General features: G+C 56.9%; 39 protein-coding genes (1 of these 39 running past the window's edge). 22 read left to right on the top strand and 17 right to left on the bottom strand.

Annotation, left to right across the window (positions count from 1 at the left end; all coding sequences use genetic code 11):
* On the top strand, positions 1–3,988 hold a 3,988-nt coding region (locus tag KO499_RS05875), incomplete at its 5' end, for a beta strand repeat-containing protein (RefSeq protein ID WP_215982765.1).
* Between the two features lie 43 nt (positions 3,989–4,031).
* Here KO499_RS05875 and KO499_RS05870 read toward each other — a convergent pair.
* Both KO499_RS05870 and dauA read right to left on the bottom strand, forming a co-directional pair.
* Positions 4,032–5,984, bottom strand: a complete 1,953-nt coding sequence (locus tag KO499_RS05870) for a CASTOR/POLLUX-related putative ion channel (protein ID WP_215982764.1) — start codon at positions 5,982–5,984, stop codon at positions 4,032–4,034.
* Between the two features lie 71 nt (positions 5,985–6,055).
* Positions 6,056–7,807: a C4-dicarboxylic acid transporter DauA gene (gene dauA, locus KO499_RS05865; RefSeq protein ID WP_215982763.1), complete on the bottom strand. Its 1,752-nt coding sequence runs from the start codon at positions 7,805–7,807 to the stop codon at positions 6,056–6,058.
* 111 nt (positions 7,808–7,918) lie between these two features.
* On the opposite strand from dauA, the gene KO499_RS05860 reads away from it, so the two are divergent.
* The 3 genes from KO499_RS05860 to KO499_RS05850 all read left to right on the top strand — a co-directional run bounded on the left by KO499_RS05860 (position 7,919) and on the right by KO499_RS05850 (position 9,994).
* Entirely contained in the window at positions 7,919–8,092 is a 174-nt protein-coding gene (locus KO499_RS05860) for a CopG family transcriptional regulator (protein ID WP_215982762.1), read from the top strand.
* A gap of 94 nt (positions 8,093–8,186) precedes the next feature.
* On the top strand, positions 8,187–9,131 hold the full coding sequence (locus KO499_RS05855; RefSeq protein ID WP_215982761.1) for a ChaN family lipoprotein: 945 nt from the start codon (positions 8,187–8,189) through the stop codon (positions 9,129–9,131).
* Between the two features lie 152 nt (positions 9,132–9,283).
* Positions 9,284–9,994, top strand: a complete 711-nt coding sequence (locus KO499_RS05850) for an SIMPL domain-containing protein (protein ID WP_215982760.1) — start codon at positions 9,284–9,286, stop codon at positions 9,992–9,994.
* Positions 9,995–10,003: 9 nt separating this feature from the next.
* Here the strand turns inward: KO499_RS05850 and KO499_RS05845 are convergent, their stop codons facing one another.
* The gene (locus KO499_RS05845; protein ID WP_215982759.1) at positions 10,004–11,071 is read right to left on the bottom strand and encodes a beta-N-acetylglucosaminidase domain-containing protein; all 1,068 of its coding nucleotides are present in this window, start codon (positions 11,069–11,071) and stop codon (positions 10,004–10,006) included.
* Between the two features lie 125 nt (positions 11,072–11,196).
* Here KO499_RS05845 and KO499_RS05840 point away from each other — a divergent pair, with 125 nt between their 5' ends.
* The 6 genes from KO499_RS05840 to KO499_RS05815 all read left to right on the top strand — a co-directional run bounded on the left by KO499_RS05840 (position 11,197) and on the right by KO499_RS05815 (position 17,484).
* Positions 11,197–11,655: an ATPase gene (locus KO499_RS05840; protein ID WP_215982758.1), complete on the top strand. Its 459-nt coding sequence runs from the start codon at positions 11,197–11,199 to the stop codon at positions 11,653–11,655.
* A 148-nt stretch (positions 11,656–11,803) separates the two neighbouring features.
* Entirely contained in the window at positions 11,804–12,880 is a 1,077-nt protein-coding gene (locus KO499_RS05835) for a TRAP transporter substrate-binding protein (protein ID WP_215982757.1), read from the top strand.
* Positions 12,881–12,982: 102 nt separating this feature from the next.
* A complete protein-coding gene (locus KO499_RS05830) occupies positions 12,983–13,528 on the top strand; it encodes a TRAP transporter small permease subunit (RefSeq protein WP_215982756.1) in 546 nt (181 codons plus the stop codon).
* Positions 13,525–14,820, top strand: coding sequence for a TRAP transporter large permease (locus KO499_RS05825; RefSeq protein WP_215982755.1), 1,296 nt, complete (start codon positions 13,525–13,527; stop codon positions 14,818–14,820). Before KO499_RS05830 ends, KO499_RS05825 begins: the two co-directional genes overlap by 4 nt.
* Positions 14,821–15,046: 226 nt before the next feature.
* Complete coding sequence (locus tag KO499_RS05820) at positions 15,047–16,360, top strand: SAM-dependent methyltransferase (RefSeq protein ID WP_215982754.1); 1,314 nt, start codon at positions 15,047–15,049, stop codon at positions 16,358–16,360.
* The gene (locus KO499_RS05815; RefSeq protein WP_215982753.1) at positions 16,360–17,484 is read left to right on the top strand and encodes an NAD(P)/FAD-dependent oxidoreductase; all 1,125 of its coding nucleotides are present in this window, start codon (positions 16,360–16,362) and stop codon (positions 17,482–17,484) included. Before KO499_RS05820 ends, KO499_RS05815 begins: the two co-directional genes overlap by 1 nt.
* Positions 17,485–17,546: 62 nt before the next feature.
* On the opposite strand, the gene KO499_RS05810 is transcribed toward KO499_RS05815, so the two are convergent.
* Both KO499_RS05810 and KO499_RS05805 read right to left on the bottom strand, forming a co-directional pair.
* Complete coding sequence (locus KO499_RS05810; RefSeq protein WP_215982752.1) at positions 17,547–19,217, bottom strand: choice-of-anchor I family protein; 1,671 nt, start codon at positions 19,215–19,217, stop codon at positions 17,547–17,549.
* Between the two features lie 148 nt (positions 19,218–19,365).
* Entirely contained in the window at positions 19,366–19,839 is a 474-nt protein-coding gene (locus tag KO499_RS05805; RefSeq protein WP_215982751.1) for a Dps family protein, read from the bottom strand.
* A gap of 226 nt (positions 19,840–20,065) precedes the next feature.
* Here KO499_RS05805 and KO499_RS05800 point away from each other — a divergent pair, with 226 nt between their 5' ends.
* Positions 20,066–20,341, top strand: a complete 276-nt coding sequence (locus KO499_RS05800) for a DUF2061 domain-containing protein (protein WP_215982750.1) — start codon at positions 20,066–20,068, stop codon at positions 20,339–20,341.
* Between the two features lie 18 nt (positions 20,342–20,359).
* Here KO499_RS05800 and KO499_RS05795 read toward each other — a convergent pair whose 3' ends face one another.
* Positions 20,360–21,802: a dihydrolipoyl dehydrogenase gene (locus tag KO499_RS05795; RefSeq protein ID WP_215982749.1), complete on the bottom strand. Its 1,443-nt coding sequence runs from the start codon at positions 21,800–21,802 to the stop codon at positions 20,360–20,362.
* A gap of 174 nt (positions 21,803–21,976) precedes the next feature.
* On the opposite strand from KO499_RS05795, the gene KO499_RS05790 reads away from it, so the two are divergent.
* Positions 21,977–22,648: a LysE family translocator gene (locus tag KO499_RS05790; RefSeq protein WP_215982748.1), complete on the top strand. Its 672-nt coding sequence runs from the start codon at positions 21,977–21,979 to the stop codon at positions 22,646–22,648.
* On the opposite strand, the gene KO499_RS05785 is transcribed toward KO499_RS05790, so the two are convergent.
* Positions 22,593–23,645, bottom strand: coding sequence for a 3-deoxy-7-phosphoheptulonate synthase (locus KO499_RS05785; protein WP_215982747.1), 1,053 nt, complete (start codon positions 23,643–23,645; stop codon positions 22,593–22,595). The genes KO499_RS05790 and KO499_RS05785 overlap by 56 nt on opposite strands.
* Between KO499_RS05785 and KO499_RS05780 the strand changes: the two genes are divergently transcribed.
* Together KO499_RS05780 and KO499_RS05775 are read left to right on the top strand one after the other, a co-directional pair.
* Positions 23,644–24,009 (top strand): hypothetical protein, encoded by a 366-nt coding sequence (locus KO499_RS05780; protein WP_215982746.1) that lies wholly within the window; start codon positions 23,644–23,646, stop codon positions 24,007–24,009. The genes KO499_RS05785 and KO499_RS05780 overlap by 2 nt on opposite strands.
* A complete protein-coding gene (locus tag KO499_RS05775; protein WP_215982745.1) occupies positions 24,006–24,794 on the top strand; it encodes a secretin N-terminal domain-containing protein in 789 nt (262 codons plus the stop codon). Before KO499_RS05780 ends, KO499_RS05775 begins: the two co-directional genes overlap by 4 nt.
* Position 24,795: 1 nt before the next feature.
* Here the strand turns inward: KO499_RS05775 and KO499_RS05770 are convergent, their stop codons facing one another.
* Positions 24,796–25,302, bottom strand: a complete 507-nt coding sequence (locus KO499_RS05770) for a DnaJ domain-containing protein (protein WP_215982744.1) — start codon at positions 25,300–25,302, stop codon at positions 24,796–24,798.
* Between the two features lie 227 nt (positions 25,303–25,529).
* Here KO499_RS05770 and KO499_RS05765 point away from each other — a divergent pair, with 227 nt between their 5' ends.
* The 6 genes from KO499_RS05765 (at position 25,530) to KO499_RS05740 (ending at position 33,890) form a co-directional block, all read left to right on the top strand.
* Positions 25,530–26,630 (top strand): efflux RND transporter periplasmic adaptor subunit, encoded by a 1,101-nt coding sequence (locus tag KO499_RS05765; RefSeq protein ID WP_215982743.1) that lies wholly within the window; start codon positions 25,530–25,532, stop codon positions 26,628–26,630.
* Complete coding sequence (locus tag KO499_RS05760; protein ID WP_215982742.1) at positions 26,630–29,719, top strand: efflux RND transporter permease subunit; 3,090 nt, start codon at positions 26,630–26,632, stop codon at positions 29,717–29,719. Before KO499_RS05765 ends, KO499_RS05760 begins: the two co-directional genes overlap by 1 nt.
* A gap of 117 nt (positions 29,720–29,836) precedes the next feature.
* Positions 29,837–30,151, top strand: coding sequence for a DUF3301 domain-containing protein (locus KO499_RS05755; RefSeq protein WP_215982741.1), 315 nt, complete (start codon positions 29,837–29,839; stop codon positions 30,149–30,151).
* 131 nt (positions 30,152–30,282) lie between these two features.
* Positions 30,283–31,599: a substrate-binding domain-containing protein gene (locus KO499_RS05750; RefSeq protein ID WP_228339764.1), complete on the top strand. Its 1,317-nt coding sequence runs from the start codon at positions 30,283–30,285 to the stop codon at positions 31,597–31,599.
* A gap of 114 nt (positions 31,600–31,713) precedes the next feature.
* On the top strand, positions 31,714–33,009 hold the full coding sequence (locus KO499_RS05745) for a pyridoxal phosphate-dependent aminotransferase (protein WP_215982740.1): 1,296 nt from the start codon (positions 31,714–31,716) through the stop codon (positions 33,007–33,009).
* 56 nt (positions 33,010–33,065) lie between these two features.
* Positions 33,066–33,890, top strand: coding sequence for an inositol monophosphatase family protein (locus KO499_RS05740; protein WP_215982739.1), 825 nt, complete (start codon positions 33,066–33,068; stop codon positions 33,888–33,890).
* Between the two features lie 16 nt (positions 33,891–33,906).
* Here KO499_RS05740 and slmA read toward each other — a convergent pair whose 3' ends face one another.
* The 9 genes from slmA to KO499_RS05695 all read right to left on the bottom strand — a co-directional run bounded on the left by slmA (position 33,907) and on the right by KO499_RS05695 (position 42,458).
* On the bottom strand, positions 33,907–34,494 hold the full coding sequence (gene slmA, locus KO499_RS05735) for a nucleoid occlusion factor SlmA (RefSeq protein WP_215982738.1): 588 nt from the start codon (positions 34,492–34,494) through the stop codon (positions 33,907–33,909).
* A gap of 90 nt (positions 34,495–34,584) precedes the next feature.
* A complete protein-coding gene (locus tag KO499_RS05730; protein ID WP_215982737.1) occupies positions 34,585–35,394 on the bottom strand; it encodes a thiazole synthase in 810 nt (269 codons plus the stop codon).
* A gap of 74 nt (positions 35,395–35,468) precedes the next feature.
* Complete coding sequence (gene thiS / locus KO499_RS05725) at positions 35,469–35,669, bottom strand: sulfur carrier protein ThiS (protein WP_215982736.1); 201 nt, start codon at positions 35,667–35,669, stop codon at positions 35,469–35,471.
* Positions 35,670–35,694: 25 nt separating this feature from the next.
* A complete protein-coding gene (locus tag KO499_RS05720; RefSeq protein WP_215983397.1) occupies positions 35,695–36,021 on the bottom strand; it encodes a DUF423 domain-containing protein in 327 nt (108 codons plus the stop codon).
* A 76-nt stretch (positions 36,022–36,097) separates the two neighbouring features.
* A complete protein-coding gene (locus tag KO499_RS05715) occupies positions 36,098–36,898 on the bottom strand; it encodes a symmetrical bis(5'-nucleosyl)-tetraphosphatase (RefSeq protein WP_215982735.1) in 801 nt (266 codons plus the stop codon).
* Positions 36,891–37,721: a 16S rRNA (adenine(1518)-N(6)/adenine(1519)-N(6))-dimethyltransferase RsmA gene (rsmA, locus tag KO499_RS05710; protein ID WP_215982734.1), complete on the bottom strand. Its 831-nt coding sequence runs from the start codon at positions 37,719–37,721 to the stop codon at positions 36,891–36,893. The genes KO499_RS05715 and rsmA overlap by 8 nt, the downstream gene beginning before the upstream one ends.
* The gene (gene pdxA, locus KO499_RS05705; RefSeq protein ID WP_215982733.1) at positions 37,718–38,728 is read right to left on the bottom strand and encodes a 4-hydroxythreonine-4-phosphate dehydrogenase PdxA; all 1,011 of its coding nucleotides are present in this window, start codon (positions 38,726–38,728) and stop codon (positions 37,718–37,720) included. The genes rsmA and pdxA overlap by 4 nt, the downstream gene beginning before the upstream one ends.
* Positions 38,728–40,068, bottom strand: a complete 1,341-nt coding sequence (locus KO499_RS05700) for a peptidylprolyl isomerase (RefSeq protein ID WP_215982732.1) — start codon at positions 40,066–40,068, stop codon at positions 38,728–38,730. Before KO499_RS05700 ends, pdxA begins: the two co-directional genes overlap by 1 nt.
* Before the next feature lie 65 nt (positions 40,069–40,133).
* Complete coding sequence (locus tag KO499_RS05695) at positions 40,134–42,458, bottom strand: LPS-assembly protein LptD (RefSeq protein ID WP_228339827.1); 2,325 nt, start codon at positions 42,456–42,458, stop codon at positions 40,134–40,136.
* 243 nt (positions 42,459–42,701) lie between these two features.
* Here KO499_RS05695 and KO499_RS05690 point away from each other — a divergent pair, with 243 nt between their 5' ends.
* Positions 42,702–43,760, top strand: coding sequence for an aminoglycoside phosphotransferase family protein (locus KO499_RS05690; protein WP_215982730.1), 1,059 nt, complete (start codon positions 42,702–42,704; stop codon positions 43,758–43,760).
* A protein-coding gene (gene murU / locus KO499_RS05685) for an N-acetylmuramate alpha-1-phosphate uridylyltransferase MurU (RefSeq protein ID WP_215982729.1) crosses the window boundary here: on the top strand, positions 43,757–44,377 show its 5' portion. The gene runs 78 nt beyond the window's last position; only the first 621 of its 699 coding nucleotides appear in the window; its start codon is at positions 43,757–43,759; its stop codon lies off the right edge, out of view. The genes KO499_RS05690 and murU overlap by 4 nt, the downstream gene beginning before the upstream one ends.

The following is a 44,377-nucleotide window of genomic DNA, read 5'->3' as shown; positions in this document are numbered from 1 at the left end:
CACCGGCACCCTCGACGTTTTCGTCGATAGCGTGGATAACACGAACGACACCGTCGATCTGTCCGGGACCACCGAGGATGTTGCTCCGGGCAACTCCGTCACCATCACCATCACCGACGCTGACGGCACTGTGGTGAACACCTCGGCGATCGTCGCCAACAACGGTTCTTACTCGGTCTCCGGGGTGGATGTCTCTACCCTGATCGGCGGCACGTTCACCGTGAGCGCCTCGGCCACCGATCGTAACGGCAATGCCGTCTCCGATTCTGAAACCGGCACACTCAACGGAACGGTCAGCGATCTGACACTGACTATCGTCGATGCGGACAATACCGACGGGATCATCGATCTCTCCGGCACCACGACCGATGTCGTTCCCGGCGCAACCGTCACCATCACCATCACCGATGCCGATGGCACCGTGGTGAATACCTCGGCGATCGTGGCCAACGACGGTTCCTACTCCGTTACCGGCGTGGATGTCTCCAGCCTGGTGGACGGCAGCGTCACGGTGAACGCCTCGGCAATCGACCAGAATGGTGATCCGGTGTCCGATTCCGGCTCCAGCATTCTGGACGCCACCACCGGCACCCTCGACGTTTCCGTGGATAGCGTGGATAACACGAACGACACCGTCGAGCTGTCCGGGACCACCGAGGATGTTGCCCCGGGCAACTCCGTTACCATCACCATCACCGATGCTGACGGCACTGTGGTGAACACCTCCGCGATCGTCGCCAACAACGGTTCTTACTCGGTCTCCGGGGTGGATGTCTCTACCCTGATCGGCGGCACGTTCACCGTGAACGCCTCGGCGACTGATCGCAATGGCGACCCCGTATCGGACACGACAGCAGGCACATTAGAGATTGAGAACGCGCCAGATGCTCTGGCTGACACCTACAAAGCCCTGGAGATCGACGGTTTATTCGGTGAGTACTATGCCTATCAACAGGGCTCCGACGCCGATGGGGACAACCTGTCCAGTCTCGCTCAGGTAGAAAGCTTTGTGAACGCAAACAACCCTGACGCGACGTTTGTCGGCACCAACGTAGACTACGGCTCCGTTAGCGGCAATTTGGGCAATGACGGTCGCCTGCAAACGTTCCTGGGCTCTGACGCGTCATCACTTTCGAACGATCCAGAAAACAGTTCCGATGGCATCATCCGGCTGACTGGGGAATTGGAACTTGCGCCTGGCACCTACCAGTTCCAGGTGCGCGCCGACGATGGCTATCGTATTGAGGTAAATGGCGAGACCGTGGCCATCTCTGACCGCAATCAAGGTGCAACAACCAGGACGGGGACGGAATTCACGCTGACTGGCGATGGCCCTCACACGGTCGAGGTTATCTACTGGGACCAGGGCGGCAAAGCCGAACTGGGTATAGATCTCCGCCCTGCCGATGGCACCTATGAGGTATTCGGCAGCAGCCATGCATCCTATACAGGTGAGAACCCGGCCCTGATCGTCGATGTAAACGAGTCCCTGAGTATCGCCCCCAGCGTCCTGCTGGCCAACGACTCCGATGCCGACGGCGACCCGTTGACCATCCAGAGCGTTCAGAATCCCGCCAACGGCACCGTATCGATTGATGCCAGCGGCAACGTGGTATTCACCCCGGATGCAGGGTTCACCGGAGAAGGGAGTTTCACTTATACCGTCAGTGACGGCAATGGCGGTACCGATTCAGCGACCGTTACGGTCGCCGTTAACCCGGTGGCAGGCACGACGAACATCAACGTTCAGGCCAGCGACACTGCAGTAACCGAAGACGATGCCAGCAACAACACAGCCAGCGGCACCGTGAGTGTAAGCAATGCCGATGGCAGCGAAGGTGCCGTGAACAGCAGTACCGCAAACCACGGTTCAGTAAACGTGGACGCAAACGGTAACTGGACCTATTCCCTGGATAACACCAGCACAGCGGTACAGGCCCTGAAGGCCGGTGAGACCCTCACCGACACCATAACCTTCACCAGTAATGACGGCACCAACACCAGCCAGGACATTACGATCACCGGCACTAACGACACCCCCACGGCCAGCAATGTCGATCTGGGTTCAATGACTGAAGACACTGGCAGCTTCCTGATCACCGAGGCTATGCTGGCTGACGGCATCACGGAAGTGGATTCGAGTGAAGCGGTATCCGCACAGAACCTCAGCTTAACCACAGGCAATGGCAGCCTGGTCGACAACTCAGATGGCACCTGGACCTTTACCCCCGATGCAGACTGGGATGGTCAGGTCCACCTGGCGTATGACTACACATCAGGTGCAGAGACCGGCAGCAACACCGCTTCTATGACGGTTATCGCCGATGCAGATACCCCCGAGCTGACATTAACCAGCGAAACAGTGTCGCCCATCGACGGCAGCCCTGAAGCCAGCCTTCCGGTATCGACCGGCCTGCTGTTGAATATCTACGAGGATCTCAACAACGGGGACCGCGATGCATCCACACAGGAACCGGCAATAGGCACCAACACGCCAACGGAAAGTAACCGTGTTATCGACGGATTTGGCACCACGAAAGAACAGAGTTCAGGAAGCTTCAGCAATGACGGTTCAACGATCGAAGTAAGCACTGGGAACACAGTCTCAGTAACTGGCCTGATCTATCTGGAAGCTGGGCACAGCTACCAGTTCCAGGGGTATCGGGACGACTCCCTGCGTATCGAGCTGGGTGGGAAGACGCTGATCAGCACCACTGGTAACTCATGGGGAAATTATGGCGCGGACGCGTCAGCGGCAACGGGCAGCCCACTGGAAGGCGACTCCTTTGAGCCAACCGAGAGCGGTTTTTACACCCTGGAAGTCTACGCCAATAATGTCAGCGGTCCGGGCCAGTTATCCTTGAACCTCTCTGTAGATGGTCAGCAACCCCAAGAGCTAAACGCTGAGAACTTTAATATTTATTCGAGCGTGTCGGATCTGGTCGCCGTGGGCGGACAGTTCGGCGACTTCAATCCGGGCACAGACAACCCGGACGGTGGTTACTTCCCTCTGACAATCAACAGTGGCGTCAAAGACACATACATCGAGATTGCGAATATCGCTGCAGCGGTAACCGACACAGACGGCTCTGAAAGCATCACCGCACTGCGTATCGGCAACATTCCCGCCGGGGCAGTACTCACCGATGGCGAGAACAGCTTCACTGCAAACCTGGGCCTCATCCCCGTGGTCGATGTGCTGTCCTGGGATCTCAACAATATCCAGATATTGCCGCCCACCGGCTTTACCGGTTCCATTGACCTCACCGTAACCGCCACATCGGAAGAGGCAAGCAATGCTGATCAGGCCAGTGCCAGCCAGACTCTCACGGTCCATGTGCAGGAGCTCAGTGAGTTGCTCGGCACCATTGATCCGGACCTGATCGGCACGGACACCAGCATTCACGGCACGAGCGGTAACGATACAATCACCGCAACAAATGGCGACGACATCATCCTGGCCGGCGCCGGTGACGACACTGTAAATGCTCTGGATGGCGTCAATTCCATTGATGGCGGCGCCGGGAATGACACCATCACTGACGGTGCAGGCACTAGCGTGATTAACGGCGGCCTGGGTAATGACACTCTCATTGGTGGCGCGGGTAGTGATGTGCTTACTGGTGGTTTTGGTGCCGATGTCTTCCGCTGGGAGTTGGGTGACGAGAATGATGCAGACCTGCCACGGGATGTAGTGACTGACTTCACGATCGACAGCACCAATGGTTTTACCGGAACCGGCGACGGTGACCAGCTGGCTTTGGACGATCTGCTGCAGGGAGCAACTGAGGCAACTGTAACCGACTTCCTGATGGCTCAGGAGGAAAACGGTGACACGGTGCTGTATATGAACAAGGATGGCGCACTGGCAGACACCGTCGACAATGCCCAGCAATCAATCGTGCTCAGCGGCGTATCCATGGATGGTCAGACCTCAGAGCAGTTCATCGATTCCCTGGTGAACAGCGGACACATCAAGGTCGAGTAACCGGTATCGCTACGGATCGTTCTACAGCCTCAGCCAGACCGCTCTATTGGGTGGTCTGGCTGAGCACTACCAGGCGATCTTCAGGCTGCAGATCAAGATAAACTCGACGGGGCGGATTAAGCTGGAGCTGTTTGCCGCTCTCGTCGGCTTTTGCACGATGGATGCCCAGAGGGATCTCGCCGCTCTCACCCAGTATTTTCTGAAGTGCCTGAAAATCAACACTGGCCGGCAACGGGTAATCCGCAGGATCACGAAACAGAATTTCGGCACCACCCACCGTGAATAATTCGTCGAGAACAATTCTGAGCTCGCGGCGAAGCGCCACCTGAGCCAAAACATGGCTGACAATCATTGGACTTATCATGACCTCGCTCTGGTAGGCCATCAACAAATGCCGATTATCCGGATCACTCAATTCCATCAGAATCTGGGGGGCCCGTTCGTCCTCATTCAACAGTCCCTCAAGCTGTAGGTACCCCATCATGGTTCGGGCGTCAGCCTCTTCACCCGAGGACAGCCGATCGCTACTCAGCAACAGAACGGCATCGTAGCTGAACAGCCCCACCCGCCTGAGCTCGCCTTCAACCATATAATCGGCTTCTATGTGACGACAGATAACACTTTGCTGCTCGCCCAGGTAGCGCTCGATCTCTCTCTGGCGCTCGGCGGCAGGCACGACGGACACGACGTCGACCTCAAAACGCTGCCGGCGGTAACTGACCAGCTCATCAAGGAAACCAGGCACACGGCGATTCCAGCCCAGTAGCAAGACGCGAAGGACGCTGGACGACGATTCGATGGCTTTCGGAATACACACGCCACGCTCGATCAATGTCGAAGGCGGCGTTCTGGGATCGGCATCTGTTTCTGTATAATCCCGGGCAAGCATAACCACCCGATCCTTTTCGGCCACAACGGCCCCCGTGGGCGCTGGCATCTGGACCGTCCAGCCACAATCCGTTTGCTGCAGCAGTCCCATCACAATGGCTCTCGGGCGCTGGCTCGCCACCTCAGCAAGCGTTTGGCCCGCCATGCTGTCGCCACTACGGATGTAGATTTCATTCCCGTTGCCCGATGAAAACAGCTCGTTATAGACACCGGACAGCCCCGGGTGCAGGATATTCTGAACCATCAACCGGCTGATGGTTGTATCTCCGGCCACCACCTCCAGAGGTCCGGGATAAGCCCGTTCAACGATCGGGAATTTGCGAATATCCTGAATTTCAGCCACCACAAACGGCAACGGTGCATCCAGACTTCTTGCCCGCGCGGCTATGGTCAGCAGGGCTTTGACGGTGCCCACATCAGAAGTCACCAGCCTGCCGGCTTCATGAGCAGCACTCGGCACAATAACCGCCGAGGCATCCAGACACGCGACCCGTTCCAGAGCTTCCGGCTGGATAGCCACGCCTGAGCGCAGGATAATCTGGCGGGCCTTGCGACCAATCCCCGGTTCTGCCTGCAGCTCATGGACCTGCTCCGCCGACGCCGTTTCCGACAACACCACCAACCGCAGTTTGCTGGCGTCGTGTTTCTCCAGAAAACGCCTCATGCGGCCGGAAGAACTCAATAGCTCACCCAACAAAGGCAGGGTCTGGCTGGTCCACCCCAAAACCACCACATGGTTTTTAAGTGTCACCGGCGTGAGCCCTCGCTCAAGATCGGCCATTTTGGCAATCAGCCATCGGGTCAGAATCGCCACCAGGGTACCCATGAACACCACATAGCCACTGATGGTGAGCAAGGTTGAGACAAAGCGCTGCCAGGTTCCGACATCGTCGCCAAGATAGCCGGGATCGGTCAGTCTCAGAAATGCCCACCAGACAGCCGAACCGGGTTCCTCGAATTCTCCGCCCTGGGGAACCACCAAAAGACCGCCAACCAGAGAGATCAGTCCAATAAACACGCCGACCACCACCAGCTGGAACCCCGCCCCTTTTACGAGCTGGCGTTCAACAATAAATTTCAGACGGTCGATCAGCCGGAAAGGCAGCATGGCATTCCTCTGGTTAAGAGAGTTCGCAATGCCTAAGGGTAAACCATCCGGAGACTTTTAGAATCAGCGTTTTATCCCGGGAGCCGATCAGAGTCGGAAGCCTGGCCCCCGATCAGTCCCAAGGCTTCTTCAAGGGAGGAGGTATAGCGACTAACGCCAGGCACAGGCATTACACCGGCGCGAGCGAGGGTTCTCAGGGGCTGGAACTGCAGATCGGCAATAACAATCTGCGTCCCGTCCTGCTCACAGGTAACAATCAATTTGTTCAGCGCCGACAGGCCACCAGCATCAAGGATGGTGACGCCATCCATATACAGTATTAAACCTCCGGCATTCCGGGACAGTTCCGCCAGTTCCCCAAAGATCCGGTCGGCGGCGGCAAAAAACAGTGGACCGTTGATCTTGAACACCTGCCAGCCGCCGGGCAGGCCGGAGTTCGCAATCCGTTTGCTCTGGGTGATATCGGTCACCTTGGTCATCTGGGCCATTTCGCGCATGAACAGGACCGCCGCCAGCAGCACGCCGGTTGTGATTGCGATGACCATGTCCAGCAAAACCGTAAGTGAAAAGCAGGCCAGAAAAACCAGGATATCGCTGCGGGGTGCCGTTTTCAGCAGATGGACGGACTTGGGGGCCTCGCTCATATTCCAGGCCACCATCAGCAGGAGCGCGGCCATGGCCGGCATCGGCAAAAAGGCCAGCAGGCCCGCTAACGAGACCAGTGCCAGCAGCACTACCAGAGAGTGAACGATTGCAGATACCGGGGACTGGGCGCCAGCCCGGTAGTTGGCCGCCGAACGTGCGATGGCGGCGGTAGCGGTGATGCCGCCGAAGAACGGAGTGATAATGTTGCCCAGTCCCTGGCCCATCAGCTCACTGTTAGCACTGTGGCGTTTGCCGGTCATGCCATCGAGAACCACCGCACACAACAGAGATTCGATAGCACCGAGCATGGCGATGGCAAAGGCGGCTGGAAGCAAATCCTGAACCAGCGACCAGGACAACCCGATCGGTTCGCCCGATGGGCCTGCCTGATGCCACGGCCAGGCAATTTCCGGCAAGAAAGGCGGGATCCCGGCGCCTTGCGTGCCATCCGGCAAGAAATAGCTGAACCGTGAGCCAATCGTATCAATGGCGGCTCCCTGGGCATTGAACCAAAAGGCGAGAAGGCTTCCGATCACCACCGCTGGCAGGTGCGGGGGCACTGGCGTTTTCAGTCGTGGCCACAGCAACATGACTGCAAGGGTGACACCGGCCACCAGGGTGCTGAGCCCATCCAGCTCAGGCAGAGCGCCAGCCAACACCGTCAGTTTGTCCCAGTAATGCTCAGGCATCTGAGCAACCGGAAGGCCAAGGAAGTCCTTGATCTGCAACGTAGCAATCACCACCGCAATGCCGCCAGTGAAGCCCAGGGTTACAGACTCGGGAATATATTCAATGAAGCGACCCAGTCGCATGAGAGCCATGATCACCAGCAGGACGCCGGACATCAGGGTGGCCAGCAGCAAACCACCCAGCCCATAGCTCTGGGCAATGGGATACAGAATGACAACAAAGGCCGCTGTGGGCCCGGAAATACTGAACCGGCTGCCACCGGTCAAAGCGATCACAAAGCCGGCGACAATGGCGGTATACAGCCCGTATTGTGGCGCCACGCCACTGGCAATCGCCAGCGCCATGGCCAGCGGGATAGCAATGATACCGACCGTCACCCCAGCCATCAGATCGCGCAGAAAACGCTGCCCACCGTATCGTTCATCAATACAGGCTTCGCGGAACGCATGGGCCAGACGGAGTGAAAACAGATGTGCGCGATGAGACATGAGGGACTCGTGTATTGCAACTCGTATTACGACATTATATGCTCATCTCGTACGTATTCAATGTTAATATTATTAACATACTATTCCAGACTTTGACGTGAAGAGTAGCCCATGGAAAACCGCACTGCCCGCCTGACACTGCTGATCGATCCGGAAAAGAAAGCCGCTTTTGAAGCGCTTTGCAAACAGGAAGATGTCACGCCCTCGCAAAAGGTGCGTCAGTTTATCCGGGAATATGTCGAAGAAAGGCTCGGGCCAGACTGGCGCAACGAGCGCGACAAATGATCCCGATGACAATCCGAACGTACAGACTGCCATGAAATCCATCGTGCCAATATGGCTGCTTGCCACCGTATGCACAATAACGGGGTGCAGCGTCATGCCCTCCTTCCAGGGCACGGACAACCGGCTTGCTGCTCCAGATACCCAGTACGACGCCCCGGTATTTGAACCGCAGAGCAACAAGACCCTTACTCCAGAGCAACTGGCCCAGCAACTGGTCAACGTGGATGTTGTGGTTGTGGGGGAATATCACGGACACCATGGCTCCCACCTTCTGCAATCCCGGCTACAGGCAGCCCTCTATCGGCAGACACCAGAACAGGTTTTATCCCTGGAGCAATTCAATCTGGACGCCCAGGATGAGCTGGACCGCTATCTTCGGGGCAACGCCGGGGAAACCGAAATGATTGAGGACGCCGGTGCCTGGGACAATTATCGTGGTTCCTATCGACCACTGGTGGAGTTCGCGCGTCAACGGAACCTGCCGGTGGTCGCGGCCAATGCTCCGGCAGACATTGTCCGCTGCGTCGGCCGCAAGGGGCCGGAGTACCTTGATACGGTTCCCGCCCCGACCCGGCAGGCGCTACCCGCCACCCCGTTCATGGACACCCCGGCCTATCGTGGCAAATTCATGGCCGCCATGGGAGTCAGCCACCAGGCCGACAGCACCATGAGCGAGCGAATGGAGAACACCTATAAGGCACAGTTACTCCGGGACAACACCATGGCTGCGCGCATCGTTGAGGCTCTGAAAGAGCATCCGCAGCATCAGGTGCTGCACCTCACCGGCACGTTTCATAGCGAGGAAGGGCTGGGTACCGTGGCATTACTGAGACAACGGGCGCCGGAACTCTCTGTTGCCGTTGTCAGCCCGGTATTCTGGCCTGCAGCAGTGGCTGACGCACCCGTCGATGAAAACCGCTCAAAGGGTGACTTTCTCTACTTTATCCAGCCACTGCCCGGAGAGTTCCTGGATCCCGAGCGAGAGCGCGAGGCAATGCGGGCCCGCTTCCGCAGCGCGACTGACAAGACCTGCAACTGAAAACCACGATGGTCATCCGGTCCTCTGCCTTTCACAACCGTCATAATTCCTCCCTTTCCGGGCAAGGCGTGAAACGCTAATCTGGCTCATCACCTTCGGGATAGCAATCAGAGACCGGCGTTTTTCCGGTGATGCGACAAAAGGGATATTCCATGAAACTGCTTGCTGCACTGATCCTCGGCATCAGCACCATCATTTCCGCCGCTCTTATCGGCAACGGCCTTACCGATCTGCGCACCGGCGACCGCTACGTTACCGTGAAGGGCGTGGCTGAACGGGAGGTGAATGCAGACCTCGCATTGTGGCCGATCCGGTTTGTCGCTACCGGAGCGTCGCTGAGTGAGGCTCAGAACACAGCCAGAAGCAGCCGGGATGCGATCATGGCGTTTCTGAAACTTCAGGCCATTGACCAGAAGTCGGTCGAACTTCAGCGCCTGGATGTAACAGATACCCAGGCCAACCCTTACCAGGCCAACAATGGTGAGCAGAAATTCATCATCAGCCAGACCCTGATGGTACGCAGCACCGAGATCGACAGAATCCGACAGGCAGCCCAAGGGGTCAGTGAACTGGTGGACTCCGGTGTCGTGCTTTCTTCGGACTTCGGTCCATCCGGCCCCACCTATCTGTTCAACGGCCTCAACGATATCAAGCCCGAGATGATCGCCGAGGCTACTGCCTCGGCACGGGAAGCAGCCGCACAGTTCGCCCAGGATGCCAAGGCGGAACTCGGGGACCTGCGACGCGCGAACCAGGGTATCTTCCAGATTCTGGCCCGCGACCAGGCACCGGGTATCATGGAAGGGCAACAGCCGGTAAAAACCGTTCGGGTGGTTTCGACGGTGGAATATTATCTCCGATAGCCGGCCGCCCTACTGGGTTGCCACCATCTCATCGGTTACCTGATATTCGCCCGCAAGCCAGCGCAAAATCTCATTCGCGGCGGGGTGATCAACCCCATCATAGGTGCGCTGCAGGCTTTGCCTTTTTTCAACGCTGATCCGGCCAAGGCCGGCATCCTGAAGCACCAATAAGTCCGAATGCAGTTGATTGGCCAGCTCTATTCCGAGCACTTCCCGGGCTGCATGACGGAACGCTTGCCCGTACTGGTAGGAAGGACCAAGGCGATAGGATTCCGCCAGCGTAATTGCCGGAATCGCCGTCAGCGTCGGTTGCAGAGCCGGGTTAATCCCGTGACCGGCCAGATGCGCCGCATTGGCGGCCGGTCGCCCCGTGAACGCACGCAAGTGGAGGTGCTGCGACATGCGGTCACCGTCATTTACCGGGTAATTATCCCAGAGAACCGGCTTGCGTCCGAGCAGGTCGCCAATACGCTTCAGATGGCCAGGCGAAACTTCCCTGGAGCAGACCTCCTCCCCGGTCCAGAAAATGTTGATGGCGTGGTCCAGCTTGCGCCCCAGGGTTTCAAGGTAGCCCGCCGGACGGTCCCCGAACACCCTGTCCAGAACCGGATCATCGGAATAATAGCTCGGACAAACACTCAGATGTTTGATCTTCGTTCGTTCGCGGACCCAGTGCACGATGTCGACCTGGGTGCCAGCAAGATCCGGCGTATCGGCCTTCATGTCATCAAACAGTATCGCCAACTCATCAATGCCCATCCGCTCCAGATGGCCGAGTTTCCCGGCCAGGGCAGAGCGGGCCTCATCGTCAAACCGGTTGAAAACCTCGAATGGGCTCAGCCCCACCCCGAAACGCACGCCCTCACTCCGGCAGAAGCGCGAGAATTCTGTCAGCTCCGAGGCCATGGCCGGAGGATGGGGCTGCTGCCATTGTCGGCGCAGGAAAGCATCGGCCTTCGGGGCATACAGGTAAAAACCAAAACCATGGGGTGACAGTGTACGCACCAGATGCCGGCGCTCCTGCCATGTCCACACAGGGCCGTAAAACCCCTCGATAATTCCCAGTGTCGTTGTCATTTCCATACCCCACTTGCGCTGCTTTCCGGGGGCGTCAACTCCTGTAGCCCTCAGACAACAATTTTGACTAGACTAACCATTATTGCCAACCACAGACAGGATCATTCCCCGCCAGGAGCAATTCGATGGAAATAAAAACCTTCGAGGACCTGATTGACTGGACCCGCCAGATGCACCGTCATCTGTCCCGGTGCTTCCATGATTCAGCCGCCCTGAACAAGGACGAGCGTGCAAGCGCTCTGCTCGATTACGTCGCCAGTCATGAGACCCTTCTCGAAAAAGCCGTCCAGGAGTTTGAAAATCAGGCTGACCCGAAGGCCCTGAAAACCCGCTTATACGACTATCTCAATCACAAGCCGATCAGAGCCAGCGCTGACTCCTACACCCACTATGCCTCAATGTCCTTCAAAGACATCGCCAAAGAAATCTTTCAGTTCCACGACCAGGTGATGGATCTTTACGATTCACTGATAGGGAAAGCAGAGATTCCGGAAGCCAAATCTCTGCTGGAAGATTTGCTGGCTCTCGAGGAGCATGAAGCCATGCGTCTGTCCAGCCAGATAAATCGCATGGATGACCTCTGAGCTTCTGTACGACCAAGGTCGTAAATTGAGCGATTTTTGATTTCGTTTGTGAACGATAATTGCTAACGTGAACTAGAATCCAGAGTAGTTTAGTCCCCAAAAGGGGTGAACGCTCGATCCACAAAAACGATAAGAGGATTGAAGAGCAATGAAGATCCGTTCTGTTCTTTCCGCGGCTGTGCTGGCTGTGACAACAACCTTTGCCGCCACACAGGCGCTCGCCCAAGACACATTTACCCTTCGCCTGGCAGAAACCTGGGGACCAAACTTTCCAATTTTCGGTGATACCAGCAAACGCTTTGCTGAAACCGTGGAGAAAATGTCCGATGGACGCCTGAAGGTCCGTATCGATTCCGCCAACAAGCACAAAGCCCCGCTGGGCGTGTTTGACATGGTCAAGGCTGGCCAGTACGACATGGGCCACTCCGCATCCTATTACTGGAAGGGCAAGGTTCCCGAAACCCTGTTCTTCACCAGCATGCCCTTCGGCATGAATGCCATGGAACAGTACGCCTGGTTCTACCACGGCGGCGGCATGGAGCTGATGCAGGAAGTCTATGAGCCCCACAATATGCTGTCCTTCCCGGGCGGTAACACCGGTGTTCAGATGGGCGGCTGGTTCCGTAAGGAAATCAACTCCCTGGAAGACCTGCAAGGCCTTAAAATGCGCATCCCCGGCTTCGCTGGCGAAGTGTTCGCCGAAGTTGGTGTAAACCCGACCAACATTGCTCCGGGTGAGCTTTACACCGCTCTTGAGCGTAACACCATTGATGCCGTTGAATGGGTCGGCCCTGCTCTGGATCTGCGTCTTGGTTTCCAGCAGATTGCCGATTACTACTACACTGGCTGGCATGAGCCGGCTACCGAGCTCCAGTTCCTGGTCAACAAGCGGGTCTGGGAAAAGCTGCCGGAAGATCTGCAGGAAATCATGCGTGTCGCCATGCGCACTGCATCCTACGACATGCTGGTGCACTCCCAGCACGCCAATGCTGAAGCCTGGGCCAACATTCGTGAGGAATATCCGAATGTCCAGATCAAGCGTTTCCCGGATGACATCTTTGAGGCCATGTATGCGGCCAACAAGAAACTGCTGAAAGAAGCGGCCGCTGAGAGCGACATGGCAGCCAAGATCATTGACTCCCAGCAGAACTATCTCGAGCAAAGCCGCGCTTACACCACAATTTCTGAGCGCGCCTATCTCAACACCATGGCCGAAGTCGAGTAAGATATAGGCTTTAACGGAGCCGGGATCGCTCTTGCAGTGATCCCGGTTTTTGTCGTTTATAGCAACAGAAAAAACGCCAGTCCGCCTGGCGGGGGATCATCAATGCGGTGGATTATCAAACTGGACGAGGGGCTTTCGCGCTTGTCCACCTTCTGTGGCTGGGTTGCCTGTGTCGCGATGATACTGATGGCAGCCAACGTCTTCTACGACGTAGTAGCCCGCTACGCTTTTAACAACGTTTCAATCGGCATGCAGGAAATGGAGTGGCACCTCTATTCAGTGGTGTTCCTGTTGGGGATTCCCTATGCCTTGCGCACGGATGGTCATGTCCGGGTCGATGTTTTCTATACCCGCTGGAGCAACAAGGCCAAAGCCTGGATAAATCTTGCGGGCGCGCTCCTTTTTGTTATTCCCTTTGCCTACCTGATTGGCGTCTACGGTTACGATTTTTCAGTCGATTCCTACGGCATGGGTGAAGGAAGTGGCGATCCCGGCGGCCTGCCGCATCGCTGGATCATCAAGTCAGTTATTCCAATCAGCGCCGTGTTCATCGGCATTGCCGGCTTGAACATGGCCACCTACGCGCTGCGCGTTATGGCCGGAGATAAAGAGTACGAAGGTGAGCACAGCGCAGGAGGCCTCGCATGATTGGAATGATTATGTTCGGCGTTGCCCTTCTTATGCTGATGCTGGGCTTCCCGGTGGCCTTCACGTTTGGCGGTGTCGCCCTGTTTTTCGGGATATTCGCCGAGGGCATGGATCTCTTTGCCTTCATGCCCTATCGCATCATGAGCGTGATGCAGAACACCGTACTGATGGCGGTACCGCTCTTCATCTTCATGGGCGTTGTGCTTCAGCGCACCAAACTGGCCGCGCAGCTCCTCACGTCCATGGGCCGGCTTTTCGGCGGATTGCCCGGTGGCCTGGCCATTTCGACCATTCTTGTGGGCGCCCTGCTGGCAGCCTCCACCGGTGTTGTCGGCGCCAGCGTAGTGGCCATGGGACTGATTTCTCTGCCAGTCATGCTGGCACACAAGTACGACAAACGCCTGGCGACAGGCACGATCTGTGCCTCGGGTACTCTCGGTCAGATCGTACCGCCTTCAATCATCCTGATCATTCTCGGCGACGTTCTCGGTCTGCCTGTTGGCGATCTGTTCAAGGCCGCGGTCTGGCCTGGTGTGGTGCTGATCGGACTGTATATTGCTTACATTCTGATCCTGACCCGGCTCCGGCCTGAAACCGCGCCTGCCATGCCGGAGGAACCCGGAGTTTCCCGCAAGAAAGAAATCGTCAACGCGTTGCTGGCCATCATTCCGCCACTGGCGCTGATCGTTGTTGTTCTGGGCTCCATCTTCACCGGCATTGCAACACCCACCGAATCGTCTGCATTGGGTGGCGTTGGCGCCGTAGTTCTCGCCATTATCTACCGACAGTTCTCTTTCAAGATGGTCTGGGATGCGTCCAAGGACACCGTGAAAGTCACGGCAATGGTCTTTGCCATACTGATTGGTGCGACGGCGTTCTCCATGGTCTTCAGCTATACCGGTGGTGATTACCTGCTGGAAGAGTGGCTGCTTCAGTTGCCCGGCGAAAAATGGGGCTTCATCGTTCTGGCCATGGTGGTGATTCTGGTGCTGGGCTTCTTCATCGATTTCGTGGAGATTTCCTTCATCATCGTACCGATTCTTGCCCCGGTGGCCGAAGCGTTGGGCATCAACATGCTCTGGTTCGCCATTCTGATCGCGATGAATCTGCAAACCAGCTTCCTGACGCCACCATTCGGGTTTTCGTTGTTCTACCTCAAAGGTGTCGCACCGCCGCAGGTTCGAACAACGGATATTTACAAAGGCGTCCTGCCCTTCATTCTGATACAGATGCTGGTACTGGCGCTGATCGTTATCTTCCCAGAATGGTTCGGCATGAGCTCATCTTACTGAGCCAAACCAGAGAACCGGGCCCCAGGGCCCGGTTTTTTTGACGCTCCGTTTTCGTATTTCCTTCCTCTTACAGATATCTTCTAATCTCGACTCACCTGACAAAATCCCTCTATTTTCTATACTGAACGGACACGTGGCGATTCTCAGACTGGCATTCGGGAACCCCTGACGCACAAACACCGACAAGCAGCATTGACGTCGTGGTTATCAAGGGAGAGCGGAGTCCATGAACCAGAGTACGGCCCGGAAGGGTGGAGACAACGGGCAAGAGCCCAAGAACCATATCCTGACCTTACCACTGGAAGATACGCCCGTAGAGCGCTCACCCCACACCCATGAGCGCTGGCTGATCGCCAAGCTCATGCGCATGGCCGGCTCCCCCCCCATCCGGTTTTTGCTCTGGAACGGGGATGTCGTTGAGCCGGAGAACCAGCATCCGGAGTTCACCCTGCAGCTGATGGACCCCAAAGCCCTCTATACACTTGTCGCCAATCCCAACCTGGCATTCGGAGATCTATACAGCGCCGGTCGGCTGAGGGTGGAAGGAGATCTCTCAGAATTGATGGAAGCCCTTTACCGCTCGGTTCATCAGGCGCGCCAGAAATGGCCAAAATGGCTGGAGACAATATGGCGCAACCATAGCCCCCGATCCACCGGCATCTCTGAAGCAAAAGAGAACATTCACCATCACTACGACCTGGGGAACGAGTTCTACCAGCTCTGGCTGGATAGCGCTGAAATGCAGTACACCTGCGCCTATTACGAAACTCCCAACCTGACTCTGGAGCAGGCCCAACTCGCCAAACTCGAGCATGTCTGTCGCAAGCTCCGCCTGAAACCCGGCATGACCGTGGTTGAGGCCGGCTGCGGCTGGGGCGGACTGGCCCGCTATATGGCACGCAACTACGGCGTGAAGGTTCACGCCTACAATATTTCCCGGCAACAACTGAACTATGCGAGGCAAGAGGCTCACAAGCAGGGGTTGGATCATCTCGTGGACTATGTTGAGGATGACTACCGCAACATCAGCGGCCAGTATGATGCCTTCGTATCCATTGGCATGCTGGAACATGTTGGCAAGGACAACTACAACGCCCTGTCCGAACTCATCAAACGGAGCCTGAAATCCGACGGCATCGCATTGCTACACAGCATCGGACGAAATCGCCCGATGCTGATGAATGCCTGGATCGAAAAGCGGATCTTTCCGGGCGCGTATCCACCGAGTATCGGTGAATTCATGCAGATCTGTGAACACGGCGATTTTTCAGTGCTGGATGTAGAAAACCTTCGGCTGCACTACGCTCAAACCCTCAGCCACTGGATGGAGCGCTTCAACGACAACGAGGAAAAGATAAGCGCCATGTACGACGAACACTTTACCCGGGCCTGGCGCATGTATCTCGCCGGTTCCATCGCAGCATTCCGGGCAGGCTCCCTGCAGTTGTTCCAGGTGGTGTTCAGCCATGGCGACAACAACCAGCTACCCCGAAACCGTCGGGATCTCTACGACTTTCCCTGTGCACCCGAGGAGGCCTGATGGGTCATTATGATCTGATCATCGTCGGTGCCGGTCCTGCCGGCTCCACGCTGGCCGACGCCCTGAAGAACACTGGCAAGCGCGTGTTAATCATCGATAAACAGGCGTTCCCGCGTGACAAAACCTGCGCCGGCTGGGTAACGCCAGCGGTGATCAAAACCTTGAAGATCGATCTGGCAGACTACCAGTCCGGGCGCACCCTTCAACCCATTCGCCGCTTCCGCATCAGCATGATGGGCCAGGCGGCCGTGGAGAACGATCACGCCGACATAGTCAGCTACGGCATCCGCCGGTGTGAATTCGACGATTACCTGCTAAGCCGCGTCCATTGCCCGAAGCAGCTCGCCACGCCGGTCAAATCTATCGTCCGGAAAGACGGCAACTGGCTCATAAACGACACCTGGGCAGCGCCTCTCATAGTAGGTGCGGGAGGCCACTTCTGCCCGGTTGCCCAGCTGCTTGGTGATGGCCCGGGAGGTCACGAAACCATCGTGGCAGCCAAGGAAGTCGAGTTTGAAATGACCGCGCAACAGGCGTCAGCCTGCCAGGCCCGGGGTGACACACCAGAGCTCTGGTTCTGTCGAGATCTCAAGGGTTACGCCTGGGTCTTTCGCAAGGGCAATTACCTGAATATCGGCCTGGGACGGGAAGACAATCACAAACTCACTGGCCATCTGGAAGCGTTTGTCGAGGACATGAAAGCATCAGGCCGCATCCCTGAAGACCTGCCGGGACGCTTCAAGGGCCATGCTTACCTGCTCTACGCACATGCCCAGCGACCGCTGGTGGACGACGGTATCCTTCTGGTCGGCGATTCAGCGGGTCTGGCCTATACCCAGAGTGGTGAAGGAATCCGACCCGCCATCGAATCAGCCCTGATGGCAGCCGATGTGCTTCGGCAGACGCCGGACTATTCAGCGTCCTCGTTACAGGCTTACGGCGATGCGATTGCCGAACGCTTCGGCACCCGGTCAGTTGCGAGACACGAGGGTTTGCAGTTGCCTGATTGGCTCAAGGTGCCCCTTGCCAGCACGTTGATGCGCTCGCACTGGTTTACCCGGAAGGTGGTAACGGAGAAGTGGTTCCTGCATAAGGACGTGGCGCCACTGCAAGTGGCAGTCTGAGCAATCTGCTAACCGGGAGTGCCGTGTCTGGCTGCTCCCGGTATTGGGTCACTCTGCCGAACTCAGTCTGTACCCTGTTCGATGATCTCGATCCCGTACACGGTTGTGGTTCCGCTGATTTCATTGGCTACCGCCAGCATGGGCTGACCATTGGGGCTGTCCCCAGAGGCAATGAATGCCATCCCCTCAGGCCCTAGATCACCGGCCATTCCAGCCTTCAGATCAGCTTCGGACACCGAGAAGTCCCGGTTGTTCAGGTATTGAACGAATTCCGGATTCCGGGGATTGGACACGTCGTAAACCATGACTCCGCCAACACGCTCCAGCCCGATAAACGCGAAAGTCTGGCCGTTGATCGTGCCAACCGTCACAGCCTCGGGCTCGGGCCCCTTGTCATCAGAACGGTTGTCGAAATTATTCTCGTCATTGGTCGCATTGAAGTTCTCCGGCAACAGACTGGCCGTGATTCGCTCGAACTCACTGCCACTGTCGAAGACCTGTTCGCCATCGGCAGACCAGATAGCAAAGGAACGCGCACCGTACGTGTAGATTTCGCTGTATTCACAGTCCACTTCCACATCCGTAGCCGGATTACTGGGATCGCAGCCGTTACTGACCCCCATGGTCGAGGTTACATTAATCCTGCCAAGGTTCTCATCCAGTTGCAGCTCCGCGGCGTCTGGGAAGGCGGTGGCATCCAGAGTCAGATCCGCGAACCGGAACTCTTCGGAGAAGCCGCTATAGTCACGGGAATCCCCCTCGTTCGCGGTGATGTAGTACGTCTTTCCGTTGTAACCATAGCTTGCGATCGCGTCAGGCATATACATGCCTTTCACCGGCCAGTTGCGGATCGTGATGCCGCCATCCCGGTTGCTGGCATCCAGCTCATTCCCGGGAACACTGTGATCCTTGAATCCAAGCGGCCGTATGGCTTTGATCACACCAGCCTGAAGGTCCAGCTCGGCAACTGCGTTGGCTTCCTGAAGTGTCACCCAGGCAGTTTCGTTATCAACAGAGACGGCAATGTACTCGGGCTCCATATCCTGAGCCACGGTTGCACCCGGACCAAACACCCGAACGCCACTGGCTCTCAGGTCAGCTTCATCAGCATTGAAGCTATCGAATCCTGCGGTTGTCACATTGGCACCCGCGACGCCTGCCGACAGATCAATGATGCTGACAGACCCTACAGGATCATTGGTGTAATCATCGCTCGGCTCTCCTTCATTGGCGACCAGAAGCTTCATACCGTCTCTGGTAAAGGCAACCATGTCGGGCAGCGCACCAACGGTCACATCACCGACCTTTCCGAGGTCCGTGGCGTTATAGAACACCACTTTGCCGTTGTCCTGCTTGTTTTCTGCTTCAATGGCTACCGCAACCAGATCGCCGTAGACGGCCACACTGTTGGCCGAAGCACCCTCGGCGCTGGCATCAATGGTCTGCAACAGTGTCGGCTGGCCGGGGTCATGGATATCCAGTACGTCCACCGAGGAGGCACCGGCATTCACCACAAACAATCGCTGGTTAACCGGATCATGGGCGACTATCTCCGCCGCTCCCACGTCGAATACGTCGCCCGGCGCCTGATAGCTTCCCAGTACATTGAGCTCGATCAGAATCTTAGTGTTGCCGTTAACACCGCCAGCGCTGTCATCTCCGTCATCGGAGCAGGCGCTCAGACCCAATACAGAAGAGAGTAGCGTTGTGCAAATCAGGGTCTTTCGGAACATAACATGACGCCTCGGTGATGACTTGGTGCAGATGATGTCGACACAAGCTAGGTCAAGGTCATGACAGTTCCGGGTCATAAGGGTTAAGGATTGATGACAGGAACAAAAAAAGCGGCCCGAGGGCCGCTTTTGATCCGTATCTACAGACTTAGTGACCGAGGTAGCTGCGATACATCCAGACCGTTTTTTCCTGCTGGGAAATGTAGTCGCTCATCAAGGCCACCGTTCCCTCGTCCTCAGCATCGCCGGCAAGACTAAGGAGTTCACGTTGCTTGCCAATCAGCTTGGCAAAGCTGTCCACGATGTTTTCCATCGCTTCCTTGCCATCCGATACATCTCTCTTCTCTGGCACTTCAGAACGTTCGATATAAGTGCTGTAGGCATGAGCAGGCCGGTGTCCGAGAGTCAGAACCCGCTCAGCAATCTCATCAATTTTCAGCAGAAGGTCGTCGTACAACTCTTCAAACTTTACGTGCAACTCGAAAAAGTCGTTGCCCTTGATGTTCCAATGATAGCCACGGACGTTCATGTAGAAGATCTGATAATTTGCGAGCAGATCGTTCAGCGAATCAGCGAGCTTTGCAGTTTTTTCGGTATCCAGACCAATAAAGTTCTTACCCATTACACGTCTCCTTGACAGTGGATCAAATCGATCTAACCAGACTATATGCCTGTGCGTTGACTACGGGAAGTTAAGTGCGCCAATCCATCTGATAGTGGCTCTGCATCAGTTGCCACGAGCCAATCCCATAGACTGGATCTATCAAAAACCTATAAACAATTTATTTAACAATAATTCTCAAATGGCATTCAATACAAGACATCAGAAAACGGAACCGGAGAGAAACATGAGTGCCTTAAAGCAGTTTGTACACAACCATGGAACAAGCGGCGACCAGTCGCTGATCAAGACGGTGACTTTCGCCATCACCCACTTTACCGTCGCCTTTACCGTTGCCTACCTGCTCACCGGTGACCTGATCGTAGGCGGCCTGATCGCCATGGTGGAGCCCGCAATCAACACCATCGCCTACTTCTTCCATGAAAGGATCTGGGCCCGACGTCAGCAAAATACAAGGCCAGACGCAGAGACTTTATCCTTTCGCCAGCTCCATACCTGTTAAATCCGATCAAGGGCCGGATCAGACTCCCGGCCCGCAATCGGTGCAGCCTTCTTCCGGGACAGGCCCGATGTTGAGCTTACGATTCAGGTCCTTAAGCGCGGTTCTCAGGCCTTCTTCAATCACTGGATGGTAAAACGGCATCTCCAGAATTTCACTGACCGTCAGCCGTTGCTGAACAGACCAGGCCAGCAGGTGAGCCATATGTTCTGCGGCTGGTCCGAACATTTCGGCGCCCAGAAAAATCCCACTGCCCTGTTCACCGTATACTCTTAACAGCCCTCGGTTCTTACCGATCACCCGGCTGCGCCCCTGGTCCTCGAAGGACACCTCACCAACCGCAAAACACCCGCGACACCGCTCCTCCACCTGCTTGATCGTCAATCCAACCGTAGCAATCTGCGGATCAGTAAAGACCACAGCCAACGGAGTCCGGCGCAGACCCACCCGTACCTCCGGGTAAGAGGCTGCGTTGTCGCCGGCTATCCGGCCTTCATCGGCGGCTTCATGGAGCAAGGGCAGGCTGTTATTGGCATCGCCAGCGATAAAAATGTGGCTCTGGCCACAACGCAAGGTATGAGGATCGAACAGGGGAAGCCCCCCGTCATCCAACTCGATATCGGCATTCTGGATATCCAGCCCGTCGACATTGGAACGCCGACCAGTCGCCGCCAGCAGGTAATCGAACGTCTCGGTTTTTTCACCGGCGCTGCCATCAACAAAGGAAATGGCAACACCGGCATCAACACGCTCAACCTTCTTGACCTCCGAATCAGGGTCCAACGGGAACGCCTCTCTGAAAGTCTGCAAGGCATACTCCCGGATAGTGTCATCCTGAATCGGGCCAACGGCACCGCCCACCCCGAACATACGAACCCTGACGCCAAGCCGGCTCAATGCCTGCCCAAGCTCAAGCCCGATCACGCCCGGACCAAAGACGGCCACCGAGTCCGGGAGGTCCTGCCATTCAAAGATATCGTCATTCACGACCAGTCGGTCCTTGGCCGACTTCAGAAATCCCGGGACGCTGGGCCGGGAGCCGGTGGCAATGATGATCCGCTCAGCCTGAACCTCCAGATCGCCACCGACGGCCAGACGGTGAGAGCCGATAAACCGCGCATTACCTTTCAGGCGGTGCTCCTCAGGGAACTTCTCAACCGACCGAATCACCGAAGCCACAAAGCGGTCACGCTCGGACCGCACCCGCTCCATAACTCGCCGACCATCAATATTCATACCGCCCGCAGACACGCCGAACAGGTCGCCAAGCCGCATCTGATGAGCATTATCGGCGGCCGCAATCAGCAGTTTGCTGGGCATGCACCCGACTCTGGCGCAGGTGGTTCCATACTGGGCACCTTCAATCAGCACAACCTTATCGGTCACCTTTCGCACTCGCTGATAAGCCACCATACCGGCGGTTCCAGCTCCGATAATGGCAACATCTACTGCTCTCTTATCCATTACACGGTCTCCTGACAGGTATTCCCGGTCGTCGGGAACAGGGGAAGGTACGGTTGGGTGTGACCTCAGTATAGAAGCCATGGCAAATTTCTCTCGCCCCGTGAAAAACCCGCCAGTTCAGACTATCCTGTCGGACCTTTCAGACGACAATCCCATCAGACAGGAGCTAGGAGCATGCAGAATTACTGGCCTGAATTTTTGACGGTAGCACTGGTCCACTTGTTGGCGGTGGCAAGTCCCGGGCCGGATTTTGCCGTGATGCTCAGGCAGGCACTCTGTCAAAGTCGGAATAACGCGCTGCTCACGGCCATCGGTATAGGGGCCGGAATTCTGGTGCACGTTTGTTATTCATTGCTGGGGATTGGCCTGTTGATCCAGCAGTCGATCCTGCTATTCAGCATCCTCAAGGTGCTGGGGGCACTCTATCTTGTCTGGATCGCCATTCAGTGCCTGCGGGCCCGGGCCGGTGGAATTCATGTAGAACAGGGCCCGGCAACAGGACAATCCGGTATCGCCGCGCTCCGACTGGGGTTTCTGACCAATGCCCTGAATCCCAAGGCCACTCTGTTTTTTGTTTCCCTGTTTTCTGTCGTCATCAGTCCCGACACGCCTATCGCCCTGCAAGCTGGCTATGGTCTTTATATGGCTCTCGCCACCAGTGTCTGGTTCGCCATGATTGCCTCATTCCTTACCCTGCCCCAGGTACGCAAAGGCTTTAACCGGTTTGGCCATTGGCTGGACCGGCTGATGGGAGGCGTTCTGTTGTTACTGGCTGGCCAGTTACTGCTGTCTACAGTGAGCGGATCAGAGCCTCCGTCTGAGCCCATCCCAGACACGGGTCAGTAATCGAGCATCCATAGCGCAGTTCTTCACCGTCGTCCTGCCGGCCCGGTTCCAGGAAGCTTTCCAGCATCAGGCCCCGGATATGGTGGTTACCGGCATGACGCTGCGCCATAACCTCCCGGGCGATGTCCAGCTGCCGCTCGGCCTTTTTGCAGGCGTTGTCATGACTGCAATCCACCATGATCGCAGTCCCAAGCCCCGCCTCTTCCAACGCACCGACCGCTCGTTCAATACTGCCTGCATCGTAGTTGGTGATGCCGCGACCACCCCGCAAAACCAGGTGAGTATCCGCATTGCCCCGGGTGGTAATCATTACCGGTGCTCCGTTCGCAGACACACCAAGATGATGATGAGAATGGGAGGCGGACTTCATCGCATTGGTTGCTACGGCAATGCCACCATCGGTACCGTTCTTGAAGCCTGTGGGCATCGGCAATCCACTGACCATCTCCCGGTGCACCTGGGACTCGGTGGTTCGGGCACCGATGGCGGTCCAGCTCACCAGATCACCGAGATAATCCATAGCAAGAGGGCTCAGTGCTTCAGTGGCCAGGGGCAGTCCCATCGCCGCCAGGTTGAGAAGTAAACGGCGTGAACGCAGTAGCCCCTCATTCAGGTTTCCGGCTCCAGTGCGCTCCGGATCGTACAAGAGCCCTTTCCAGCCAACCGTGGTTCGTGGTTTCTCCAGGTAGGCCCGCATGACGATCAGGAAACGATCACTGACTGCATCCGCCAATACTTTCAGCTTCTCACCGTATTCCAGAGCGGCCACTTCATCGTGAATGGAACAGGGTCCCATCACGATCAGGGTTCTTGCGTCCTCACCCCGGAGAATGCTCCGGATTGCCTGTCGGTGCACACGCACCTGCTGAATGACAGAGTCAGCGGCCGGCATCTGCTGTTTCAGTTCGGCCGGCGTTGGCAGAAGCATTTCCTGTCGGTGAGCTGTGGGCGACTCCGCCTCCTGATGCATCAGTTCGGTATTCAAGGGCATGTTCATGTCAGTATTTCCGTTTCCCTGGGTCAGAATCAAAAAAGCCCCGGCTGGGCTACCAGTCGGGGCTTTTTCGAGTCCGGTGGCAGCCTGGGTTTTCTGCCGGGCTGCCTTCCTCGTTATTCGTTCGATGAAGATGCTATGGGCGGCCCCGGCTCTGGCTAAAATAAAAGCCATAACCAAACCACCAAAAAAACACAGCAGCGACCGCAGCCACCGGCTTGGAGCCGAAAGCTTGCAAAACATTCAATTGACAGGTCGCGTGTGTGGTCTTCATGCTTTTCAATATATACCCCCGGTTTTCAACTTGGCAACCCATGAGCCGGAGTTTTTTTCCGTTCCGGCAAAAAAGGTTGGGAGCAATCAATGACCGTTTTCCTCCAACAGTACTCTCTGCGGCTGATATTGGCTGTAATGATCGGCCTGTTTTCCAGCCAGACACTGGCCCAGTCCGAGTCCCGTGCCTATCAGCTCAACAACCGGCCCGGAGACGATGTTGCCGAGCAGATTCGCGAGCTTTATCAGGGCTCGCCGGTAACCGTAACAGCGCGCGGCCAGCAGCTGATAGTCCGCGGTCAGCCAGCCTTACTGGAGGAAATAGAACGGCTTGTCGAAACGCTGGACGTGGCGCCCATTCAGCTCCGGATCACCGTCCGCTCCATGACAGACAGTGGCGGAAAACACTCGAGTGCAGGTATCTCGGCGTCCCGGAAGCAGGCCGAAATCTCGGCGCAGCACCGTGTGACCAGTACCGGCAGCACCCAGGAGCGAACACTGATCATGCAGGATGGCCAATCTGCGCATATTACTTCTGGCCAGATCCGGACGATTCCAGTTGCCGTTCGGGGTGGTCGGAATCCGGCCGCCTTCCTTCAGCAAGTTGAAACCCGCAGTGGATTCCTGGTGAGTCCGCAAGTCATTTCTGAGCGGGCCGTTGAGCTGAGCATTGTTTCTTTCGGACAAGAAGCGGCAAGTCCCGACGGATATGAAACCGAAGCCGTGGTGACCATACGACGGGTTGAGCCTGGGCAATGGGTGTCATTGGGTAGCACCGAAACCCGGTCGACACAGACCCACAACGGTATTACCTATCAGGTGAACAGCAATCAATCCGAGAATCGCAGTTTTGAGGTCAGGGTCGACGTTATGCCATGATTCAGGCTTTGTGGGCACTCAGCAGAACCGACTTGGCCTCATTGAGTTTGGCGGCCAGGTAATCATTGCCCCCCCGATCGGGATGAAGTTTCTGCATCAGCCGGCGATGGGCCATCACGATCTCTTCCTCGGAACAGCCGGTTTTTACCCCGAGAATGTCGCAGGCCTCGCGCTCCGACATCTGACCATCCGGGCCATTGCCCCGATCAGATTCACGGCTCGCCTGTTCCTGATCCGGGCGCCCTTGCTCTTCCCCGATCATCTGCTTGATGGCCGGGGCGAACTTCAGCAACGCCGGAAGCTTGCGCAACAGAGGAAGTAAAGCGGCCACTGCCGCCGTCAGCACGTGGATACGCCCGGTCAGCACCATGAAGACCAGCAAGGCGGCACCGACCACCAGAACACTCTTCCAGGTAGCTGCCTTTTTCTTCTCGGCGGACAATGCGCCCCACTGTTTCAGAATCACAAACACGGCAGCTGCCAACGCGATTCCCAGAATCCACTGCATGGTTGATCCCACCTTGTTCGACGTCGTTATTTTGTAACCGGTTTCTGCCACATTACCAGCACGCCACCCCAGAACCAGAGGCGCGCGACAGGAGCGCTATGATATACCTCAAAAATGTCCGCTATATTGCCTAGACAGAAATACTTACAGCCCGGTGACAATAGCGACCTAATTTTGTAGGATGCTACGCTTCCCCACATCTGACACAGATTTCCAGGATCCGACCTATGCGCACTGCTACACGCTTTCTGATTGTGATCATTTTTCTCGGCGTGGTGCTTGGAGGCATCTTCGGCTACAAGTTCTATCAATTTGGCCAGATGCAAGAACAAATGTCCCAGCCCCAACCCCCGGCCCAGATCTCTGCCATTGAGGCCCGGACAGAAGCATGGACACCGGCTATCAAGGCGGTCGGCAGCGTTGAGGCCATCAACGGGATCCAGGTGGCCAATGAAGTACCTGGTGTTATTGAGGCCATCAATTTCGAATCCGGTGACGTGGTCAAGCAGGGCGATGTACTGATCCGCATTGATGCCGCTATCGACGAGGCCGCCCTCCGTACCCAGCGTGCCGAGGCGCAGTTGGCTGAGCAGGAGTTCGAACGTCTCTCCGATCTCTTGCCCAAGCGCGCAGTATCTCAGTCTCAATACGACGAAGCCAAGGCAAATTTCGACGCCGCGCGGGCAAGGGTTAACGAGGCCGAGGCCCAGTTAAGCAAGAAAATCATTCGTGCACCCTTTGACGGCACTCTGGGCATCCGGATGGTTGACCAGGGCGAATATATCGCCACTGGAACGCCCATTGTCGAGATCAATATGCTTGATCCGATCTACGTGGACTACACCCTGTCCGAGAAAAACCTGCCGAACGTAAAACCCGGATACCCGGTGGTTGCCGCGGTTGCTGCGGTACCGGAACAGGATTTCGAGGGATCGGTCAGTGCGATCAACACGTCAGTGAATCCGGAAACCCGGACGGTCAGAATCCGTGCGACGCTCGCGAATCCTGACAAACTGTTGCGCCCGGGCATGTTCGCTACCGTGTTGACTCGGCAGCCCGAGGAAAACGAGGTAGTGACCGTTCCGCGTACTGCAATCTCCTACAACACTTACGGAGATTTCGTATTCGTAGTCGAGGAAAACGAAGACGGCGATCTTGTCGTCAGCCGCCGGACGGTGACCACCGGTGAAACCCGCGACACTCGCGTTGCTATTCTTTCAGGTCTTGAGGCAGGTGAAACCATCGTCGAGAAAGGGCTTCTGCGTTTGCGCGCGGGCCAGAAGGTGGCCATCCAGGAAGAAGACCAGAAGCAGGGGGCGTCTGAGTAATGCGCTTCACTGACATCTTTATCCACCGTCCCGTACTGGCGACGGTGGTCAGCCTGCTGATCCTGCTTCTGGGTGCACGGGCGGCCATGGAAATGGAGATCCGGCAGTATCCGGAACTCGAAAGTACCACCGTGACCGTCACCACCGCTTATCCCGGTGCCAGCTCAGACCTGATCAAGGGTTTCATTACCACGCCACTGCAACAGGCAATTGCCGAAGCCAGCGGCATCGACTATCTGACCTCAACCAGTTCCCAGGGCGTCTCAACCATCGAAGCAAAGATGGTACTGAATTACGACGCTAACGCCGCACTTGCGGAAATCCAGGCCAAGGTAGCAAGCCAGCGCAACGTGTTGCCAGCCGATGCCCAGGACCCGGTAATCACCTCCACCACGGGCGATTCAACGGCTCTGATGTACATCGCCTTCTACAGTAACAAACTGGCTGTACCTCAGATTACTGACTATCTGACCCGGGTTGTCCAGCCCCGGCTGCAAGCGCTGTCCGGTGTTGGTAAGGCGAATTTGCTGGGGCGGAAATTTGCCCTGAGGGTCTGGCTGGACCCGGAGCGCCTGGCGGCAGTCGATATGACCCCCGAGGAAGTGGTCGCAAAGCTCCAGGCCAACAACTATCAGGCAGCCGTCGGCAATACCAAGGGCACCTACACTGAAATCAGCATGACCAGTGATACCGATGTAGCGGATCCGGATGAGTTCCGGAACCTGGTTGTCAAACAAAGCAATGGCACCCAGATTCGCCTGCAGGACATCGCCCGTGTTGAGCTGGGCTCCGAAACCTATGATCAACTCGCCCTGTACAAGGGGCAACCAGCAACCTACGTTGCCATAGAACTGGCTCCTGGAGCGAACCCACTGACCGTGGCGGGGCTGGTAAAAGGCGAACTCCCGGACATTAAAAGCCAGCTGCCATCAGGCCTGAATGTTCGCCTGGCCTACGACTCGTCTGACTTCATTGAGGATTCCATCAACGAGGTTATCCAGACACTTCTGGAAGCCATGATCATCGTCCTGGTGGTGGTCTTCCTTTGCCTTGGCTCAGTCCGCGCCTCCATTGTTCCATCCATTGCCGTGCCATTGTCACTGATCGGTGGGGCGTTCATCATGCTGATGTTCGGTTTCTCACTGAACCTGCTGACACTGCTGTCCATGGTACTGGCCATCGGTCTCGTGGTGGACGATGCCATTATCATGGTTGAGAACGTGCACCGGCACATCGAACAGGGCGAATCACGCTTCAATGCCGCCATAAACGGCGCCCGTGAAATGGCAGTACCAATCATTGCCATGACAACCACCCTGGTCGCGGTGTACGCACCCATCGGCTTCATGGGTGGTCTGGTCGGCTCACTCTTTACCGAGTTTGCCTTCACGCTGGCCGGTACTGTGGTTATTTCCGGCATTGTGGCTTTGACGCTCTCGCCAATGCTGTCTGGCATGGTTCTGAAACCCCATGGCAACCCCGGAAAGTTTGAAAACCTGGTCGAACGCACGTTCAACGGGATTTCATCAGGCTATAAATCGGCTCTGTCCTCCCTGATGCAAACCAAATCGGTGGTTATCTTCTTTGCGCTGGTTGTACTCGGCTCCATTTACTTCATGGTCATGATGAGCCAGAGCGAGCTGGCTCCGACCGAAGACCAGGGCATCCTGTTCTACCAGGGGCTCGGGCCGCAAACCTCCACCCTCGACTATCTGACCGAGCATGGTGATGAAGTGCAGGAGCGTTTGTCGACGGTGCAAGGCTACAACGAGGATTTCATGATCATCGGCATCACCAGCCCGAATGCGGTTTTCGGTGGTTTCAAGATGGCGCCCTGGAGTGAACGGGAAATCTCCCAGTTCGAAGCTCAGCCTCAGTTGAATGCGGAACTCAAGAAGGTCACCGGCTTGCAAACCGCAGTGTTCCCGCGTCCGTCCCTTCCCGGCTCCGGTGGCGGCCTGCCGTTCCAGTTCGTGATTACCACTGGTAACAGCTATGAGCAGCTGGATCAGGTCGCTGACGAACTGCTGGGCAAAGCGATGGGCAGCGGTAATTTCATGTTCCTGCAAAAATCCATCAACTTTGATCGCCCGATCACTCGCATCAAGGTCGACCGTGACCGCGTTGCAGATCTGGGCCTGTCCATGCAGGACGTTGGTCAGAGCCTGTCGAGCATGCTCGGCGGCGGTTACATCAACCGGTTCAGCATGGAAGGACGCTCTTACCAGGTCATTCCGCAGGTTGACCAGAAGTTCCGGCTGGATGCCCAGGCTCTGAATGAGTACTACATCCGTGCGGACAACGACGAACTGGTGCCACTGGGCAGCGTGGTCAGCTTCAGCCATGATGTTGAACCGTCAAACCGTACCCAGTTCAACCAGCAGAACTCGCTGACGCTTCAGGGGGTCATCATGCCAGGTGTTGCCGCTGGCACCGCCATGGACTTCATGGAGCAGACTGCCGGAGAGGTGTTCCCTCAGGGTTTCAGTTACGACTACACCGGTCAGAGTCGACAGCTGGCCACCCAGGGTAGCGCCCTGGTAGTCACCTTCTTCCTCTCGCTGCTGGTGATCTATCTGGTACTGGCCGCCCAGTTCGAAAGCTGGCGGGACCCGTTTATCATCCTGGTATCAGTGCCTATGTCAGTCGCAGGTGCCATGGCATTTATCGTGCTTGGCTTTGCGTCCATGAACATCTACACCCAGGTGGGACTGATCACATTGATTGGCGTGGTGTCCAAGAACGGCATTCTCATTGTTGAGTTCGCCAATCAGCTTCAGAAGGAGCGTGGCCTGAACAAGGTAGACGCGGTTATTGAGGCGGCTGCAATTCGTTTGCGCCCCATCATCATGACGTCCCTGGCACTGATCTTCGCCATGGTGCCGTTGCTGATTGCCGTTGGTCCGGGGGCCGAAAGCCGCTTTGCGATCGGCCTGACCATCAGCGCTGGCCTGGGCATTGGTACCCTTTTCACCATCTTTGTATTGCCGGCGTTCTACATCCTGCTGGGCCGTGATCACAACGGCTCTGCAGACGACAAGAACAGCGGTGGCACAGAGCCCGGAGTGAACACGGCAACCGCCCACTGACCCGGAACACAGAATGCCCGGTCACGGAAACGTGTACCGGGCTTTTTAGTGCCCGCGTCATTTGAATAGGTTAGTCTTGGTCCTCACTCATGAATAACCTGCGAGACTCTCAACAACGTGACTCTTGGAACCCTGTTCTGGCTGTTCGTCGCTGGATTCGCTGTCTGGTACTGGTGGCGAGCCAAAGCCATCAAGGATTTCGTACTTCAGGCGGCGCATCGCTACTGCAAGAGCATGGATGTCATGCTTCTGGATGACGTGGTATTCCTTCGCGGGCTCTGGTTCAAACGTGACGATCATGGCCGGATCCGAGTATGGCGCAGGTTCCTGTTCGATTTCACGTCTACCGGCGAAGAACGCTACACCGGCCGTATCATTATGCTGGGTCAGCGCATCCAGCACATGGAACTGGAACCCCACCGCTTCTCCTGAGCTCTAGCGCAAGAAAGCTCACTGCTCGACGTGTCCGGGCCCGGCCCAACGCCTCACCTGAAACATAGCTGTCACATTTCTTGAGCATCCTTGAACGCCTCAACTCTCTGTCGCATCGAGGTTTTTTCAAGATGGCTCGCAGTTTCCCCAAGACCAGTACTGTTTCTTCAACGCTTGCCGCGGCTGTTCTGGCCTTTCAGGCTCAAGCCTACGATCTGGAAATTCACGGTTCGAACACTGTCGGTGCCACACTTGCTCCCATGCTGGTCACAGGTTTTCTGCAAGCGGACGGTAAAGAACCGGTCGTTTCCGGAAGCACCGGCGTGGAGAACGAAACCGTGCTCCGGGCCACCGTGAACCAGACGGCCACCGAAATTCTGGTGGCTGCCCATGGATCGAGCACCGGGTTCAAGGCTCTGGCGTCCGGGCAGGCGAATATCTGGGCTTCTTCCCGTCCGGTAAAACCACAGGAAGCAGAACACTTTCTGGATACGGCCGATCTTACGGCGCCAGAAAGCGAGCATGTCATTGCCATTGACGGGCTGGCTATTCTGGTGCATCCCTCCAACCCGATCAGCCAGATGAGCATCAATACCCTGGGTCAGATCTTTTCTGGGCAGATCCGCAACTGGTCGGAGCTGGATGGACCTGACAGGCCAATCCACCTCTACGCCAGAGATGACCGCTCCGGAACCTGGGACACATTCAAATCACTCGTACTGGGGAAACAGTTCACACTGGACGGCAACGCCAAACGGTACGAATCTAACGACCAGTTGTCGGATGACGTTAGTCGAGATCCTTCAGGCATTGGCTTCTCCGGATTGGCCTCGGTCCGGGACAGCAAGCTGCTGGCGATTTCCGAAGGCAATGCACCTGCCCTGCACCCCAATCAACTGACCGTCGCCAGCGAGGATTACCCGCTGTCACGGCGTCTGTTCATGTACACCCCGGGAAGCGAGATCCCATCTCTTTCCGCCGGCCTGATCAGGTTCGCTCTTGGCCAGAAAGGACAGGCTCTGGTCGCCGAGTCCGGTTTCATTTCCCAGAATCCGATTGCGGTGAAACCGAAGTTCGACGACTCAACGCCCAAGACCTTTCGTCGCCTGACTGGCCACTACCATCGCCTCACGGTCAATTTCCGCTTCTCTGAAGGTCGGTCGAAGCTGGATAACAAAGCGCGTCGTGACCTGCAGAGGGTTCAGCAATTTCTCATGCAGAACGGTCGGTCTGCCGACGACCTGCTCCTGATCGGGTTTGCCGACCGCCAGAGTCACGAACTCCGCGCGCAGATGATCTCAGAGTTAAGAGCCCTGTCCGTCCGTATGGCTCTGCAGGAAGTGGGCGTACCGGACGTCGCCTATACAGGTTATGGCCAGTACATGCCGGTCGGAGGAAGCGGTAGCCCTCGCAATGGTCGCGTCGAAGTCTGGATCAAGTCGCGCTAGATCCAGATCCAGGTCTGCCACCAGACTGCGGCAATCACCTATCTGACAGAGCGTCACAGATATGTTTGGATTTTCTATACTTGGGTGGTCACTTCCAACCAACAGACAGGGACAATGGACATCCAAACCGACCACCGATACGCGATTAACCTGAACGTCCGGGGCATTCAGCCCTCAGCCACCCTTCGCATCAACGAGCTGAGCAACCAGCTCAAATCCGAAGGCAAGGACATCATCAAACTTGGATTGGGGCAGTCGCCCTTCCCGGTACCCGATCGCGTGGTGGAGGCGCTCAAAGAGCACGCCCACGAAAAGGATTACCTGCCCGTAAAAGGCCTGAAGAGCCTCCGCGAAGCCATTGCCGGCTACATCAATCGCAGCGAGCGCATGCGCTGTTCCTGGGAAGACGTTCTGATCGGCCCTGGCTCCAAGGAACTTCTGTTCATGCTGCAACTGGCCTACTACGGGGATCTTCTGATCCCGCGCCCGAGCTGGGTTTCCTATGCCCCTCAGGCACGGATTATCGGTCGCTCGGTACACTGGTTGCCCACACACGCCGAGAATAACTGGCAGCTTACCGCCGAGGAGCTGGACATCATCTGCCGTGATGATCCGTCGCGGCCACGGATCCTGATTCTTAACTATCCGTCCAACCCCACCGGCTGCAGCTACACCGACGACCAACTGCTGGCCATTGCCAACGTGGCCCGCAAATACAAGCTGATTCTTCTTTCCGACGAGATCTACGGTGAGGTTCATTTCGAAGGCAGGCACAAATCCATCGCCCGCTACTATCCGGAAGGAACCATTATCAGTACCGGTCTGAGCAAGTGGGCCGGCGCTGGCGGCTGGCGCCTGGGTACATTTATTTTCCCCCGTGAACTCCGCCCGCTGCAGGACGCAATGGCAATCATCGCCAGCGAAACCTATACCGCTACCAGCGCCCCCATCCAGCACGCAGCCATTTCGGCCTTCAACGGTGGTGACGACATTGATGAATACCTCAAGCAGTCGCGCCGGGTGCTGAAAGTTGTCGGTGAGTACATGCATCGACGCCTGAGCGACATGGGTGCTGTGGTGCAGAAGCCGGAAGGTGCGTTCTACCTGTTCCCGGACTTTTCCGCGTTCCGGGAGCAACTGGCCAGAGAGGACATCAAGACCAGTCAGGCCTTCTGCCAGGCCCTGCTGGAAAACACCGGAGTGGCCATTTTGCCCGCCAGCGATTTCGGCTTCGTACCGGATCATCTGGCGGCCCGACTGGCATTTGTCGACTTCGACGGTGCCGAATCCCTTCGACTGGCCGGCGGTGACTATGCCGCGCAGGCGCTGGGTGACGACTTCGTCAATCAGGCCTGTCCTCGCCTGGTGCAGGCCATGGACAAGATGGAGCAGTGGTTGAACAGCCTCTGATTCCAGCGTGTTAGACTGGCGTCCTCACTCTCTTAGGGGATATCAATGGGGGCGCCATGTCTGATTCTGTTTCTCTGACCGAAATGACCGATTTTGCCGAAAACCTCGCTCGCCAGGCAGGCGAGCTGATTCGCCGTGAACGGGACGGCAACGCCCTGCGGACCAACTACAAGCATCAAACAGAACTGGTAACCCATGCCGATGTCATGGCCGACGAGTTTATTACCGATGCCATCCGCAAGCGCTTCCCTGGCCACCGAATCCTTTCCGAAGAAACCATGCCCGACCTGAGTCAGGCCGAGGAACTGGACACCCCTCTCTGGATCGTGGACCCCATCGACGGGACGGTGAATTACGCCTACGGCCATCCCCAGGTAGCCGTGTCCATTGCCTATGCAGAAAAAGGTCGGGTACAGGCCGGGGTGGTACACGCGCCCTTTGCCGCCGAAACCTTCAGGGCAACCCGGTCGGAAGGAGCTACCCTGAACGGTCAGCCTATTCGACACAGCGGAGCCACGGTGCCCCGGGACGCCCTGTTCGCCACCGGCTTTCCCTACACCAAAGACCATCTGGAGCCGCTGATCAAACGTCTGGACGCCATGATTCACCAGTGCCGGGACCTGCGCCGCATTGGCTCAGCGGCCCTGGATATCTGTTGGGTCGCCTGCGGCCGTCTGGATATCTACTACGAGAACGTAAGCCCCTGGGACTTCGCCGCCGCCCGCCTGATCGCCCTCGAGGCGGGCGCAACAGCGGGACATTTCAGCGAGGTACCGGAAGGTTACCCTGCCGATCTGTGGGGCCGCGATATTCTGATTTCGGCACCCGCTATCTGGGAGCCAGTTCGCTCTATTCTGCGGACGGCCTCAGGGTACAAGTGAATCGTTCGGCGTTGGTCTAGCCCCAGACACCTTCGGCAACCAACGCCCAACTTTCGTCGAAATCCGTTGAAGGCAATCGCGAGAAAGACGAACGGATAAACCGCTGAATCCGGCCTTCGACATACACCAGAACGAAATCTGCGCCCCTGGCGGAACTCGTTCTTGGCCTCAGGCCCTGGCGAATTTCACCTTCCTTGAGGGTCTGACGAATCTGGGTTTCCAGGCGCTCGAAAAACTGGGAGGCACGTTTTCGCAACGCGTCGTTTTCACCCATCAGGGCATCACCGGTAAGCACACAGCACAGTCCCGGGTTGCGTTCGGCGAACACAAGCACCAGATGCACCAGTTGTTGCAGGCGAACCCGGACGTCATCCTGCTCTTGCAGGATGACCTGACAGCGGGAGAAAACGGCGTCTTCCGCGAACTCGATGAGGGCCTCGAACATCTTCCGCTTGCTGGGAAAATGGCGGTAGAGAGCCGCTTCGGTAACGCCGACGGACTTGGCAAGGCCGGCCGTGGTGATGCGGGCTCCCGGATCATTCTCCAGGAGTTCCACGAGAGCATGGAGAATCGCCTCTCGGCGACTGGGTTTCTGGTCAGTCATGACAGGACAGCAGCGCTCTGATTTATCGTTGTCGGGGCCGATCGTTGATTGCCGGCCCTCGTTTATCATTCGTCAGGATTGTGCCCGAGATCAGAAAAAGGTGCCATCAACGGGCGACGACGCGCTGGCGTAGAGCTTCTTGGGCATCCGCCCCGCCAGATAGGCTTCCCGGCCAGCTTCAATGGCAAGACGCATGGCATTGGCCATCTTGATCGGGTCCTGGGCCTGGGCGATGGCGGTATTCATCAGCACGCCGTCGCAGCCCAGCTCCATGGCGATGGTCGCATCTGACGCTGTGCCTACGCCGGCATCCACAAGCACCGGCACCCTGGCATTCTCCACAATCAACCGGATGTTGTAACGGTTCTGGATACCCAGTCCGGAGCCGATCGGCGCACCAAGTGGCATGATGGCAACGCAACCCATGTCCTCAAGCCGTTTGGCCAGAAGGGGATCGTCAGAGCAGTAGACCATCACCTTGAAGCCGTCCTTGATCAGTTCTTCGGCCGCTACCAGGGTTTCGGTCATGTTCGGATAAAGAGTCTTCTCTTCACCGAGCACTTCCAGTTTTACCAGATCGTGACCATCAAGGAGCTCCCGGGCGAGCTTGCAGGTGCGCACCGCGTCTTTCGCGGTGTAGCAACCGGCGGTGTTCGGAAGAATGGTGTATCGTTCCGGCGAAATCACATCCAGCAGATTCGGCTCATCGGGGTTCTGACCCAGATTGGTGCGACGAACCGCGAGGGTGACAATCTCCGCCCCGCTCGTTTCGATGGCATGACCGGCTTCCATCATGTCACGATACTTGCCGGTACCGACCAGCAAACGGGATTGGTACACACGGCCGGCAATTTCGAGTGGACGGTCTTCTGGGAGCTGGAGTTGGGATGTCTCTGTCATAGTGTTCCTGAGTCATGTGAATTCTGGAGGATGGAAACCGCCGTAGTCGGCCGGCTGGTGACGGGCCAGATTGCTCAGCCGCCACCAATAGCTTGCACAACTTCCACGCAGTCGCCATCGCTCAAGGTAAATTCCGGATGTTGGCTGCGCGGCACAATGTCTTCATTAACCTCAACAGCCAACCGCTTGCCCGCAAGAGCCATCGTTTCAATCAGCGTGGCAATGGTTGCGCCGCTCGGCAACTCCATTGCATCACCGTTTACCTGAACCTGCATCGTGAGTGTTGAACCTCTGTATTGATCACTTATTCCGGCGCAAGCCGGAAGCTATTAACAGCGCCCAGCCCACCATGAAACACACCCCGCCAAGCGGAGTGATCGGGCCGATCCAGCGAATGTCTGTCAGCACCAGGAGATAAAGACTGCCACTGAACAGCACAATACCGGACAGAAAAAACACAGCAGACCAGCCCAGCAGCCGCCGTGCCAGACCCTGTCCGACCAACAATGCGACCAGAACCAGCGCTATGGAATGATACATCTGATAAGTGACGGCAGTCTGGAAAACTTCAAGGCCCCGCTCACTGACCATAGCTCGCAGGCCATGTGCGCCAAACGCACCGGCCATCACGGCCAGCAACGCCAGAGTGGCGCCCGCAACAAGAGCAACGCCGAAGATGCGAGACGATACTGTCTGTACGGATTCAGCAGCCACAGTGGACCTTTTCTCCCGAATCCAGATTCATCATGGTTAAAGCACCGCCCCAGACACAGCCGGTATCGAGACCCATAAACCGGTCACTGCCGGTCTTGCCTTCCAGAGCCGCCCAGTGGCCGAACACAACGCGAACATCGTCGTTGCGCGCAAAATGAAACCACGGCTCAAAACCATCCGGGGCGCTATCAATGGCTTCCTTGGTCGAGAGCTCCAGGGTGCCGTCAGGCGCAATAAAGCGCATGCGGGTGAAATAATTGGTGATGATTCGCCAGCGATCCATCCCCTCGAGGTTGTCGTTCCAACAGTCGGGGTGATTGCCATACATGTGGGTAAAATATTCCCTGGCCGAATTGCCCCGGATGACAGCTTCCACCTCCCGCGCGCAGGCCACGGCATGGCTGACAGACCAGATGTGCGGCAGGCCGGCATGAGCCATCACTAGATTACGGGCCGGATCGTGGACACAGAGGTGCTGTTGCCTGAGCCAGGCTATCAACCGGTCATGATCCGGTGCTTCCAGAATATCATTCAGGGTATCTTTGCGACGTGCACGGTGCCCGCCGAGGGCCACCGCCAGCAGATGTAGATCATGATTGCCAAGCACCACCACGGCTGAGTTCCCAAGGCTCTCGATATACCGCAGTGTTGCCAGTGAGGACGGCCCCCGATTGATCAGGTCGCCGGCCACCCACAATCGGTCTCTGGAAGGTGAAAAATCCACCTTCGCCAACACCTCCCTCAACTGCTCATAGCAACCCTGAATATCGCCAATGGCGTAGTCAGTCATCACTTACCCCGTTTGCCGGGCCGGAGCTACTCTTCTCGCCCACCAACCGATCGGCAATGGCAACGTAATCGGCCATACCGAGGTTTTCAGGACGCAGGCCATCGTTAATCCCAAGGCTCTGGAGTTGCGCGACCGAAACCAGCCCCCCAAGAGCCTTGCGCAAGGTCTTCCTGCGCGCGTTGAAGGCAGTCCGAACAACCGCCTGCAGGGTTCCCAGATCCTTCGCCTGGTGCGGCAGGGACGTGTGAGGTACCAGTCGAACAATGGCAGAATCGACCTTGGGCGCCGGACGAAAGGCACCGGAGCCCACTTCAAACAGCGGCTGTACCTTGCAGAAATACTGAGTCATGATGCCCAGACGGCCGTAATTGTTGTCTCCCGGCACGGCCGCCATCCGCTGCACTACCTCTTTCTGCAACATGAAGTGCATGTCCTGAACAACTCCGGACTGCGCCAACAGATGGAAAATCAGAGGCGTGGAAATGTTATAGGGCAGGTTACCGATGATTCGCAGGGGCCGATCCACCATCAGTTCCCTGAAATCAAACTTGAGCGCGTCTGCCTCGTGAATCCGGAACTCGGGGTAGTTAAAAAACTTGGTACGCAGTACCGGAATCAGATCCCGATCCAGCTCTACAACCTGGAGCCTCGGATTCACCGCCAGTATTTCTTCGGTCAATGCGCCCAGACCAGGACCAATTTCCACGATCTCATCATCGGGCTTCGGGTTAATCGCGCGAATAATCTGCTCGATAACTCCAGGATCATGCAGGAAATTCTGACCAAACCGCTTTCTGGCCTGATGGCCGGCTTTGTTACTCACGAACGGGTCTCTTCCTTAGCAGATTTACGACATTGCGCCATTTGGGCACCAACCTTCAGAGCCGTGTGCAGACTGCCAGCATCGGCCCGGCCGGTTCCGGCCAGGTCCAGTGCTGTGCCATGGTCCACGGAGGTACGGACAATCGGCAAGCCCAGTGTAATGTTCACCGCTCGCCCAAAGCCCTGAAACTTCAGTACCGGCAATCCCTGATCGTGATACATGGCCAGAACGGCATCGGCCTCGTCAAGCCAGTGCGGCGTAAACAGAGTATCCGCCGGCAAGGGACCTGTCAGCGACATTCCTTCAGCCCGGAGAGACTCCAGAGTAGGCTCTATAATATCGATTTCCTCACGACCAAGGTGACCGCCTTCACCGGCGTGGGGATTCAGGCCCGCGACCAGTATCCGCGGCCGGGCAATACCAAAAAACGTCTTCAGATCGGCATCGAGAATTTTGGTCACCTGGCTCAGGCGCGCCGGGGTAATGGCGGCAGCAACGTCCTTGAGCGGTAAGTGAGTGGTCACCAGTGCCACCCGCAACTCTTCGGTAGCGAGCATCATGACTACCCGCTCGACCCCGCAAAGCGCCTGCAGGTATTCAGTATGGCCACTGAACGGTATGCCGGCGTCGTTGATGACCCCTTTGTGGACCGGTGCCGTCACCATGCCATCAAAGTCTCCGTTCAGGCAGCCGTTAGCGGCAACCTCCAGTGTTCTCAGGACATAGGCGCTGCTGCCGGTCTCCAGCTTGCCCGGCTGATGACTGACACAGCCCTCCACATGCAACACCGACAATTCGCCGGCGCCCAGGGCCGGTTCCGCTCCTGGTTGCCATGGGTGCAGCTTAACTGCCAGGTTCAGTTGTTCTGCCCGGGCTTCAAGCAAGGACCGGCTTGCAACCACCACGACGCCCGACGTCCTGGGTTTCAGCGCAAGCTGCAGGCATAACTCCGGGCCAATGCCAGCCGGCTCACCGGCCGTCAATGCCAGCACCAGGGGATTATTCATCAGGAAACCGGTGTTTCTTCTGTTGACGCATCGTCTGCGTATTCACCTTTGAACTCAACGAAGGCCTCATCGCGAATTTCGCGGAGCCAGTTCTGCAATTCGGTATCAAATTTACGGCGGTAGATAGCCTGGCGAGCTTCGGCTTCACGCACTTCGCCACTGATGTCTTTCTGGCGGCGCTCCTGAACCTGCAAGATGTGCCAGCCAAACTGTGAGCGGAAAGGCCCGCGGAACTCACCGATATCGGCATCCAGCATCGCCTGCTCAAACGCGGGCACCATCTGGCCCGGGCTCACCCAGCCCAGGTTACCGCCATCGGAACCAGACACAGGGTCGTCGGAGTATTCTCGGGCCAGGGCACTGAAACTGCCCCCGTCTTCCAGTTGCTCGTAAAGATCCCGAATTCTGGCTTCAGCCTGGCTGTCTGTGGTTGCCTCGGAAGGCCGCACCAGAATATGACGAACACGATGCTGCTGAATCAATTGCTGCTGTTCCCCGCCGCGCTTGTCCATGACCACGACCAGGTGGAAGCCACTGTTGTTTTCCAGCACTTCGGACGGCTCGCCCACCGGCAGATCCGGAACAACCGGCGCCACCAGCGAAGGTAACTGACCTTCTGCACGCCAGCCCATATCCCCACCTTCCAGCGCGTTACTGGCGTCGGACTCTGCAACAGCCACCTCTCGGAAATCACGGCCTCCGACAATCTCGTTGCGCAGACGCTCGGCTTTTTCCCTGGCCGCCTGCACCTCCTGCTCATTCGACGGATTGTCTACGCTGATAAAAATATAGGCCAGCCGGTATTCGGCGTTGTTGCCACCCCGAGCTTCCAGACTTTCCAGGTAGTTCTCAACCTCTCGATCAGTCACCCGAACGCGATTACCCACCTGGCGCTGCTGAACGCGGCTGGTCAGCATTTCCTTGCGGATCTGCTCTCGAGCCTGGTTATAAGTCACGCCTTCGGCAACCAGTTGGTTTTCAAACTGTGCCAGGCTCATTCCATTGCGCTCGGCAATGTTCGCCATGGTCTCATTCAGCTCATTATCGCTGATGCGCATGCCCGCTCGGTCTGCCATCTGCATCTGAATGGATTCGGTGATCAGCTGGTCCAGCACCCGTTCTTCCATAACCTGCCGTGGCGGCAGTCCTGTCCCCTGAGCGCTGAGTCGGCGGGTAATGGTACTGATTCTTGCCTCCAGCTCGGTCTGCAGAATGACATCCTCATCGACGATGGCCACCACCTGATCGAGCAACTTGCGTTCAGCCTGCACAGAAAGCGGGGCCAGGACGGCAAGAAAAACCAGTAACGCTTGTACACCACGGCGAAGAGTCGCCTTCATAATCACCTCTGCAAATAGAATTTGAGCCTGAGTGCCTTTTCGCGGAGCGTTTGTCCCTGATTCAATCAGGGAGTTCCATACCGGCGGCGCTCCCTTTCATCAAAACCGTAAATGGCATCGGAAATACTGGACGAGGCGCCGCCGCTGCCACCCAGACCCTTCAGCTGAATCTGGAACAATAGGCGTCCTTCAAGTTCCTCGTCGTCTGTCAGATAGTTCTGATGCACCACCTGAACGCTCCAGCAACAAGTATTATATTCCAGCCCAGCAAGAGATCCGACTGTCCTGTCAAGGCCAGAGTCATGAACCCAGCGGCCGATCAGACTAACACGGTCTGTCATCGGGAAAACTGCCGCAATGTCCGACTGATTCAGATCATCGTCGGCGCTGTAGGTGTGCCCCACACTCGCCAGATAACGGTAGTCACTGGAATGGTAGGTCAGCTGGCTCCGCCCCCATTCAGTATCGCCGGTCTCCGGATCCCAGAGACCGGAAGAGCGTATTTCCAGAGTATCCAGTGGATTAAAAACGACTTCACCGGCCAGCGGTGAACGGCTATTGGTGATAGCACCATCACCGGACAAGGTCACTTCCTGATCGTCAAAGTAATGAATCTGGCCAATACTGAAACGCGCGCGCTCGGCACCGGTGACGAGATCATTGAACCGACTGGTCAGGGCTACGGTCAACTGGTTCGCGTCTCCAACCCGGTCCCCCCCGCTGAACAGATCCGGCTGAAACAGTCGATCGAACGTCAAGGTCTGGACATCGGTATCGAAATCCGGAATCTCGTCCTGATCGGCATCGGCATCCGCCCAGGCATAATAGAGTCGGGGTTCGAGAGTCTGATTGTAAGGAATGTCGAACAAACGACTCTGACGGTCGAAATACAGGCCACTATCCCACTCAAACACCGGCACGGCGCGATCAAACGCACTGTCACCGGATTCATAGTCGTCAAGATCATAGCGGGTGTAATCAAGGCTCACTGACGGCCGACTGAAGCCCCACAACGTCCGCAACGGCAGTGCGAGTTCCGGCTGGGCACGGAACCGCTGGCCGTTGGCGCGGTCCAGATCGGTCAGATTTTCGTTGTCCCGGTAAAACAAGGTGTATTCGCTTTCCAGCTTCGCTTCCAGGAGCCCCGCGTCAACTTGTCCGGCATAAACAATCTGGGGTAACTGGGCGTAGGGTTTATCTTCGTCGTCGATACCATCGCTAATGGTCTGGTAGTCATTAAGATAGGCATCGAAGTACTGCTGGTTGCTTCGATAGGTTACGCCACCTTTCCTCTGGAGATGAGTCGCCTGGCTGATTTCAAGACTGCGGTTCAGATCGCTGAGGTAATCGTTGTCACTAACGACCGAATAATCACCATAACCTACCCAGCCACTGCCAAGCGCTGCCCTCGTGGTGGCATCAAGCGCCCAGCGCTCTCCGGATTCGCCGGAATTCTCATCCTGGAATTCCAGATCGTTGCCGATATAGCCCAGCTGCAGGGTTGTTTCTCCAAGGGGACTGAGATAACGACCTTCAACTTCATTGAACAGACCGCGCCCATGAATATACTGAGGCGTCAATGTGGCATCGTAGTGTGGCGCCAGATTCAAATAGTAAGGCAGGGCGAGAAAACCGCCACTGCCGGCGTTGGAGGAGCCAAACTGGGGATACAGGAAGCCGGACTTGCGACGGTCATCAATGGGGAAGCTGGCCCAGGGCCAGTAAAACACTGGCACGTCGAGAACTTCCAGCCGAACGTGTTTGGCAGTACCAAATCCTTCCGCCCGATCCAGCCGGATATCTGAGGCAACAACGGCCCAATCATTCTGCCTGGGTCCGCACGTGGTCAGAAAACCATCCCCAATGACCACCACCTCCTCGCTGATCCGTGACAGACTGCCCGCACGACCGCGCATTTCCGGACCATGAAGCAGGAACGACGCAGTATTGATGTCCAGGCGACCAGTCGTGACATCATAGTTCGCATCCTGACCTGTCAGCAGGAAGCCATCACCGCGACTGACCAACGGCCCCTGGACTGACACCGTCCCCTGCTGCTGACTGTAGCGGGCTTCCGAACCGGTTACCTGGAAGCCGCCCTGGCGAATCCGGACATCCCCCTGAAGAAACAGCTCGTGATCAATGTCATAACGCGCGCTCAGACCACTGGCCTCCAACGGTTGCTCAGTCTCTGTGCCAGCTGGAAACGCACTGCCAATCCCGTCGCGACCACCGGAAGGCAAATAACCGCCATTACAGAACAAAGGTAGCGACGACTGCACGTCATCCGGCAATTCCTGCCTTGGTCGCCAGTCGATTTCTGCCGCTGACGGTAATGACTGGGCATAGCTCACGGTGCTGCCCACTCCAACCAACCCGGCCAGCAACAAATGGCCGTACCGGCTCCGCCACCGGCTTGCCGGCGATTGCAGTGGACGTTCGGGAGATGGCACAGTGAGCGGATCCTGTTCCGGGTGAATTGGAGGATGGGCAAATGCGAACGCCGCCTAGTTTACACGTGCCCTCCGGGGTTGTTAACGGAAACTCCGCTGCAAAACCGATTTACCCTCTTTATACTCCTCTGCTAACTTTCGCTGTCAGTGACAACTTTTTTCAGGATCGCACCCCAAGCTATGGATACCCGCCTGCAGTTGCTGACCAACTGGGTCAGACAGTTCCCCGGTTTCGAGCACTGCGAAGCCGAACCGGTTTCCGGCGACGCCAGCTTTCGCCGCTATTTTCGGGTCTGGCAGAGCGACAACCAGAAGGACACCCCTGGCGAGAGAACCCCGTTTATCGTCATGGATGCGCCCCCGGAACATGAAAACTGCACCTCCTTTGTCGCTATCGCCCAGCACTGGCATCGCCAGGGCATTGCCGTGCCGGACGTTGTCCAGATCGATCTTGACCAGGGGTTCCTGCTGCTGGAGGATTTTGGCGACCAGCTGATGCTTGCCCGGCTAAACGACGAGTCCGCAGACCAGCTCTACCAAAACGCCCTGGAGGAGCTGATACTGATTGCCCGTCAGCCCTCTCCCGAGGATTATCCGCTACCAGCCTACAATGCCACCTTACTGGAACGGGAAATGGCCCTGTTTCCGGACTGGCTACTGGAGCAGTATCTGGGCATGAGCCTGGAGAACAGTGAGAGGGCCCTGCTGGAAACGACATTTTCCATGTTGCGCGAAAGTGCCCTGGCACAGCCGGAAGTGACGGTTCATCGGGACTACCATTCCCGCAATCTGCTGGTTCGTCCCAGCCATACCCGCCCCGGCGTCATTGATTTTCAGGACGCAGTGACCGGCCCAATAACCTACGACGTCGTGTCCCTGCTCAAAGATTGCTATGTTCAGTGGCCAGAAGAGCGCATCTGCGACTGGCTCAATCTGTTCTACGATAAAAGCCGGGACGCGGGCCTACACCGGGCCGACCGGGAAACGTTCCGACAGTGGTTTGAGCTGATGGGGATGCAACGCCACCTCAAGGCCGCCGGAATATTCGCCCGGCTCTCCATCCGGGATGGCAAGCACGGCTATCTCAACGACATTCCCCGAACCGTGCAATACCTGATCGTTGCCAGCGGCCGGCAGCCTGCCCTTCGACACTTCCACGAATGGCTCAGCAACGCAGTCATGCCCCGGATTAAAGAGCGTATTGGCGTGCCACCCGATCAGGAGTTACCGCAGCAGTGAAAGCCATGATTCTGGCCGCCGGCAAAGGTGAACGCATGCGGCCCCTGACACTGACCACGCCGAAACCCCTGCTTCAGGCTGGCGGTAAAGCTCTGATCAGCTACCATCTGGAACACCTGCGCCGGACTGGAATCCATGAGGTGGTGATCAACCATGCCTGGCTGGGCGATCAGATCGAAGAAACTCTGGGAAGTGGTGAGCAATTCGGCATTTCGATTCACTACTCCCGGGAAGGATCCCCCCTGGAAACCGCTGGCGGCATCGTTCGGGCGCTGCCCCTGCTTGCCGATGACGTATCGGACTGGTTTCTGGCAATCAATGGCGACATCTGGAGTGACTTTGACTTGTCCGGATTAGTGCCACCAACTGATGCAGACGCGTTACTGGTTGTCACTGACAACCCGCCACACCATCCTCAGGGAGACTTTCACCTGAACGATCAGGGGTTGCTGAGCAATGATGGCCCGCACAAGCTGACCTTTACCGGTATCAGTCTGTTGCACCGACACCTGTTCAAGGGCCTGACCGACCAGGCCGGCAAGCTGGGGCCGATACTGCGCGACGCCATGAACCACGGTCGCGTGAAGGGTCTGTACCATTCAGGACAGTGGGTGGAC

Origin of the sequence: Marinobacter sp. F3R08 (assembly GCF_018860425.1) — a bacterium.
Classification (GTDB): Bacteria; Pseudomonadota; Gammaproteobacteria; order Pseudomonadales; family Oleiphilaceae; genus Marinobacter.
The sequence above is the reverse complement of the archived record's forward strand: the minus strand, read 5'-3'. Positions and strand labels throughout refer to the sequence as shown.

Excerpts from the sequence above, each read along its gene's own strand:
- KO499_RS05840 (WP_215982758.1), top strand. The coding sequence starts at position 11,197 with ATGGAAATAAAAACCTTCGAGGACCTGATTGACTGGACCCGCCAGATG.
- pdxA (WP_215982733.1), bottom strand. The coding sequence starts at position 38,728 with ATGAATAATCCCCTGGTGCTGGCATTGACGGCCGGTGAGCCGGCTGGC.
- KO499_RS05815 (WP_215982753.1), top strand. The coding sequence starts at position 16,360 with ATGGGTCATTATGATCTGATCATCGTCGGTGCCGGTCCTGCCGGCTCC.
- KO499_RS05820 (WP_215982754.1), top strand. The coding sequence starts at position 15,047 with ATGAACCAGAGTACGGCCCGGAAGGGTGGAGACAACGGGCAAGAGCCC.
- KO499_RS05855 (WP_215982761.1), top strand. The coding sequence starts at position 8,187 with ATGCCCTCCTTCCAGGGCACGGACAACCGGCTTGCTGCTCCAGATACC.
- dauA (WP_215982763.1), bottom strand. The coding sequence starts at position 7,807 with ATGTCTCATCGCGCACATCTGTTTTCACTCCGTCTGGCCCATGCGTTC.
- KO499_RS05740 (WP_215982739.1), top strand. The coding sequence starts at position 33,066 with ATGTCTGATTCTGTTTCTCTGACCGAAATGACCGATTTTGCCGAAAAC.
- KO499_RS05700 (WP_215982732.1), bottom strand. The coding sequence starts at position 40,068 with ATGAAGGCGACTCTTCGCCGTGGTGTACAAGCGTTACTGGTTTTTCTT.
- KO499_RS05765 (WP_215982743.1), top strand. The coding sequence starts at position 25,530 with ATGCGCACTGCTACACGCTTTCTGATTGTGATCATTTTTCTCGGCGTG.
- KO499_RS05690 (WP_215982730.1), top strand. The coding sequence starts at position 42,702 with ATGGATACCCGCCTGCAGTTGCTGACCAACTGGGTCAGACAGTTCCCC.
- slmA (WP_215982738.1), bottom strand. The coding sequence starts at position 34,494 with ATGACTGACCAGAAACCCAGTCGCCGAGAGGCGATTCTCCATGCTCTC.
- thiS (WP_215982736.1), bottom strand. The coding sequence starts at position 35,669 with ATGCAGGTTCAGGTAAACGGTGATGCAATGGAGTTGCCGAGCGGCGCA.
- KO499_RS05835 (WP_215982757.1), top strand. The coding sequence starts at position 11,804 with ATGAAGATCCGTTCTGTTCTTTCCGCGGCTGTGCTGGCTGTGACAACA.
- KO499_RS05780 (WP_215982746.1), top strand. The coding sequence starts at position 23,644 with ATGTCAGTATTTCCGTTTCCCTGGGTCAGAATCAAAAAAGCCCCGGCT.
- KO499_RS05720 (WP_215983397.1), bottom strand. The coding sequence starts at position 36,021 with ATGGCCGGTGCGTTTGGCGCACATGGCCTGCGAGCTATGGTCAGTGAG.
- KO499_RS05730 (WP_215982737.1), bottom strand. The coding sequence starts at position 35,394 with ATGACAGAGACATCCCAACTCCAGCTCCCAGAAGACCGTCCACTCGAA.
- KO499_RS05825 (WP_215982755.1), top strand. The coding sequence starts at position 13,525 with ATGATTGGAATGATTATGTTCGGCGTTGCCCTTCTTATGCTGATGCTG.
- KO499_RS05800 (WP_215982750.1), top strand. The coding sequence starts at position 20,066 with ATGAGTGCCTTAAAGCAGTTTGTACACAACCATGGAACAAGCGGCGAC.
- KO499_RS05860 (WP_215982762.1), top strand. The coding sequence starts at position 7,919 with ATGGAAAACCGCACTGCCCGCCTGACACTGCTGATCGATCCGGAAAAG.
- KO499_RS05810 (WP_215982752.1), bottom strand. The coding sequence starts at position 19,217 with ATGTTCCGAAAGACCCTGATTTGCACAACGCTACTCTCTTCTGTATTG.
- KO499_RS05795 (WP_215982749.1), bottom strand. The coding sequence starts at position 21,802 with ATGGATAAGAGAGCAGTAGATGTTGCCATTATCGGAGCTGGAACCGCC.
- KO499_RS05790 (WP_215982748.1), top strand. The coding sequence starts at position 21,977 with ATGCAGAATTACTGGCCTGAATTTTTGACGGTAGCACTGGTCCACTTG.
- KO499_RS05745 (WP_215982740.1), top strand. The coding sequence starts at position 31,714 with ATGGACATCCAAACCGACCACCGATACGCGATTAACCTGAACGTCCGG.
- KO499_RS05850 (WP_215982760.1), top strand. The coding sequence starts at position 9,284 with ATGAAACTGCTTGCTGCACTGATCCTCGGCATCAGCACCATCATTTCC.
- KO499_RS05770 (WP_215982744.1), bottom strand. The coding sequence starts at position 25,302 with ATGCAGTGGATTCTGGGAATCGCGTTGGCAGCTGCCGTGTTTGTGATT.
- KO499_RS05750 (WP_228339764.1), top strand. The coding sequence starts at position 30,283 with ATGGCTCGCAGTTTCCCCAAGACCAGTACTGTTTCTTCAACGCTTGCC.
- KO499_RS05760 (WP_215982742.1), top strand. The coding sequence starts at position 26,630 with ATGCGCTTCACTGACATCTTTATCCACCGTCCCGTACTGGCGACGGTG.
- KO499_RS05785 (WP_215982747.1), bottom strand. The coding sequence starts at position 23,645 with ATGAACATGCCCTTGAATACCGAACTGATGCATCAGGAGGCGGAGTCG.
- KO499_RS05830 (WP_215982756.1), top strand. The coding sequence starts at position 12,983 with ATGCGGTGGATTATCAAACTGGACGAGGGGCTTTCGCGCTTGTCCACC.
- KO499_RS05775 (WP_215982745.1), top strand. The coding sequence starts at position 24,006 with ATGACCGTTTTCCTCCAACAGTACTCTCTGCGGCTGATATTGGCTGTA.
- KO499_RS05805 (WP_215982751.1), bottom strand. The coding sequence starts at position 19,839 with ATGGGTAAGAACTTTATTGGTCTGGATACCGAAAAAACTGCAAAGCTC.
- KO499_RS05715 (WP_215982735.1), bottom strand. The coding sequence starts at position 36,898 with ATGACTGACTACGCCATTGGCGATATTCAGGGTTGCTATGAGCAGTTG.
- KO499_RS05845 (WP_215982759.1), bottom strand. The coding sequence starts at position 11,071 with ATGACAACGACACTGGGAATTATCGAGGGGTTTTACGGCCCTGTGTGG.
- KO499_RS05870 (WP_215982764.1), bottom strand. The coding sequence starts at position 5,984 with ATGCTGCCTTTCCGGCTGATCGACCGTCTGAAATTTATTGTTGAACGC.